The 57671-nt window shown below is 66.1% G+C and carries 51 protein-coding genes (1 of these 51 cut by a window edge); 34 read left to right on the forward strand and 17 right to left on the reverse strand.

Annotated elements, in window-relative coordinates; genetic code table 11:
- Positions 1–63 precede the first annotated feature (63 nt).
- Positions 64–702, forward strand: a complete 639-nt coding sequence (locus ACM61V_RS06155; protein WP_171007570.1) for a Crp/Fnr family transcriptional regulator — start codon at positions 64–66, stop codon at positions 700–702.
- 136 nt (positions 703–838) lie between these two features.
- Complete coding sequence (locus tag ACM61V_RS06160; protein ID WP_419713888.1) at positions 839–1360, forward strand: PEPxxWA-CTERM sorting domain-containing protein; 522 nt, start codon at positions 839–841, stop codon at positions 1358–1360.
- Positions 1361–1453: 93 nt separating this feature from the next.
- Here ACM61V_RS06160 and ACM61V_RS06165 read toward each other — a convergent pair whose 3' ends face one another.
- Positions 1454–2812 (reverse strand): helix-turn-helix domain-containing protein, encoded by a 1359-nt coding sequence (locus tag ACM61V_RS06165; protein WP_137786703.1) that lies wholly within the window; start codon positions 2810–2812, stop codon positions 1454–1456.
- Positions 2813–2919: 107 nt separating this feature from the next.
- On the opposite strand from ACM61V_RS06165, the gene ACM61V_RS06170 reads away from it, so the two are divergent.
- The 7 genes from ACM61V_RS06170 to ACM61V_RS06200 all read left to right on the forward strand — a co-directional run bounded on the left by ACM61V_RS06170 (position 2920) and on the right by ACM61V_RS06200 (position 11277).
- Positions 2920–4446: an acyl-CoA carboxylase subunit beta gene (locus ACM61V_RS06170; protein ID WP_137786702.1), complete on the forward strand. Its 1527-nt coding sequence runs from the start codon at positions 2920–2922 to the stop codon at positions 4444–4446.
- A 232-nt stretch (positions 4447–4678) separates the two neighbouring features.
- Positions 4679–5098 carry a methylmalonyl-CoA epimerase gene (gene mce, locus ACM61V_RS06175; protein WP_137786701.1) on the forward strand — a complete coding sequence of 140 codons (420 nt, stop codon included), beginning with the start codon at positions 4679–4681 and terminating at the stop codon, positions 5096–5098.
- 22 nt (positions 5099–5120) lie between these two features.
- Positions 5121–5909 carry an enoyl-CoA hydratase-related protein gene (locus ACM61V_RS06180; RefSeq protein ID WP_419713889.1) on the forward strand — a complete coding sequence of 263 codons (789 nt, stop codon included), beginning with the start codon at positions 5121–5123 and terminating at the stop codon, positions 5907–5909.
- Positions 5910–5928: 19 nt separating this feature from the next.
- Positions 5929–8070 carry a methylmalonyl-CoA mutase gene (gene scpA, locus ACM61V_RS06185; RefSeq protein WP_137786699.1) on the forward strand — a complete coding sequence of 714 codons (2142 nt, stop codon included), beginning with the start codon at positions 5929–5931 and terminating at the stop codon, positions 8068–8070.
- Complete coding sequence (gene bioB, locus ACM61V_RS06190) at positions 8067–9080, forward strand: biotin synthase BioB (RefSeq protein WP_137786698.1); 1014 nt, start codon at positions 8067–8069, stop codon at positions 9078–9080. The genes scpA and bioB overlap by 4 nt, the downstream gene beginning before the upstream one ends.
- Complete coding sequence (locus ACM61V_RS06195; protein WP_137786697.1) at positions 9077–9298, forward strand: hypothetical protein; 222 nt, start codon at positions 9077–9079, stop codon at positions 9296–9298. The genes bioB and ACM61V_RS06195 overlap by 4 nt, the downstream gene beginning before the upstream one ends.
- Entirely contained in the window at positions 9298–11277 is a 1980-nt protein-coding gene (locus tag ACM61V_RS06200) for an acetyl-CoA carboxylase biotin carboxylase subunit (RefSeq protein ID WP_137786696.1), read from the forward strand. Before ACM61V_RS06195 ends, ACM61V_RS06200 begins: the two co-directional genes overlap by 1 nt.
- A 36-nt stretch (positions 11278–11313) precedes the next feature.
- On the opposite strand, the gene ACM61V_RS06205 is transcribed toward ACM61V_RS06200, so the two are convergent.
- From ACM61V_RS06205 to ACM61V_RS06225, 5 genes are read right to left on the reverse strand one after another with little or no spacing between them, the layout of a single operon-like run.
- A complete protein-coding gene (locus ACM61V_RS06205) occupies positions 11314–11916 on the reverse strand; it encodes a nucleotidyltransferase family protein (protein ID WP_137786695.1) in 603 nt (200 codons plus the stop codon).
- On the reverse strand, positions 11903–12826 hold the full coding sequence (locus ACM61V_RS06210) for an XdhC family protein (RefSeq protein ID WP_137786694.1): 924 nt from the start codon (positions 12824–12826) through the stop codon (positions 11903–11905). Before ACM61V_RS06210 ends, ACM61V_RS06205 begins: the two co-directional genes overlap by 14 nt.
- The gene (locus tag ACM61V_RS06215) at positions 12826–15024 is read right to left on the reverse strand and encodes a xanthine dehydrogenase family protein molybdopterin-binding subunit (RefSeq protein WP_137786693.1); all 2199 of its coding nucleotides are present in this window, start codon (positions 15022–15024) and stop codon (positions 12826–12828) included. Before ACM61V_RS06215 ends, ACM61V_RS06210 begins: the two co-directional genes overlap by 1 nt.
- Complete coding sequence (locus tag ACM61V_RS06220) at positions 15021–15989, reverse strand: FAD binding domain-containing protein (protein WP_419713890.1); 969 nt, start codon at positions 15987–15989, stop codon at positions 15021–15023. Before ACM61V_RS06220 ends, ACM61V_RS06215 begins: the two co-directional genes overlap by 4 nt.
- Positions 15986–16501 (reverse strand): 2Fe-2S iron-sulfur cluster-binding protein, encoded by a 516-nt coding sequence (locus ACM61V_RS06225; protein WP_137786691.1) that lies wholly within the window; start codon positions 16499–16501, stop codon positions 15986–15988. Before ACM61V_RS06225 ends, ACM61V_RS06220 begins: the two co-directional genes overlap by 4 nt.
- Before the next feature lie 118 nt (positions 16502–16619).
- Between ACM61V_RS06225 and ACM61V_RS06230 the strand changes: the two genes are divergently transcribed.
- Both ACM61V_RS06230 and ACM61V_RS06235 read left to right on the forward strand, forming a co-directional pair.
- Positions 16620–17612: a glycerophosphodiester phosphodiesterase gene (locus ACM61V_RS06230; protein WP_249341549.1), complete on the forward strand. Its 993-nt coding sequence runs from the start codon at positions 16620–16622 to the stop codon at positions 17610–17612.
- A complete protein-coding gene (locus ACM61V_RS06235; protein WP_249341538.1) occupies positions 17609–17866 on the forward strand; it encodes a hypothetical protein in 258 nt (85 codons plus the stop codon). The genes ACM61V_RS06230 and ACM61V_RS06235 overlap by 4 nt, the downstream gene beginning before the upstream one ends.
- Positions 17867–17968: 102 nt before the next feature.
- On the opposite strand, the gene lpdA is transcribed toward ACM61V_RS06235, so the two are convergent.
- The 3 genes from lpdA to pgi all read right to left on the reverse strand — a co-directional run bounded on the left by lpdA (position 17969) and on the right by pgi (position 22375).
- The gene (gene lpdA, locus ACM61V_RS06240; RefSeq protein ID WP_137786690.1) at positions 17969–19363 is read right to left on the reverse strand and encodes a dihydrolipoyl dehydrogenase; all 1395 of its coding nucleotides are present in this window, start codon (positions 19361–19363) and stop codon (positions 17969–17971) included.
- A 73-nt stretch (positions 19364–19436) separates the two neighbouring features.
- Positions 19437–20786: a glutathione-disulfide reductase gene (gene gorA / locus ACM61V_RS06245; protein ID WP_137786689.1), complete on the reverse strand. Its 1350-nt coding sequence runs from the start codon at positions 20784–20786 to the stop codon at positions 19437–19439.
- A 95-nt stretch (positions 20787–20881) separates the two neighbouring features.
- Positions 20882–22375, reverse strand: a complete 1494-nt coding sequence (gene pgi / locus ACM61V_RS06250) for a glucose-6-phosphate isomerase (protein WP_137786688.1) — start codon at positions 22373–22375, stop codon at positions 20882–20884.
- Between the two features lie 110 nt (positions 22376–22485).
- Here pgi and lepB point away from each other — a divergent pair, with 110 nt between their 5' ends.
- Genes lepB through era form a run of 3 tightly spaced genes read left to right on the forward strand, consistent with a single transcriptional unit; the run spans position 22486 to position 24916 of the window.
- Positions 22486–23343, forward strand: a complete 858-nt coding sequence (gene lepB, locus ACM61V_RS06255) for a signal peptidase I (RefSeq protein WP_137786687.1) — start codon at positions 22486–22488, stop codon at positions 23341–23343.
- Between the two features lie 5 nt (positions 23344–23348).
- On the forward strand, positions 23349–24026 hold the full coding sequence (gene rnc, locus ACM61V_RS06260) for a ribonuclease III (RefSeq protein WP_249341537.1): 678 nt from the start codon (positions 23349–23351) through the stop codon (positions 24024–24026).
- Entirely contained in the window at positions 24023–24916 is an 894-nt protein-coding gene (gene era / locus ACM61V_RS06265) for a GTPase Era (RefSeq protein WP_137786686.1), read from the forward strand. The genes rnc and era overlap by 4 nt, the downstream gene beginning before the upstream one ends.
- Here the strand turns inward: era and ACM61V_RS06270 are convergent.
- Positions 24883–25605: an NAD-dependent deacylase gene (locus tag ACM61V_RS06270; protein ID WP_137786685.1), complete on the reverse strand. Its 723-nt coding sequence runs from the start codon at positions 25603–25605 to the stop codon at positions 24883–24885. The genes era and ACM61V_RS06270 overlap by 34 nt on opposite strands.
- 93 nt (positions 25606–25698) lie before the next feature.
- Here ACM61V_RS06270 and ACM61V_RS06275 point away from each other — a divergent pair, with 93 nt between their 5' ends.
- Complete coding sequence (locus ACM61V_RS06275) at positions 25699–27666, forward strand: alpha/beta hydrolase family protein (RefSeq protein WP_137786684.1); 1968 nt, start codon at positions 25699–25701, stop codon at positions 27664–27666.
- Positions 27667–27726: 60 nt separating this feature from the next.
- On the opposite strand, the gene rpsD is transcribed toward ACM61V_RS06275, so the two are convergent.
- Positions 27727–28341 carry a 30S ribosomal protein S4 gene (gene rpsD / locus ACM61V_RS06280; RefSeq protein WP_137786683.1) on the reverse strand — a complete coding sequence of 205 codons (615 nt, stop codon included), beginning with the start codon at positions 28339–28341 and terminating at the stop codon, positions 27727–27729.
- 253 nt (positions 28342–28594) lie between these two features.
- Here rpsD and ACM61V_RS06285 point away from each other — a divergent pair, with 253 nt between their 5' ends.
- From ACM61V_RS06285 to ACM61V_RS06295, 3 genes are read left to right on the forward strand one after another with little or no spacing between them, the layout of a single operon-like run.
- On the forward strand, positions 28595–28894 hold the full coding sequence (locus ACM61V_RS06285) for a chorismate mutase (RefSeq protein ID WP_137786682.1): 300 nt from the start codon (positions 28595–28597) through the stop codon (positions 28892–28894).
- A 55-nt stretch (positions 28895–28949) separates the two neighbouring features.
- Complete coding sequence (locus tag ACM61V_RS06290; RefSeq protein ID WP_137786681.1) at positions 28950–31412, forward strand: DegT/DnrJ/EryC1/StrS family aminotransferase; 2463 nt, start codon at positions 28950–28952, stop codon at positions 31410–31412.
- On the forward strand, positions 31409–32464 hold the full coding sequence (locus ACM61V_RS06295; RefSeq protein ID WP_137786680.1) for a glycosyltransferase family 2 protein: 1056 nt from the start codon (positions 31409–31411) through the stop codon (positions 32462–32464). Before ACM61V_RS06290 ends, ACM61V_RS06295 begins: the two co-directional genes overlap by 4 nt.
- Here the strand turns inward: ACM61V_RS06295 and ACM61V_RS06300 are convergent.
- Positions 32446–33078: a murein L,D-transpeptidase catalytic domain family protein gene (locus tag ACM61V_RS06300; protein ID WP_137786679.1), complete on the reverse strand. Its 633-nt coding sequence runs from the start codon at positions 33076–33078 to the stop codon at positions 32446–32448. The two genes, ACM61V_RS06295 and ACM61V_RS06300, sit on opposite strands and share 19 nt — an antisense overlap.
- Before the next feature lie 182 nt (positions 33079–33260).
- Here ACM61V_RS06300 and ACM61V_RS06305 point away from each other — a divergent pair, with 182 nt between their 5' ends.
- Positions 33261–34397, forward strand: a complete 1137-nt coding sequence (locus ACM61V_RS06305) for a nitronate monooxygenase (protein WP_419713891.1) — start codon at positions 33261–33263, stop codon at positions 34395–34397.
- Between the two features lie 141 nt (positions 34398–34538).
- Entirely contained in the window at positions 34539–35504 is a 966-nt protein-coding gene (locus tag ACM61V_RS06310) for a L,D-transpeptidase family protein (RefSeq protein WP_137786677.1), read from the forward strand.
- 13 nt (positions 35505–35517) lie between these two features.
- On the opposite strand, the gene ACM61V_RS06315 is transcribed toward ACM61V_RS06310, so the two are convergent.
- Together ACM61V_RS06315 and ACM61V_RS06320 are read right to left on the reverse strand one after the other, a co-directional pair.
- Positions 35518–36090, reverse strand: coding sequence for a NifU family protein (locus tag ACM61V_RS06315; RefSeq protein WP_137786863.1), 573 nt, complete (start codon positions 36088–36090; stop codon positions 35518–35520).
- Between the two features lie 59 nt (positions 36091–36149).
- The gene (locus tag ACM61V_RS06320) at positions 36150–36977 is read right to left on the reverse strand and encodes an aspartyl/asparaginyl beta-hydroxylase domain-containing protein (protein WP_419713892.1); all 828 of its coding nucleotides are present in this window, start codon (positions 36975–36977) and stop codon (positions 36150–36152) included.
- A 225-nt stretch (positions 36978–37202) separates the two neighbouring features.
- On the opposite strand from ACM61V_RS06320, the gene ACM61V_RS06325 reads away from it, so the two are divergent.
- Positions 37203–40115 (forward strand): M16 family metallopeptidase, encoded by a 2913-nt coding sequence (locus ACM61V_RS06325; protein ID WP_137786676.1) that lies wholly within the window; start codon positions 37203–37205, stop codon positions 40113–40115.
- 45 nt (positions 40116–40160) lie between these two features.
- Here ACM61V_RS06325 and ACM61V_RS06330 read toward each other — a convergent pair whose 3' ends face one another.
- Complete coding sequence (locus ACM61V_RS06330) at positions 40161–41945, reverse strand: AMP-dependent synthetase/ligase (RefSeq protein ID WP_137786675.1); 1785 nt, start codon at positions 41943–41945, stop codon at positions 40161–40163.
- A 146-nt stretch (positions 41946–42091) separates the two neighbouring features.
- Here ACM61V_RS06330 and ggt point away from each other — a divergent pair, with 146 nt between their 5' ends.
- The 11 genes from ggt to ACM61V_RS06385 all read left to right on the forward strand — a co-directional run bounded on the left by ggt (position 42092) and on the right by ACM61V_RS06385 (position 52877).
- Positions 42092–43840 (forward strand): gamma-glutamyltransferase, encoded by a 1749-nt coding sequence (gene ggt / locus ACM61V_RS06335; RefSeq protein ID WP_137786674.1) that lies wholly within the window; start codon positions 42092–42094, stop codon positions 43838–43840.
- Between the two features lie 243 nt (positions 43841–44083).
- On the forward strand, positions 44084–44938 hold the full coding sequence (locus tag ACM61V_RS06340; protein WP_419713893.1) for a helix-turn-helix domain-containing protein: 855 nt from the start codon (positions 44084–44086) through the stop codon (positions 44936–44938).
- A 91-nt stretch (positions 44939–45029) separates the two neighbouring features.
- Positions 45030–45470, forward strand: coding sequence for an SUF system Fe-S cluster assembly regulator (locus ACM61V_RS06345; protein WP_137786672.1), 441 nt, complete (start codon positions 45030–45032; stop codon positions 45468–45470).
- On the forward strand, positions 45470–46933 hold the full coding sequence (sufB, locus tag ACM61V_RS06350; protein WP_137786671.1) for a Fe-S cluster assembly protein SufB: 1464 nt from the start codon (positions 45470–45472) through the stop codon (positions 46931–46933). Before ACM61V_RS06345 ends, sufB begins: the two co-directional genes overlap by 1 nt.
- Entirely contained in the window at positions 46930–47220 is a 291-nt protein-coding gene (locus ACM61V_RS06355) for a hypothetical protein (RefSeq protein ID WP_419713894.1), read from the forward strand. The genes sufB and ACM61V_RS06355 overlap by 4 nt, the downstream gene beginning before the upstream one ends.
- A gap of 36 nt (positions 47221–47256) precedes the next feature.
- On the forward strand, positions 47257–48009 hold the full coding sequence (gene sufC, locus ACM61V_RS06360; RefSeq protein ID WP_137786669.1) for a Fe-S cluster assembly ATPase SufC: 753 nt from the start codon (positions 47257–47259) through the stop codon (positions 48007–48009).
- 112 nt (positions 48010–48121) lie between these two features.
- Positions 48122–49192: a SufD family Fe-S cluster assembly protein gene (locus ACM61V_RS06365; RefSeq protein ID WP_419713895.1), complete on the forward strand. Its 1071-nt coding sequence runs from the start codon at positions 48122–48124 to the stop codon at positions 49190–49192.
- Positions 49189–50400 carry a cysteine desulfurase gene (locus ACM61V_RS06370; protein ID WP_419713896.1) on the forward strand — a complete coding sequence of 404 codons (1212 nt, stop codon included), beginning with the start codon at positions 49189–49191 and terminating at the stop codon, positions 50398–50400. Before ACM61V_RS06365 ends, ACM61V_RS06370 begins: the two co-directional genes overlap by 4 nt.
- The gene (locus ACM61V_RS06375) at positions 50397–50855 is read left to right on the forward strand and encodes an SUF system Fe-S cluster assembly protein (RefSeq protein ID WP_137787244.1); all 459 of its coding nucleotides are present in this window, start codon (positions 50397–50399) and stop codon (positions 50853–50855) included. The genes ACM61V_RS06370 and ACM61V_RS06375 overlap by 4 nt, the downstream gene beginning before the upstream one ends.
- Complete coding sequence (locus tag ACM61V_RS06380) at positions 50855–51211, forward strand: HesB/IscA family protein (RefSeq protein WP_137787243.1); 357 nt, start codon at positions 50855–50857, stop codon at positions 51209–51211. The genes ACM61V_RS06375 and ACM61V_RS06380 overlap by 1 nt, the downstream gene beginning before the upstream one ends.
- A 46-nt stretch (positions 51212–51257) precedes the next feature.
- Positions 51258–52877 (forward strand): alpha-D-glucose phosphate-specific phosphoglucomutase, encoded by a 1620-nt coding sequence (locus ACM61V_RS06385; RefSeq protein WP_137787242.1) that lies wholly within the window; start codon positions 51258–51260, stop codon positions 52875–52877.
- On the opposite strand, the gene glpK is transcribed toward ACM61V_RS06385, so the two are convergent.
- Complete coding sequence (gene glpK, locus ACM61V_RS06390; RefSeq protein WP_137787241.1) at positions 52870–54357, reverse strand: glycerol kinase GlpK; 1488 nt, start codon at positions 54355–54357, stop codon at positions 52870–52872. The two genes, ACM61V_RS06385 and glpK, sit on opposite strands and share 8 nt — an antisense overlap.
- A 76-nt stretch (positions 54358–54433) precedes the next feature.
- Between glpK and ACM61V_RS06395 the strand changes: the two genes are divergently transcribed.
- Positions 54434–55933 (forward strand): glycerol-3-phosphate dehydrogenase, encoded by a 1500-nt coding sequence (locus tag ACM61V_RS06395; RefSeq protein WP_137787240.1) that lies wholly within the window; start codon positions 54434–54436, stop codon positions 55931–55933.
- Positions 55934–55973: 40 nt separating this feature from the next.
- Entirely contained in the window at positions 55974–57116 is a 1143-nt protein-coding gene (locus ACM61V_RS06400; protein WP_137787239.1) for an aminotransferase class I/II-fold pyridoxal phosphate-dependent enzyme, read from the forward strand.
- Positions 57117–57136: 20 nt separating this feature from the next.
- On the opposite strand, the gene ACM61V_RS06405 is transcribed toward ACM61V_RS06400, so the two are convergent.
- Positions 57137–57671 carry the 3' portion of a universal stress protein gene (locus ACM61V_RS06405; RefSeq protein WP_137787238.1) on the reverse strand. Its footprint extends 266 nt past the window's final position, so only the last 535 of its 801 coding nucleotides appear in the window; its start codon lies off the right edge, out of view — the gene reads right to left on this strand; its stop codon occupies positions 57137–57139.

Consider the following 57671-nt stretch of genomic DNA (forward strand, 5'->3'; position numbering starts at 1 on the left):
GATCTATCGCATCGGCTCGCATCCAAGTGTGACGTAAGTTACATTCGCGCGATGGAAATCGCAGTGCTCGCAAAACGTGGCTTATGGTTCGCGCACCTTCCCGCGCCGTTGCAGGCGGCATTGGTGCGCGACGGCCGCGTGGTGCGCCTCGGCACGGGGCAGTGGGTTTACGGTGAGGGTGACGAGGAGACGGGCATCGTGCTGGTGCTTGAAGGCGCACTGCGGATCGAGGCTTCGATCGGCGAGGATCGCGATGTGCTTGTGAACCTTGCGCCGGCCGGAACCGCGTTCGGACAATCACGGCGACGGGGCGGGGGACCGCGAATAGTGACTGCCCGGGCGACAGCGCGCGCGATGGTGTTGCTGGTCGCGGACAGTGCGCTGGAACGGATCGCCGCCGATCACCCGGCGTTGTGGCGCGCGGTGAGCGAGCTTGTCTATGGCCAGCTCGATGCGGTGGTGCGCCTGGCGGCGCAGATGATTGGCCTGGGCCCGCGCGCCCGGATCGCCGCCCGCCTGCTAGCGCTGGGCGGAACTGGAGAGCTTCTGGTGAGCCAAAACGATCTCGCGGAGATGTGCGGCGTCTCCCGCAAGATCGCGAACGTGCATCTTGCGGCGCTGGAGCGTATCGATGCGATCCGGCGGGGTTATGGCCGGATCGTGATTATAAATGCGGAGTTGCTTCGGGAGGTGATCGGGTGAGGGGGCAGCCCCGTGCGCCATCTAAAACGGCGTGACGAGCCGAACCGGAATTTATCATGCATCTTTTGCCGGCGAGGGACGTAACTCTTCGTGCCATCATCCCGTCAAGGTCGGCGTTGAGAGGCAGGGAGAGCGTATGAAGAAGCTAGCGTTTTGTGTGGCTGCCGCGATCGTCGTGATGGCTTCACCAGGATATGCAGCACCGCTGCTGTTCAATTTCTCCGGTCCGTCCGGCACCGCGGTGTTCCAGCTTGATTCAAATCCGACGCCCGATTTTTCTCAGACGTTCATTGGATCGGATCAGTTTTCGTTCAAGGATGTTGCGGGTACATTTGGCGGCGTGGCCGGAACGGCATCCACCATCAGCTTCGGCAACGGCATATTCGCCAGCCTGAGCATCAATGCCGCCAATCTCGGCTTCACACAATTCAACGCGCCGACACTGTTTACCGGGTCACCAGCCAATCCGACTTTCCTTACCGGCTCATTCACCCTCATCAACCCGTTCTTCGGCAACGGCCAGTTGACTATCTCCCCGATAGCGGCCGCTGTCCCGGAGCCCGCCACCTGGGCGATGATGATAATGGGCATGGGAGCGATCGGCTTCGCAATGCGCCGTCGGCAGAAGGTTGTCACAAGCGTGTCTTACGCCTCTTAAACGCGCGACACCGTAAGCGAAGAGCCGCCGGTCGCGAGATCGGTGGCTCTTCGCCGTTAGTCGGCGCCGATGATCACGCGCGGCGGTCCCCGTTCAAACGACCCGGTAGGGCACGACGCGGCGAACCGCTGGGTCCACGGCGATCGCGCGGTCCGTGGGTGGAAAGGCGCGTTGGTCGCAATTATCGCGCGGGCACAGCCGACAGGAGATGCCGATCGATGTCGGCGCGCGGGCGCGGTCCACGGCATCGGCATAGACGAAATCAGCGGCGTGCGTGGCCTCGCACCCGAGCACCACTGCGTAGCGGCGCGGGCTGCGCGCAAAGCTGCCAGAGGGCTTCACCAGCCCCTTGGCCATCGAGATATAACGCACACCATCCGGCGTTTCGGCATGCTGCACCAGGATGCGATCAGGGATCGCGACCGCCTCATGAACATGCCACAGCGGGCAGGCTCCGCCGAAGCGCGCGAATTGCAGTCGGGTGGCGGAGTGGCGCTTGGTGATGTTGCCGGCCATGTCGACGCGGCAGAAATAGAACGGAACCCCCGCCGCGCCCGCGCGCTGGAGGGTTGAGAGCCGGTGGCACGCCTGCTCGAAGCTCACCCCGAAACGGCGGCAGAGGCGGTCGATATCGTGCCGCAGCCGACGCGCCTCGGCGCGAAAGGCGGCGTAGGGCATCACCAGCGCGCCCGCCGCATAGTTCGCCAGCCCAATCGCGAGCAGCCGGGCTGCCTCCGGGCCCGGCACGTCGGCGCCGGCGACGATCATCTCGATTTCGCCCACAAAGGCGGTGGCGGCAAGCCGATGAGCGATAAGGAAGCGCCGACTTTCCGGCGGCAACGCGGCGTTGAGCGTCAACACCGCGCCGTCGAATCGGGCAAGGGGCGCGTCTTCGTCGGCGTCGGTGGCCAGCGTAATGTTGTGGCTGTGCAGGCCTTGCAGCAGATCGCCTGCCATCGTCTCGGCGAGTTGCTCGGCCGCGTGATCCAGGGGATCGACGTAATTGCCCGCTTCGTGAAACCAATCCCGCACAGCTTCCCATGGCAGGCGTGCGCCGGTGCCGGCGGTCATTGATTCCTCGGCGATAGCGAGGCGTTCCTCCGCGGCGCGCTTGGCGGCGTGGAGCGCGATCATGCGATCGGCAAGCGCAGGTCGTTCCTCCGCGAGCCGAGAGGCCTCGTCCGCATCGACCGGTACGAGCGCGGGGTCGGCCAGCGCCTCTCCCAATGCAGCGAGGCGGCGGGCCGGCGCTTCGCCCTCGATCGCTGCGAGCGCCTGCGGGTAATGGCGGGCAAGCGCGGTGCTGACGGCAGCGGTCAGAGGCCGCTCGCCGGTTTCCAGTTGCGACAGATAGCTTACCGACAGCCCGAGCCGCGCAGCCATTGCGCGCTGGTTGAGCCCGGTGGTTAAACGGAGAGCGCGCAGTTGCTGTCCGGCGTATATCCTACCCATTGCATATAGGTCGTAGTTCGCAAGAACGGCTTTCGCAACTTCGCAAGTTCACATTTGCGCTTCGCTGCGCGCGGCGTCAGGAGAGGATGTTGCACCCGGAGAAACGCATGTCGTCGACGATCGAGGAACTGGAACGCAAGCGCGCCGCCGCGCGGCTCGGTGGTGGGCAGAAGCGCATCGATGCGCAGCATGCCAAGGGCAAGCTCACGGCGCGCGAGCGGGTGGACGTGTTGCTCGACGAGGGATCGTTCGAAGAGCTCGACATGTTCGTCGAGCATAACTGCGTCGACTTCGGGATGCAGGATCAGGTCTTCCCGGGTGACGGCGTGGTGACGGGATCGGGCACGATCAACGGGCGGCTCGTGTTCGTGTTCAGCCAGGATTTCACGGTATTCGGTGGATCGCTGTCTGAACGGCACGCGCAGAAGATCTGCAAGGTCATGGACATGGCGATGAAGGTCGGCGCGCCGGTGATCGGGCTGAACGATTCGGGCGGCGCGCGAATCCAGGAAGGCGTCGCCTCGCTTGGCGGATACGCCGAGGTGTTTCAGCGCAACGTGCTCGCGTCGGGGGTGGTGCCTCAGATCAGCGTGATCATGGGGCCGTGCGCGGGTGGAGCGGTCTATTCACCCGCGATGACCGACTTCATCTTCATGGTGAAGGATTCGAGCTACATGTTCGTCACCGGCCCGGATGTGGTGAAGACAGTGACGAACGAGGTGGTGACGCAGGAGGCGCTTGGCGGCGCTGTCACCCACACCACCAAGACGAGCGTGGCCGACAATGCATTCGAAGACGATATCGAGGCGCTGCTCGCGACGCGTGATTTCGTGGATTACCTGCCGGAATCGAACCGCGCGCCTGTGCCGGCGCGGCCCACCGACGATCCGTGGGACAGGCTGGAGCAGAGCCTCGACACGCTGATCCCGCCCAGCGCCAGCCAGCCTTACGATATGCACGAGCTGATCCGTAAGGTGGTGGACGAGGGCGATTTCTTCGAAATCCAGCCGGGCCACGCGGGCAACATCATCTGCGGCTTCGGGCGGATCGAGGGGCGCACGGTAGGGTTCGTCGCCAACCAGCCGATGGTGCTGGCGGGCGTGCTGGACATCAACTCCTCCAAGAAGGCGGCACGCTTCGTGCGCTTCTGCGACGCGTTCGATATCCCGATCGTCACCTTCGTCGACGTGCCGGGCTTCCTGCCGGGGACGGCGCAGGAGCATAACGGCATCATCAAGCACGGCGCGAAACTGCTGTTCGCCTATGCCGAGGCGACCGTGCCGAAGATCACCGTCATCACGCGCAAGGCCTATGGCGGCGCCTATGACGTGATGGCCTCCAAGCATCTGCGCGGCGATCTCAATTATGCCTGGCCGACCGCCGAGATCGCGGTGATGGGCGCGAAGGGCGCGGTGGAGATCATCTTCCGCGGCCTGAACGAGGAAGGGATCGCCGAAAAGACCCGCGAATATGAGGCGCGCTTCGCCAACCCGTTCGTGGCGGCGGCGAAAGGCTTCATCGACGAGGTGATCCAGCCACACTCCACGCGGCGAAGGATCGCGCTGGGGCTGCGTAAGCTCCGGAGCAAGTCGCTGGAGAATCCGTGGAAGAAGCATGACAACATTCCGTTGTGACGGCAGGAATGATCTTCGTCGCAGCTTTGCTTGCCGCGATCGCTGTGAGGATGGTGCTTTGCGGGATGAAAGGTTTGCGCGAAGGGCAGGCACGATTGCCGATGAAATACTCGGATTGGGGACCATTCTCCCGCGCTGCTGAACCAAAGCGATTCTGGTTTGCGATCATTTGGTGTTTTGGCTGGGGTGCAGTCGCGGCTCTGGGAAGCGCGGACTGGTTTGGAGGTGCAGAGTGGAACTAGGTCGTCTCAACCACGTCGGCGTCGCGACGCCGTCGATCGCCAGGTCGATCGAAACCTATCGCACTCTGCTCGGCGCGACGGCGATCGGCGAGCCGTTCGACCTGCCCGCGCAGGGGGTGAAGGTGTGCTTCATCGATGCGCCCAATACGCAGATCGAGCTGATCGAGCCGTATGATGAGGCCTCGCCGATCGCGGGGTTCCTGAAGAAGAACCCGGCGGGCGGGCAGCATCACGTCTGCTTCGAGGTGCCCGACATCCACGAAGCCGTCGCGCATCTGAAGGCGAATGGCGCGACCGTGCTGGGCGAGCCGCGGATCGGCGCGCATGGGACGCCGATCGTCTTCGTCCACCCAAAGGATTTCGGCGGGATGCTCGTCGAACTCATGGAAACGCCTAACGAGGCGCACTGACACACGCTTGGGAGAGAGCAAGATGGCCGATTACGAAACGATCCTGACCGAGAAGAAGGGCGATGTCCTTGTCGTCACGCTCAACCGCCCGGAGCGGCTCAACGCCGCATCGCTGCAGATGGCCGAGGATCTGTCTGTCGCGCTCTATGACCTGCAAGGTTCGCGCGCGGTGCTCATCACCGGCGCGGGGCGCGCGTTCTGCTCCGGCGCCGATCTTCAGGCGCGCGGCAGCGGCAGCGCGGTGAGCGGCGGCGATGCCAGCCACCGAGCGCTCATGAACTATTATAACCCCGCGCTGTCGCAGATCATGCGGCTGCCGGTGCCGGTGGTGACGGCGGTCAACGGCCCGGCGGCGGGCGTTGGTTGCTCGATCGGGCTGGCGGGCGATTTCGTACTCGCGGGCAAAAGCGCCTATTTCCTTCAGGCGTTCGTCAACATCGGCTTGGTGCCGGATGGCGGCTCGACCTGGCTGTTGACCAAGGCGATCGGCAAAGCGCGCGCGACGCAGATGATGATGCTGGGCGAGCGGATCGGCGCGGAGCAGGCGGAAGGCTGGGGGCTGATCTACAAGGCGGTGGACGATGCGGCCCTGCAGGATGAGGCGCTGGCGCTGGCAACGCGGCTCGCCGCCGGGCCGACCGTCGCGCTGACGACGATGCGCCGCAACATCATGACCGCGCTGGACGGCACGTTCGACGAGGTGCTGCGCGCCGAAGCCGAGGGCCAGCGTATCGCCGGCGGCACGGCGGACGCGCGCGAGGGCGGCCTGAGCTTTCTGCAGAAGCGCAAGCCTGAGTTCAAGGGCGCGTAAGGCGCCGGAGTGGAGCGACATGACCGATACCAAACCGACGCTTGATGACTGGTCCGCCGCCGCCGCCAAGGAGGTGAAGGGCAAGGATCTCACATGGCAGACGCCGGAGGGGATTGCGGTCAAGCCGCTCTACACTGCCGAGGATGTGACGGTCGATCCGGGCCTGCCGGGCTTCGCGCCATTCGCGCGCGGTGTGCGCGCGTCGATGTACGCCGGGCGGCCGTGGACGATCCGGCAATACGCCGGTTTCTCCACGGCCGAGGAATCGAACGCTTTCTATCGCCGTAACCTGGCGGCAGGGCAGAAGGGCCTGTCGGTCGCATTCGATCTCGCCACGCATCGCGGCTATGATAGCGATCACCCGCGCGTGACCGGTGACGTCGGCAAGGCCGGCGTGGCGATCGATTCTGTCGAGGACATGAAGATCCTGTTCGACGGCATTCCGCTCGATCAGATGAGCGTGTCTATGACGATGAACGGCGCGGTGATCCCGATCCTCGCTTTTTTCATCGTCGCTGGCGAAGAGCAGGGTGTCGAGCGCAAGCTGCTCGACGGCACCATCCAGAACGACATCCTAAAGGAGTTCATGGTCCGAAACACCTATATCTATCCGCCGGAGCCGAGCATGCGGATCATCTCCGACATTTTCGGCTACACCAGCCGCGAGATGCCTAAGTTCAACAGCATCTCGATCTCCGGCTATCACATGCAGGAGGCCGGCGCGACGCAGCTTCAGGAGCTGGCGTTCACGATCGCGGATGGCGCGGAATATGTGAAATACGGGGTCGCCTCAGGCCTGGATATCGACAAGTTCGCCGGGCGCCTGAGCTTCTTCTTCGCGATCGGCATGAACTTCTTCATGGAGGTGGCGAAGCTGCGCGCGGCGCGCGTGCTGTGGCACCGCGTGATGACGAAGCTCGGCGCCAGGGACGAACGCAGCAAGATGTTGCGCACGCATTGCCAGACGAGCGGCGTCTCGCTGACCGAGCAGGACCCGTACAACAACGTGATCCGCACCACGATTGAGGCGATGGCGGCAATGCTGGGCGGCACCCAGTCGCTGCACACCAATGCGCTCGACGAGGCGATCGCTTTGCCGACCGATTTCTCCGCCCGGATCGCGCGCAACACGCAGATCGTGATTCAGGAAGAGACGGGGATGACCAAGGTCGTCGATCCGCTCGGCGGCTCCTATTATGTTGAAAGCCTGACCCAGCAACTCGTCGATGGAGCTTGGGAGATCATCGAGCGGGTCGAGCGCGAGGGCGGCATGGCCAAGGCGGTAGCCGCGGGCTGGCCCAAGGCGATGATCGAAGAAGCCTCCGCAGGGCGAGCCGCTCGGGTCGATCGTGGCGAAGACGTGATCGTCGGCGTCAACAAATATCGCCTCGCCAACGAGGACGCGATCGATATCCTCGATGTCGATAACCACGCGGTGCGTGAGGCGCAGATCCGCCGCATCAACCAGGTGAAGGCGACGCGCGATCAGGCGGCCTGCCAAGCGGCGCTCGATGCGCTGCGCGACGGCGCCAAGGGCGATGGCAATCTGCTCGAGCTGGCCGTCACGGCGGCGCGCGCACGCGCGACGCTGGGCGAGATATCTTCGGCGATGGAGGATGTGTTCGGCCGTTTCGGCACCGTCCCGACGCCGGTTAAGGGTATCTACGGCGGCGCCTATACGGATGATGAGCGTTGGGCGCGTTTGTTGCGCGGAGTCGAGGCGACCGAACGCCGGCTGAGCCGCAAGCCTCGCATCTTCGTCGCGAAGATGGGGCAGGACGGGCACGATCGCGGCGCGAACCTCGTATCCTCGATGTTCGGTGATCTCGGCTTCGAGGTGGTGGCCGGCCCGCTATTCCAGACACCGCAGGAGGCCGCCGCACTGGCGCTCGACAAGGACGTTGACGTGGTCGGCGCCTCAAGCCTCGCGGCGGGGCACAAGACGCTGATCCCGGAACTGATCGGTCACCTGAAGGATGCTGGCCGCCCCGATATAAAGGTGGTGGCGGGTGGGGTTATCCCGGCGCAGGATTATCAGGCGCTTTACGATGCCGGGGTGCAGGCGATCTTCGGTCCCGGCACCAATCTTACCAAGGCGGCGGAGGACGTGCTGCGCCTGCTTGGCCACAATATGCCCCCCGAAGCCGAGGCGGCGGAATGAGCGAGATAATGACCCGTAACGACTGGACGCGCGAGGAGATCGCGGCGCTTTTCGACCTGCCGTTCGACGAGCTGATGTATCAGGCGCAAACCGTCCACCGCGCGCATCACGCGGGCGGCGAGGTGCAGCTCTGCACGTTGCTCTCGATCAAGACTGGTGGCTGCCCGGAGGATTGCGGCTATTGCTCCCAATCCGCGAGCGCGGAGAGCGGCGTTAAGGCGACCAAGCTGATGGACCCGCGCGCCGTGCTCCAGATGGCGGCGCAGGCGAAGGACAGCGGCTCGCAGCGCTTCTGCATGGGCGCCGCGTGGCGCAACCCCAAGGACAAGGACATGCCCGCCATCGTCGAGATGGTGAAGGGCGTGCGCCAGATGGGCATGGAAACCTGCATGACGCTGGGTATGCTCACGCCGTCGCAGGCGGCGATGCTGGCCGATGCGGGGCTCGATTACTACAACCACAATATCGATACCTCGCCGGAGCGTTATGGCGACGTCATCACCACGCGCACCTTCGGCGAGCGGCTGGAAACGCTGGAGAACGTCCGTCAGGCGGGCATCAACGTGTGCTGCGGCGGGATCGTCGGCATGGGCGAGACCCGCGCCGATCGCGTCGGCTTCGTCCACGCGCTCGCCACGCTGCCGCGCCACCCGGAAAGCGTGCCGGTAAACGCGCTGGTGCCGGTGAAGGGCACGGTGCTGGGCGACATGCTCGCCGATACCCCGCTCGCGAAGATCGACGACATCGAATTCGTCCGCACCGTCGCGGTCGCGCGCATCAGCATGCCGATGAGCATGGTGCGGCTGTCGGCGGGGCGCGAGAGCATGGCGGAAGCGACGCAGGCGTTGTGCTTCATGGCCGGCGCGAACTCGATCTTCACCGGCGACAAATTGCTCACCACCGGCAACCGCGGCGACAGCGCCGACGCCGCGCTGTTCGCGAAGCTGGGGGTGCGGCCGATGAAGGCAGAAGAGCCGATGCGGCAGCGAGTGTGCGAGGCGGCTGAGTGAAGCCGAAGGGCTGCCTGCTCAGCGGAACGCTCTGGGTAGCTCTTTTCGGCTTCTGGTTTCTAGGCATGATTACGCGCGACTGCCCTGACACGATGGATGTCTGTTCGGCGCGTGACAATCTGCGCTGGGCAATCTGGTGGTTATCAGCCGTCTTGTCTTTGGGCGCCATGGTTTTGGTTTTTCTATATCGACCTGCAAAGGGAAGCGACGACCTCTGATGTTCAAGAAAATCCTTGTCGCCAATCGTGGCGAGATCGCGTGCCGCGTATTCCGCACGGCGAAGAAGATGGGGATCGCCACCGTTGCGGTCTATTCGGATGCGGACGCGCGCGCGCCGCATGTGCTGATGGCGGACGAGGCGGTGCGGCTCGGGCCGGCGCCGGCGGCGGAGAGCTATCTCAAGGCGGACCTGATCCTGAAAGCGGCGAAGGACACCGGCGCGGATTGCATTCATCCCGGCTATGGCTTCCTTTCAGAGCGCGAGAGCTTCGCGAAGGCGTGCGCGGACGCAGGCATCGCTTTCGTCGGCCCGCCGCCGAACGCCATCGCTGCGATGGGCGACAAGATCGAATCGAAGAAGCTCGCCAAGGCGGCCGGCGTCAACGTCGTCCCCGGCTATCTCGGGGAGATCGCGGACACCGAAGAGGCGGTTAAGATCGCCACGGACATCGGCTTTCCGGTGATGATGAAGGCGTCGGCCGGCGGCGGCGGCAAGGGCATGCGACTCGCGTGGAGCGAGCAGGACGTGCGCGAGGGCTTCGAGGCGACCAAGCGCGAGGGGCTCGCCAGCTTCGGCGACGATCGCGTCTTTATCGAGAAGTTCATCGAAAGCCCGCGCCATATCGAGATCCAGGTGCTCGGCGATCAGCACGGCAATATCGTCTATCTTAACGAGCGTGAATGTTCGGTGCAGCGTCGCCACCAGAAGGTGGTCGAGGAAGCACCGTCGCCGTTCGTCACGCCCAAGATGCGCAAGGCGATGGGCGAGCAGGCGGTCGCGCTGTCACGCGCGGTGGGCTATTACAGTGCGGGCACGGTCGAACTGATCGTCTCTGGCGCGGACAAGACGGGTGAGAGTTTCTACTTCCTCGAAATGAACACCCGCCTTCAGGTGGAACATCCGGTGACGGAGGAGATCACCGGCCTCGATCTGGTCGAGCAGATGATCCGCGTGGCGGCAGGCGAGAAACTTGGTTTCGGCCAGAAGGACGTGAAGATCAACGGCTGGTCGGTCGAGAACCGCGTCTACGCCGAGGATCCGTATCGCGGCTTCCTCCCGTCGATCGGGCGGCTCGTGCGATACAATCCGCCAGCGTTTTCAGACGTTGTACGCGTCGATGACGGTGTGCGCGAGGGCGGTGAGGTCAGCATGTTTTATGATCCGATGATTGCCAAACTCATCACCCACGGCAAAACGCGGGAGGAGGCGATCGACAAACAGGTCGCCGCGCTCGACGCGTTCGAGATCGAGGGGCCCGGGACAAACCTCGATTTCGTCTCCGCGCTGATGCAGCATCCGCGCTTCCGTTCTGGCAATATCACCACTGGATTCATCGCGGAGGAATATCCCGATGGTTTCCACGGTGCTCCGGCGTCGGATGGCCTCGTGCGGACGCTTGCGGGCGTTGCCGCGCATGCTGCGATGGCTTGGGCGGAGCGCGCGCGGTGCGTGGACGGGCAACTCGGTGCGCCACTCGATCCGCCGGCCGACTGGGTGGTACGGATCGACAAGCTAGATCACGTTGTGACGATCGATGATGATGTCGTGACCGTCGATGGCCAGCCGCTGGACGGTGAGATCCACTATGCGCCGGGTGAACGCATCGCCACCGTGGAGGGCACGGCGCCGCTGACGGTGAAGATCGCTCGCACCCGCACCGGGTTCACGCTCAATGCGCGCGGGGCGACGCACAAGGTTCGCGTGTTGCCGGCACGCGTTGCGCCCTACGCGAGGCACCTTATCGAGAAAGTGCCGCCCGATTTGTCAAAGTTCCTGATCGCGCCGATGCCGGGGCTGCTCGTCCGCCTTGACGTGAAGGAGGGCGATAAGGTCGAAGCGGGCCAGCCGCTCGCGGTGGTCGAGGCGATGAAGATGGAAAATATCCTGCGCGCCGAAAAGTCGGCTGTGGTGAAAGCGGTCAACGCCGCGGCCGGCGAAAGCCTGCAGGTCGATCAGGTGATCCTGGAGCTGGAATAGGGACTGCCGGCCTTCCCGGCGGGGAGGCGCACGCTCCTACGGTCGCCGGGCGTCGGGAGAACTAACCAGCGCGCGGAGGTTCTCGAGCTCTTCCGGTGTATCCACGTCGATAAGTTCATGTTCGTTGGTGACGACATGGACACCGGCGCGGATCATGTCGCGCGCGCCCTGGTCGCCGGTGATGCGCAGCACTTCGTCGAAACGATCGCAGCCGAACAGGACCGGGGGCAAGGGATATCGCCCGTTGCTTGAGGCGACGACCGCGTCCGTCCCGCCCGCCGCGTCGAACAGGCGATAAATATGCGTCGCAGTGACGCGCGGCATATCCGCAAGCGCTATTACTACTGCCTCCGCCCCATGCTCCTTAGCCATCTCCACGCCAAGACGGACCGACGACGCCATGTCCCGATCGGGATCTTCGTTGTGGATTACGGTGAAGTTGTGTTCGGAAAAATCGATCTTGCAGCCATCGACGATCGCGATACGCTCCATGAACGGCATGTCTTCCAGTGTCACCGCGACATGCAGGCCAAGCGGGCGCGAAAGAAAAAGCTCGTCCAGCTTGCTACCGACATCGCCGAACCGTTCTGACTTCCCGGCTGCAAGCAGCACAAGCACGGATTTCTCAACCTCGATCATTGAAACGTCCTATTATCGCAGCGGCAATGGAAAGCGCGATTTCCGATGGGCCGATCGCGCCGATATCCAGCCCGACCGGCGCGTCGATGCGATCGAGTGCCTCTTCGCTTGCACCCGCTGCGGCGAGCCGATCGCGCCGGGCGGCATGGCTGCGCCGGCTGCCGAGCGCGCCGACATAGCCGGCTCCTGCTTCAAGCGCGGCGATCAGCGCTGGATCGTCAATCTTGGGATCGTGGCTGAGTGTCACCACGGCGGTTGCCGGGCCTGGGCGATAGGCCGCGATCGCTTCGTCAGGCCACCGATCATCCAATGTCGTGCCGGGGAAGCGTTCATCGGTAAGAAAGCGGCCGCGCGGGTCTATCACGACCGTTTCGATGCCGAGTGTTCGCGACAGCCCGACGAGAGACTGCGCGATCTGCACCGCACCGACGATCAGCAGGCGACGTGGCGGATCATAGCGGTTGAGGAAAACGTCGCCGCCGGTCATCGTCCCCGGGCAGCTGCGTCCGTTGGCAAGGTTCGTCGTGACGTCGAGCGGCTGCCCCGCAACGCGCGCGTTGCGGATGCTCTCGAACAGTTCAGGCGGAAAGCCCGCTTCGGACACTGGCTGCACCATCACCGCGATCTCGCCACCACATGGTAAACCGACCTCCCACGCCGTCGCATCCGCGACGCCATAGCGCCTCAGTTCGAACGGCGCGCCGGCGATCACCCTTGCGGCGGCATCAAGAATATCACCCTCGACGCAGCCGCCGGATACCGATCCCTCGAACCGGCCGTCAGCATGGACGAGCATGTGGCTCCCGCGCGGGCGCGGTGCGGAGCCCCAGGTGGATACCACTGTAGCGATTGCCATCGGCGCGCCTTTCCACGCTTCGGCGGCGGCAATTACGGAATCATTATCGGCCATCAGATTGGCGGAAGCCCCAGCAGGAGTTTGTCAGGTGTGATCGGAAAATCACGAACGCGAACGCCGCATGCGTCGAAAACCGCATTGGCTACCGCCGCGCCCGCGCCCGAGATGCCAAGCTCGCCGATCCCCTTCGCCCCGAGCGGATTAGCGTGCCGATCGATCTCCTCGACGAAATAGCATTCGATCTGCGGCACATCGGCGTTGGCGGGGATGTGGTATTCACCGAAATCGCGATTGACGATTGCGCCGGTGCGTGGATCGATATGCACCTCCTCGTGCAGAGCATAGCCGAGGCCCCAGATCATGCCGCCAATTCCCTGGCTGCGCGCGGTCTTGTGATTGAGGATGCGGCCACAGTCAAAGACGCCGAGCATTCGCTTGACGCGCACTTCGCCGGTCACCGCATTTACCCACGCCTCGCAGAATTGCGCGCCGTGAGTGGCCTGCGAGAAGCGGCGGTTATTGGCGCCGGGGTGGATCGTCCCGATCGCGGCGATCGGCGTGTCGCCGACCAACTCGGCATGCGGGACGCGGCGGTTCCCGGCGATGGCATGGCCGTCCTTCAGCGTCACGTCCTCGCTCTTGGCGCCCATTGCCTTGGCGAGCTTTTCCGCAATTTCCTCACACGCCAGCGCGACGGATGAGGACGCGGAAGCAGCGCCGAACGACCCGCCCGAGCCTGCCGCAACGGGAAATTCACTGTCGCCCAGCCGAACGTCGATGTGGTCCATCGGCAAGCCAAGAGCCTCGCCCGCGACCTGAGCGAGGATCGTGTACGTTCCGGTGCCGAGATCCGTCATGTCCGTTTCGATCACCGCGCGCCCTTCCGGCGTGAGCGTCACCCTCGCGCTGGAATCGGCAAGGAAATTGACCCGGGCGGCCGTGGCGACGCCGTGGCCGACGAGCCATTCGCCTTCGCTCCGCCGCTCGCGCTTGCCCCAGCCAAAGCGGCGCGCGCCTTCATCGAAGCAGTCGATCAGCCGACGCGAGGAGAATGGCTTGCCCGAAGTAGGATCGTTCTCCGGCTCGTTGCGGCGGCGCAACTCGATCGGATCAAGGCCAAGTTCGCGTGCCAGTTCATCCATCGCGCATTCCAGCGCGATCATCCCGACCGCTTCGCCAGGCGCGCGGACTGGGCCGTGCGCTACAAGGTTCACCGGCGCGATGCGTGTCGTAAAGCTGCGATGCTCACCATCATAAAGCGCCACCGCGCCGAGCGGCACCGGCTCGAACGATGTCGCGCCCACCTTCTGGCTGACCAGGCTGTCCTGCCCATAGCCGAGCAGACGGCCGTCTGCATCGGCGGCGAGGCGGATGCGCTGATAGGTATCCGAGCGCCCGTAGCAGGCATGGAAGATCTGTTGTCGTGCCAGCGCGACTTTGACCGGGCGGCCGAGCCGCTTGGCCGCGACTGCGGCGAGTATTGCATCGGCGCTAACGTTTTTTCCGCCAAAGCCGCCACCGATGAATGGTGAGATCAGGCGAATATCGTCGGGCGAGATGCCAAGCGATTTGGCCAACACGGGACGCGCTTGACGAAATATCTGCATCGAACACCGCATCGTCAGCTTGTCATCGTGCCATTCGGCGATCGCGCCGTGCGGTTCCATTGCGGCATGAACCTGACGCGGGGTGGAATAATCCACGTCGATAGCCACGGCGGCGTCACGCATCGCCTGGTCGAGATCCCCCTTCACAATGTTAGGCAGAAGTGCGCCGGACGGCGGATCGAACGCGTCTGGCTCGCCATCCTTCGTCAGAAAAACTCCCTGCTCTGGCGAACTCGACACCACAACCGCGCGGGCGGCGGCGCGCGCCTGTTCCAGGCTTTCGGCAACGGCGAGGCCGATCACCTCGCCCCAGCTGTCGATCGTACCGTCGTAGCGCTGCGCCTGATCCTGTCCGAATACCGGCGTCTGACGAGGGAGCGCGTCGTCGCCGGCGTAGATCGCGATTACGCCGGGCAGCCCCTCTGCTGCCTTCGTGTCGATCGCTGTGATCCTGCCCCGGCCAATCGGCGCGGTGATCGCGACGCCCCATGCCATGCGATCGACCTGATGCTCAAGCGCATAGGTGGCGCCGCCTGTTACCTTCACCGGCCCGTCAATTCGGTCTAGCGGCTTGCCCAATATGTTCTGCACCCCGCGATCGAGCGCGAGGCCGGGGTGGGCTTCATCCATCCTGTAGTCGGTCATGCTGTCAAATCCCTGAAGGCGGCGATCAGCACGCGCCGGGCCAGGGGGATCTTGAAATCATTGTGGCCAAATCCACGCGCATCTTTCAGCAAGACATCGGCTGCGTTGACGAAATTCTCGGCAGTCGGCGGCTTGCCGATCAACGCGGATTCGACCGCCGCGTCACGCCACGGGCACGGGGCGACACCGCCGAAAGCGAGCGCGGCATGCGCGATCCGGCCATCGCTCACCTTCACGACCGCCGCCAGCGAGACGAGTGCGAAGGCATAAGAGGCGCGATCGCGCACCTTGCGATACAACTGCTTCGCGTCCTCCACCGGTGGCGGCAAGTCGACATGGGTGATCAGTTCGCCAGGTTGCAGCAAAGTTTCTACCTCCGGCGTATTGCCGGGAAGGCGATAGAAATCGGCGATAGGCAGCCGGCGGCGCTCGCCGCCCGGTGTCCGCGTTACGATCACGGCGTTCAGCGCGCGCATGGCCACCGGCATATCGCCGGGGTGGGTGGCGATGCATGCCGCGCTCGTGCCCAGAACGGCATGGATCCGGTTGAAGCCCTCGCGCCCGTCACAGCCAGATCCAGGTGCGCGTTTGTTGCAGGGGGTGGTGGTGTCGTAGAAGTAATAGCAGCGGGTGCGCTGGAGGAGGTTGCCGCCGGTCGTCGCCTTGTTGCGAAGCTGGGCGGAGGCGCCGGCCAGCAACGCGCGGCTCAACACCTCGTACCGCGCGATCACGCGCGGATCGGCGGCGAGATCGCTGTTCGTGACCAAGGCCCCGATCGTGAGGCCCCCATCATCGCGATCCTCGATCCTGGCGAGATCGAGGCGGCTGATATCGATCAGGCGCTCCGGCGTTTCCACCTCCAGCCGCATCAGATCGATGAGGTTCGTGCCGCCGGCGATGAAGCGGCCGCCGGCCGCCACCGCCTGCTCCGGGCTTTCCGCGCGAGCATAGTCGAACGTCCTCACGCCGCATGCTCCCTTTCGATCGAAGCCGCGTGCACCTCACGGATCGCATCGACGATATTGGGATAGGCCGAACAGCGGCACAGATTGCCGCTCATCCGCTCCGATATCTCGTCATCGTCGAGCACCGGGCCGGAGAGATCGCCGGAGACGTGGCTTGGCCAGCCGCGCGCCACCTCGTCGAGCATCCCCACCGCCGAGCAGATCTGCCCCGGAGTGCAATATCCGCACTGATAGCCATCATGCCGGATGAAGGCGGCCTGCAACGGATGAAGATTGTCGATCGTGCCAATGCCCTCGATCGTCGTAATGTCATCATCCTGATGCATGACGGCGAGCGTGAGACACGCATTGATCCGCCGCCCGTCGACCAGCACCGTGCACGCCCCGCACTGGCCATGGTCACATCCCTTCTTGCTGCCCGTAAGCCCGAGATGCTCGCGCAGCAGATCGAGCAGCGAGGTGCGGATATCGACGTCCGCCTCGTATCTCGCTCCGTTGATCGTAAAGTGCATGGCTCGCTCTCCATTGGCAGACAGGATAACGCGGGTGACTGGGTTGGTGTCCGTGCGAATGACTTTCATCCCGCTGGCGTTGCTGGCGTCCGCGTGCGGAACCGGGCAGGATCGCCCGATGCCCGAGTCGGCCGCGCCGCTATCCGATCCTATCGTCATCGCGCATCGCGGCGCCAGTGGCGAGCGTCCCGAACATACGATCGGCTCCTATGAGCGCGCGATCGAGGAGGGGGCGGATTTCATCGAGCCCGATCTGGTGCCGACGAAGGACGACGTGCTCGTCGCCCGCCACGAGAACGAGATATCCGAAACCACCGACGTGGCGGATCACCCGGAGTTCGCGGCGCGCAAGACGACCAAGACGATCGACGGGCAGAAGCTGACCGGCTGGTTCGTCGAGGATTTCACGCTCGCCGAGCTGAAGACGCTGCGCGCTAAGGAGCGCCTGCCGCTGCTGCGCCCCGACAACCGGCAATATGACGGGAAATACGATATCCCGACGCTCGCCGAGATCATCGCGCTGGCGAAAAAGCATCACGTGGGCATCTATCCCGAGACGAAGCACCCGACCTATTTCGCCGCGATCGGCCACCCGACCGATGAGCGGCTGGTGCGCCAGTTGCAGGCGGCAGGATGGAATGACGCCGCCGCGCCGGTGTTCATCCAGTCGTTCGAGATCGAGAACCTGAAGCGCATCCACAAGCTGACCGGCATCCGGCTGATCCAGCTTGTCGACAAGGAAGGCGGCCCCGCCGATAGCGCCGCGCCGAGCTATGCGGCGATGCTGACGCCGGAGGGGATGCGGGACATCGCCAGCTATGCGTTCGGGATCGGGCCGAACAAGGCGATGGTATGGGACGGGCAGGTGCCAACCGGGCTGGTGCGCGCGGCGCATGCGGCGGGGCTGCGCGTTCATCCGTGGACGTATCGCGCCGAGAATTATTTCCTGCCGTCGGCGTATCGCGACGGGCTGAACCCGCGCGGGCATGGCGATCTCGACGGGGAGATCGCCGCCGCGCTGCATCGCGGACTGGACGGCTTCTTCACCGATTTCCCGGCGATCGGCGTGGCCGCGCGCAACCGCGTGCGGGAGGAGAAGCGCCTACGATGAGGCGCACCGGCGCGGCGATGATGGCGGCATTCGCACTGATCGGCGCGGGCGGCTGTGTCCGCACCGTCACCACCGTCGCCACCGCGCCGGTGAAGGCAGTCGGCAAGGTGGTGGACTGGAGCACGACCAGCCCGTCCGAGCGCGATCGCAACTATGTGCGCGCGATGCGCAAGCGCGACGCGCGTTGCCGCAAGCATCCCGAGCGGGCGGAGTGTGCGCAGCAAAGCGGCTACCCGCCGTCGCAGCCGCAATAGCGGGATGACGACGCGTCGTGCGCCGTAACGCGGGCTGACATTAACGCCGGCGGCACGACAAGCATGTGCCGCCGGGTGATCCCCACAACCCTCCGCTGGCGATCAGATGTGAATCGGCTTTCCGCGTACCGCCATCGCCGCTTCCTTGATCGCCTCGCTATGCGTCGGATGCGCGTGGCAGGTGTAGGCGATATCCTCGCTGGTCGCGCCGAATTCCATCGCCTGCGCGGCCTGCGCGATCATCGTGCCCGCGACGCTGGCGATGCACCACACCCCGAGCACCCGATCGGTCCTGGCGTCCGCCACGATCTTCACGAAGCCGTCCGGCTCGTGATTGGTCTTGGCGCGGCTGTTCGCCATCATCGGGAACTTGCCGACCTTCACCTCGCCGCGCTCCTTCGCCGCTTCCTCGGTCAGGCCAACACCCGCGATCTCGGGCCAGGTATAGACGACCGAGGGGATCACATCGTGGTTCACGATACCGTGCTGGCCGGCGATATTCTCGGCCACGGCGATGCCCTCATCCTCGGCCTTGTGGGCGAGCATCGGGCCGGGGATGACATCGCCGATCGCCCACACGCCCGCCACCTTGGTGCGGAAATCGTGATCGGTCTCGATCTGGCCGCGCTGGTTGGGGGCGAGGCCGATCGCATCGAGGCCGAGGCCGTCGGTGTTCGGCTTGCGCCCGATCGACACGAGCACGCAATCCGCCGCGATCGTGGTCGCCTCGCCACCGGCGGCGGGCTCCAGCGTCAGCGTGGCCGTGTCGCCGGAGACGGTCACGCCGGTCACCTTGGTGCCGAGCTTGAACTCGATGCCCTGCTTCCTGAAGATCTTGTTGGCTTCCTTGCGCACCTCGCCGTCGAAGCCGGGCAGGATCTGGTCGAGGAACTCGACGCACGTCACCTTCGCGCCCAGCCGCCGCCAGACCGAGCCAAGCTCCAGCCCGATCACGCCGCCGCCGATCACCACCATATGCTCGGGCACCCTGGGCAGCTCGAGCGCCCCGGTCGAATCGACCACGACCTTCTGGTCGATCGTCACGCCCGGCAGCGGGGTGACCGACGAGCCGGTGGCGATGACGATGTTCTTCGCGGTGACGGTCTGATCGCCGACCTTCACCTTGTGCGCATCCTCGAACGCGGCGCGGCCCTTGAGCCAGGTGACCTTGTTCTTCTTGAACAGGAATTCGATGCCGCCGGTAAGCTGCTTCACGGCATCCCGGCGCTGCGCATGCATCGTATCGAGATCAAGCTCCGGCGTCACCTTGATGCCGAGCTTGGCCATCGCGCCATTGGCGGCCGCATCGAAATACTCGCTGGCGTGCAGCATCGCCTTGGACGGGATGCAGCCCACGTTGAGGCAGGTGCCGCCCAGCGTCTCGCGCGATTCCGCGCATGCCGTTTTCAGCCCGAGCTGCGCCGCGCGGATCGCCGCGACATAGCCGCCGGGGCCAGCGCCGATCACCAGCACGTCATAATCGAATTCGTCAGCCATCGCTCGCTCGCTTCTCGCTACGGGTTTTGCGATGCGACATAGCCCCTGGAGGGGATGAGACAACCCCGCGGCGTCATTTCAGCAGCACCAGCTCCTCCGCCATCGTGGGATGGAGCGCGACCGTCGCGTCGAACTGCGCCTTCGTCAGCCCGGCCTTCACCGCGACCGCCGCCGCCTGGATGATCTCCGCCACGTCCGGCCCGATCATGTGGATGCCGACGACGCGCCCGGTGTCGCCATCGCAGATCATCTTGTAGAGCGCGCGCTCGTCCCGCCCGGCGAGCACATTCTTCATCGGCCGGAAATCGGACGAATAGACTTTCACGGACCCAAGCTTCGTCCGCGCGTCCGCCTCGGTCATCCCGACCCCGGCGATCGGCGGGTGGCTGAAGCAGGCGTTGGGCACATTGTCATATTCCACCGCCGCGCCCCCGCCGCCGAACATGTTGTCGGCGAACGCCTGCCCCTCGCGGATCGCGACGGGCGTGAGCTGGATGCGGTTGGTGACATCGCCGACCGCGTAGATCGACGGACAGGTGGTGCGGCTGTGGTCGTCCACCTTCACCGCGTTCTTCTCGTCCAGCGCGACGCCGACGTTCTCCAGCCCCAGCCCCTCGACGTTCGGCACGCGCCCGGTGGCGAACATCACGCAATCCACGGTCACCGGCTCATGGCCGCCCATATGGACGGTGAGGCAGCCGTCCTCGCCCTTGACGATCTTCTCGAACTTCGCATCGAAGCGGAATTCCATGCCCTTCATCATGCTGATCTGGAGCAGCCGGTCGCGAATCTGCTGATCGTAGCCGCGCAGGATTTCCTTGGTGCGGTTCATGACGATCACGTGCGCGCCGAGCTGGTGGAAGATCCCGGCGAACTCGTTCGCGATATAGCCCGCGCCCGCGATCAGCACGCGCTTCGGGATCGCCTCGAGGTGGAACGCCTCGTTCGAGGTGATGCCGTGCTCGTGGCCGGGACAGTCGGGCACATGCGGCCGCGCGCCGGTGGCGATCAGGATCGTCCTGGCGGTTTTCTTCGTGCCGTCGGCGAGCGTCACCTCGTTCGGGCCGGTGATGGTGGCGCGCTGGTGAATGATCTCCGCGCCGTTCGATTCGAGCGTACTGGTGTAGGCGCCGTTGATCCGATCCACCTCCTCCAGCACATTCGCCTGCAGCGTCTTCCAGTCGAACGCGCATTCGGACGGCACCTGCCAGCCAAAGCGGCGCGCGTCCTTCAGATCCTCGGCGAAATGCGCGCCATAGACGAGCAGCTTCTTGGGGACGCAGCCGCGGATGACGCAGGTGCCGCCGACGCGATATTCCTCCGCCACCGCAACCTTCGCGCCATGCGCCGCCGCCACCCGGCTCGCGCGGGTTCCGCCGGAGCCGGCGCCGATCGTGAACAGGTCATAGTCGTAATCGGCCATCAATCTCACTCCGCGCGATGCTTGCCGCCGCAATATGGGGAGGAAGCGCCGCGCGGAAGGGCGGAAATGCCGATCACTGTGACGCGCGGGGCCGTTCAGCCCAGCCCGGCACGCTTGATGAGGTCGTCGGTCGAAGGATCGAAATCCCCGCCGCCCTTCGCGGCCGCCTTCGCCATCTCCTTGCCCAGTTCCACCCCGAACTGATCGAAGGAGTTGATGCCGAGCAGGACGCCGTTCACGAACACGCGATGCTCGTAGAATGCGATCAGCGCGCCCAATGTGCGCGCGTCGAGCTGATCGAGCAACACGGTGGAGGAGGGCCGGTCGCCGGGATAGGCACGGGCCGGATCGTCAGGATTCTCCTTGCCCTTCATCAGCGCCGCGCCCTGCGCGAAGGCGTTGAGCAGCAACTGACGGTGATGTTCCTCGGGCAAGGTATCGCCCGGTTCGATGACGCAGAGAAATTCGACCGGCACGAGATGCGTGCCCTGATGCAGCAGCTGGAACACCGCATGCTGCGCGTCCGTGCCGACCCCGCCCCAGGTGATCGCGGCGGTGGGGCCGGCGACGGGCTTTCCGTCCATCGTCACGCCCTTGCCGTTCGATTCCATCTCGAGCTGCTGGAGATAGCTCGGAAGCAGCCGCAGCCGCTCGTCATAGGCGAAGGGCGCGCGCGTCTCGGCACGGCGGACCTGCGTGTAATAGAGATCCGCGAAGGCGGCGAGGGCGGGGGCGTTTTCGTGCAGCGCGGCGAGCCGGAAATGGCGATCCATTTCGGCCGCCCCCTCCAGCAGTTCCTCGAACTGATCCCAGCCCAGCTTCACCGCCGCCGGGAAGCCGATCGAGGACCACAGCGAATATCGCCCGCCGACGCCTTCGCCGAACGGCAGCACGCGGGTTTCGTCCACGCCCCATTCGATCGCCTTGTCGGGGCTGGCCGTCAGCGCGATGACGCGGCCATAGGGATCCTCGACATTATGCTCGGTCATCCAGCCGATCACGCTTTCGGCGTTCATCAGCGTCTCGGTGGTGGTGAACGTCTTGGAAGCGACCACCAGCAGCGTCGCCGCCGGATCGAAACGGTCGAACACATCCTCCAGCGCCATCCCGTCCACGTTCGAGACGATCGCCACGTCATAGCGATCCGAATCGCGCCCCAGCGAATCGACCAAGAGGTGCGGCCCCAGCGCCGATCCGCCGATGCCGACGTGAAGGATATGGCGAACCGGGCCGAATGCCTCCGCCTCGATCGCGTCGATCAGCGCCCGCATCCGCGCGTGATAGCCCCGCGCACGATTGACGCTCTCCGGGTTACCCTCGCCGCGCTCGGCGGTGTGCTCGACCGGGCGATCCTCCGTGACGTTGACATGCGCGCCGCCGAACATCGCCTCTCGCCTGCCGGCCAGATCGCTCGATTTCGCCAGTGCTTCGAAGGCGGCGACCATTTCCGCCGTCAGATGCGTCTTGGCGAAATCGAAGTGCATGCCCGCAACGTCGAGCGAAAAGCGTTTCAGTCGATCGGCGTCATCGGCGAACAATTGCGTCAGCCGTGCCTTCGGCAATGCCTCGATCGTGGACCAGTCCGCCATGTTTCACGTCTTTCTGTCTGTGCCGGGAAACGACCGAACAGCCGTTACCCCCGCATCGTTCCACACGCCAGCGGCTTGACGTCGGCGCGGGGTTGAGCGACGCCGCGCCTATGGCCGACCAGGACACCCCGCCCGACGATATCCCGCAGCCGATCGGCAAGGCGCCCGCCGCCGGATCGGTGGGGAAGAAATCCGAATCCGGCGATACGCTGCGCTTCCTCGTGAAGCTCGCGATCATCGTGTGGCTGTTCCGCAGCCTGCTGTTCGCGCCGTTCTCGATCCCGTCTGAATCCATGCTGCCGCGGCTGCTGATCGGCGACTATCTGTTCGTGTCGAAGTGGAATTACGGCTATTCGCGTTGGTCGCTGCCGTTCGGCTTCCCGCCGATCCCGGGGCGGCTGTTCGGCGGCACGCCGACGCGCGGCGATACCGTGGTGTTTCGCGGTCCGCCCGCGAACGACCACGACGTCATCAAGCGGGTGATCGGCCTGCCGGGCGATACGGTGCAGATGCGCGCGGGCCAGCTGATCCTGAACGGCCAGCCGGTGCCCAAGCAGCCGATCGCCGATTTCATCGTGCCGCTCACGCCCAATTACGGCGCCGACAAATGCCAGTCGCAATATCAGGACGTGGCGAACGGCCAGCCGGTATGCCGGTACAAGCGCTTCCGCGAAACGCTGCCGGGTGGCCGCTCCTATGAAGTGCTGGATATGGGGCAGACGATCGCCGACGACACCGAATTGTTCACGGTGCCCGCCGGACACGTCTTCCTGATGGGCGACAATCGCGACAATTCCGAAGACAGCCGGTTCAGCCAGGCATCGGGCGGCTTCGGCTACGTGCCGATGGAGAATATCGAGGGCAAGGCGCTGGTGATCTTCTGGTCCACCGACGGTTCGGCCAACTGGTTCCTGCCGTGGACGTGGTTCACCGCCGCGCGGCTCAACCGGATCGGGGGCGGTTTCTGACCGGCGTGACCCAGGATGCGGACCTTGCCGGGTGGATCGACGGCATTTTCGGGCACCGGCCGGCCGATCTCGCCGATTACGAACGTGCGCTGACGCACGGCAGCCGCTCCGGGGCGACATACGAACGGCTCGAGTTTCTCGGCGATCGCGTGCTCGGGCTGGTGATGGCGGAATGGCTGTATGAGCTGTTCCCCGCGGAGCCGGAGGGCGCGTTGTCCAAGCGCTACAACGCGCTGGTTACCGGCGCGGTCTGTGCCGAAGTGGCGCGCGGGCTGGCCGTGCCGGCGCGCTTGCGGCTGGGCAAGCAGGCGCGCGACGACGGCGCGAGCGACAGCGACAATGTGCTCGGCGATGTGATGGAGGCGTTGCTCGGCGCGCTCTATCGCGACGCCGGGCTGGACGTGGCGCGCGCCGCGATCCGCCGGCTGTGGGGGGACCGCATCAGCGCCGACGCCGCCGCGCCGCAGCACCCCAAATCCGCGTTGCAGGAATGGGCCGCCGCGCATCAGCGCAAGCCGCCGCTCTATGAGGTGGTCGAGCGTTCCGGCCCTGGCCATGCGCCGCGCTTCCTCGTGAAGGCGGCGATCCCCAAACTGGCCGAGGCGCTGGCCGACGGCGGCAGCAAGCAGGAGGCGGAAACCGCCGCCGCCCGCGCATTGCTCGAAATGGTGAGATCACGATGACCCAAAGCTGTGGCCTTGTCGCCGTCGTCGGCGCGCCCAACGCCGGCAAATCCACGCTCGTCAATGCGCTGGTAGGCCAGAAGGTCGCGATCGTCAGCCCCAAGGCGCAGACGACGCGCACCCGGCTGATGGGCGTCGCGATCGAGGGCGATACGCAATTGCTGCTGGTGGACACGCCGGGCATCTTCGATCCCAAGCGCCGGCTCGATCGCGCGATGGTCGCGGCGGCATGGGGCGGAACGGAGGGGGCCGACCTGCTCGCTTTCGTGGTCGATGCGAAGGGCGGCCTCGCCCCCAAGGTGGTGGAGATCGCCGAGCGGATCGCGGATCGCCCGGAGCCGCGTTTCCTGATCCTCAACAAGGTCGATCTGGCCGATAAACCGCGTCTCCTCCTCCACGCCGAGAAGCTCAACGCGATCGCGCCGTTCGCGGAAACCTTCTTCATCAGCGCCTCCACCGGCGATGGCGTGGCGGAGCTGAAGCGGGCGCTGGCGCGCGCGATGCCGGCGGGGCCGTGGCACTACCCCGAGGATCAGGTCTCGGACGCGACCGAGCGCGCGATGGCCGCCGAGGTGACGCGCGAGCAGCTTTACCTCCAGCTCCACGCCGAGCTTCCCTATGCCAGCACGATCGAGACGGAGAAGTTCCTCGATCGCGAGGACGGCTCGGCGGAGATCCACCAGCAGATTCTGGTCGAGCGCCCGACGCAGCGCGCGATCGTGCTTGGGAAGGGCGGCACGCGCATCCGCGAGATCGGTGCGAAGGCGCGTGCCGAACTGGCGGTGCTGCTCGATCGGCCGGTGCACCTTTACCTGCATGTGAAGGTGAAGCCCGGCTGGGATGAGGATCGCGGCGTCTATCGCGATATCGGGCTCGACTGGGTGGAGTGATCGCCAAGCAGCTCGTCCACCCATGCCGGCACCAGCTCGGATGCCGGGCCGAGCCGCGTCTCTGCGAACCAGGCGCTGCCCGCCGATGGTTCCAGGTTGAGCTCCAGCGTCTCGGCGCCGTGATAGCGCGCGGTCTGCACGAACCTCGCGGCCGGATAGACCGCACCCGATGTTCCGATCGAGACGAACAGGTCGCAATCCGACAGCGCCCGCTCGATCGCGTCCATATGATACGGCATCTCGCCGAAGAACACGATGTCGGGGCGAAGCATCGGCGCGGAGCATTCCTCGCACCGGCTGCCGGGCGGCAGATCGTCGCGCCAGCCGGTGCGCGCCCCACATGCCGCGCACAGCGCCGAGTTCAGTTCTCCGTGCATGTGAAGCATCCGGCGCGCGCCCGCGCGCTCGTGCAGGTCGTCGACATTCTGCGTGACGATCAGCAATTCGCCGCGCCATGCGCGATCGAGCCGGGCGAGTGCCCGATGCGCGGGATTGGGCGACACATGCGCCAACGCGGCCCGCCGCTCGTCATAGAAGCGATGCACCAGCGCGGCGTCTCCCGCCAGCGCCTCGGGCGTGCAGACATCCTCGACGCGGTGCCCCTCCCATAAGCCGCCGGGTCCGCGGAACGTGGCAAGGCCGGATTCCGCCGAAATGCCGGCGCCCGTGAGGATGACGAGTTTGAGCATGGCCTGTGTGTCCATCTGCGACTTGCGGCGAAATGTGCCACTTGCATCCGCCTTTCAAGGAGATAGCATGGCCTGGGGAAAAAGGGGGTATCGATGAACAGATTGGCTTTTGTCGCCATGTTGCTGGCAACCACGCCGGCGCTGGCGGAACCGACGCGCGAAGCCAAGGCCTTTGGCGCGCGGGAATATGTGGCCGACATCAGCCTTTCTCCCGATGGCAAGAAGATCGCGATCGTTCGGCCGCTCGGGAACCGCATGTCGATTGCAACGGTCGCGCAATTCGACGGGAAGCAGCCGCAACCGGTGTTGAAGAGCAGTGGCGAGCCCGAGCGGCTTCGCTGGTGCCAGTGGGCGAGCACGGAACGGCTCGTATGCAGTGTTTACGGTCTCGCGGGCGATTCCGGCTTTTTGCTCGGCTTTACCCGGCTGGCGAGCGTCAAGGATGACGGCACAGGTTATAAGATGATCACCGACCAGGGCGGCGTCAGGACACTTGGCCCCGTTCAGTTCGGCGGCGATTTGATCGATCTCACCGCAGACGGGAAACCGGGCTCGGTGCTGATGGCGCTCGGGTTCGTGCCCGAAGAGACGGTCGGCACGCGGCTCGCGAACCAGAAGGAGGGGCTTGGGGTCGTCGCGGTCGATATCAGCTCGCTTTCCCGGCGTATCGTCGAGCAGCCCAAGCCGCGTGTTGTTTCCTATATCAGCGATGGCGTTGGCAAAGTGCGCGTCATGGGCTCTCGGCCGGAGGCGGTGGACCGATATTCGGGCGATACGGTCAATTACTTCTACCGCCGCGCCGATCAGAAAACCTGGGAGCGGCTGAGCTCTTTCAAGGTCGATGGTTCGAGCGGCGCCGGTTTTCAGCCGATCGCCGTCGATCCGGCGACCAACGTCGTCTACGGGTTTGATAACGCGAGCGGGCGCCGCGCGCTCTACCGGGTTTCGCTTGATGGCAACATGACGCGGGAAATGCTCGTGGCGCGCCCGGATGTGGATGTCGATGAACTGATCCGGATAGGCCGGCAGCAAAGGGTGGTCGGCGCATCATGGGTCGTCGAGCATCGCGAGGCGGAATATTTCGATCCGGAATTGAAGAAACTGCGGGTCTCGCTTTCACGCGCCATTCCAAAGCTGCCGATGATCCGCTTTGTCGATGCCAGCTCGGACGAGAAGCTGCTCCTGTTGCACGCGAGCAGCGATAACGATCCCGGACGCTATTTCCTGTACGACAAAACCAACCGTCATCTCGAAGAGGTCGCCGCGTCGCGACCCGAACTGTCGGGGTTTACGCTCGCGACGGTGAAGCCCGTGAGCTACCGCGCTGCGGACGGCACGGTCATACCGGCCTATCTGACGTTGCCGCCGGGCAGTGACGGAAAGAACCTGCCGGCGATCGTCCTTCCGCATGGCGGTCCGGCGGCGCGAGACGAATGGGGCTTTGACTGGCTGGCGCAGTTTTTCGCCGCGCGCGGCTATGCGGTGCTGCAACCAAATTTCCGTGGATCGGCAGGCTATGGGCAAGCCTGGTTCGAGAAGAACGGCTTCCAATCCTGGCGCACCGCGATCGGCGACGTGAACGATGGCGGGCGCTGGTTGCAGCAGCAGGGCATTGCGGCACCTGGCAAGCTGGCAATCGTCGGCTGGTCGTACGGTGGCTATGCGGCGTTGCAGTCCGCGGTGCTGGACGGCGATCTTTTCAAGGCGATCGTCGCGATTGCCCCGGTCACCGATCTCGACAGCTTGCGTGAGGAATCACGGCGCTTCGTGAATTTCGTCCTGGTGGATCGGTTCATCGGCAACGGGCCCCACATTCGCGAGGGATCGCCAGCGCGCAATGCGGCGGCGATCAAAGCGCCGGTTCTGATGTTTCACGGGGATCGTGACGCTAATGTGGGCATCGCTGAATCGCGACTGATGGCAACCCGGCTGCGCGATGCGGGCAAGAAGGTCGAGCTGGTGGAGTTCAAGGGGCTGGATCACCAGCTCGACGATTCGAGCGCGCGGGCGGAGATGCTCGACAAGGCCGACAAATTCCTGCGCGCCTCGCTGGGCCTGTAGATACGAAAAGGGCGGCCCCGTCGCCGGAGCCGCCCTTTCGCTGGCCCAGGGGCCGATCGATCAGCGCGAGTAGAACTCGACGACCAGGTTCGGCTCCATCTTCACCGGATACGGCACTTCGTCCAGCGTCGGCACGCGGATGAAGGTGATCTTGGCGGCGCCGTCCTGCGCGACATAGTCCGGCACTTCGCGTTCGGCGAGGCCCTGCGCTTCGAGCACCAGCGCCATTTCCTGCGCCTTCTTGCCCAGCGTGATCTCGTCGTTGAGCGAGATGCGGCGCGACGCGATGTTGCACTTCACGCCGTTCACATAGACGTGACCGTGGCTGACGAGCTGGCGCGCGGCGAAGATCGTCGGCGCGAATTTCGCGCGATAGACGATCATGTCGAGACGGCGCTCGAGCAGGCCGATCAGGTTCTGCGAGGTATCGCCCTTCATCCGGGCGGCTTCGTCATAGCACTGGCGGAACTGCTTTTCCGTGACATCGCCATAATAGCCCTTCAGCTTCTGCTTGGCGCGGAGCTGCAGGCCGTAATCGGACATCTTGCCCTTGCGGCGCTGACCGTGCTGGCCGGGGCCGTATTCACGCTTGTTGACCGGGCTCTTCGGGCGACCCCAGATGTTTTCGCCCATCCGGCGGTCGAGTTTGTACTTGGCGCTGCTGCGCTTTGACATGATCTATCCTTCAATCTGCGAACGACGTTCATCCCGGTATCGCTCTACGCTTCACGAATGGAAACGCAGGGCCACCGCTTCACCGGGGATACGGGGCCGATTGCGAAGGCGCGCGCCTAGCGGGGGGCGGGGGCGAAGTCAAGGAGAGGCGCGTTCCGGCAGGTCGCAGCGACAGCGCGCACGGCGGGCGCGGCGCCGGTTCATCGCCACCGGCGGCTGGACAGCCCCGCGTTCCCCCGCCACAGCGGCCGTCATGACCATTCTTCCGGGACAGCAATGCGCAACCATGGCGGAGGTGCGCGCGGGTGTCGATCAGGTTGATCGCGAACTTGTCGCGCTGTTGCGCCGGCGCTTCGACTATATGGACGCCGCCGCGCGCATCAAACCGGAGCGCGGCGCGGTGCGCGACGAGGCACGCAAGGCGCAGGTGATCGCGAACGCCCGCGACGCCGCGATCTCCGCCGGCTTGCCGGGGGATACGATCGCGGCGCTGTGGGACGCGCTGGTCGAGGCATCGATCGCCTATGAGCTGGAAGCGTTCGACCGGCGCTAACCGCTCCTTAGGACGCGCTGATGCATGAGCGAGGCCGAAAGGATTCGCCCGTCTCATGCAGCGCCTGCCCCTGATCGTCCCCAATCCGCCGCGCCTCGGCGACTATAAGGATGCGCTCGAGCGGATCGAGGCATCCGGTATCTACAGCAATTTCGGCCCCGAGGCACGGCGCTTCGAGGGGCGCGCGGCGGAGCGGCTGTTCGGCGGCGAGGGCGCATGTCTTACCGTCGCGAATGCGACGCTGGGCCTGATGCTGGCGCTGAAGGATGCGGTGGGGGACGCGAATGGCCGCTATGCGGTGATGCCCGCGTTTACCTTTGCCGCGACCGCGCAGGCGGCGTGGTGGGCCGGGCTGACGCCCCTGGTGTGCGATATCGATCCCGATGACTGGACTGCCTGCGCGGCGGCGGAGGAGCGGCTGCTCCATCAGCATGGCGCGCGTATCGCGGCGCTGATGCCCTATGCGGCCTTCGGACGCGCGATCGATCTGGAGCGATACGCGTGGCTGGCCAAGCGCCACGACGTGAAGGTGGTGATCGATGCCGCCGCCTCGCTGGGCACCACCGACGCCGACGGGCGCGGGTTTGGCGCCGGCGCCCCGTTTCCGGTGGTGTTCTCGATGCACGCGACCAAGCCGTTCGCGGTCGCGGAAGGGGGGCTGATCCACTGCGGCGACCGCGACACGATCGAGCGGTTGCGGGTGATGGCCAATTTCGGTTTCGCGGGCGCACGGAGCGCCAGCGTGCCGGGGCTGAACGCGAAGCTGCCGGAAGTGCTTGCCGCGATCGCCAATGCGAAGCTCGATACGTTCGATGGCACTTGCGCGGCGCGCGATAAGATCGCGGCGGCCTATCGCAAGGCGATCGACGGGCGTTATGCGACGCAACCGGCGCCACGCGGCACGCAGGCGCTGGGCTTCTTCCAGTTGCTCCTGCCGCCCGGCGCGGATCGCGTTCGGGTCGCGAGGGCGCTGGATGCCGACGGGATCGGCGCCGGCCAGTATTTCAGCCCGCACATCGGGCAGCAGCCGTGGGTGCGGGAGGTGGCGATGATCGAGCCCACCCCGATCGCCGACGATGTCGCCGCGCGCATCCTGTCGTTGCCGCTCCACGATGCGATGACGATCGCGGATGTCGAGCGCGTGGTCGCGTCGCTGGATCGTGCCTGCGCGAGCCCGCGTATCGTCTCCTCCGGCGCGCCGGTTCTGATAGCCGAGACGCTGATCGTCGGGGGTGGCCCGGCGGGCACCGCGCTGCTCACCGCCGCCAGCAAGCGCGGCCTGCTCGCCACGCTCGCACCGGGCATGGTGCTGGTGGAGCGCGACATGGCGATCGGCGGGGGGCAGCTCGGGCGCTATGCGATTACTTCGGATTCAACCGCGCAGACCTTCCTCAGCGCGGTTGCCGACAATCCCTATCCGGCGATCGCTGCACTTGCCGAGCATCCGGCGGCGCGCGCGGTGGAGGCGTATCGCGACGCGCTGGGCGTGCCGCTCGCGGAAGTCGGCCCGCTGCTGCGTGTGACGGGGGATCGCCTCCACGATCTCGTCGGCAGACATGGCGGCACAGTATTGACCGGGCACGAGGTGATCGCGATCCGTCGCGATGACGATGGCCTGTGGCGCGCGCGCGTCCGCGATGTGGCGAGCGGCGCGGAGCATGAGCGGATCGCGCGCAACGTGGTGATCGCGACGGGCGGGCACCAGCCGCTCGACCGGCTGGTCGCGCAGAGCGTCGCGGGAGCACCGTTGCCAGCCCTGGCGCATCACCGCCTCGTGCAATCCGACGACGTGCTCTCCACCGGCGGGTTCGAGAAGATCGCCGACCTGCTCGGCGACAAGCGCGCACCGCGCATCGCGGTGATCGGCGGCTCGACCAGCGCGCTCACCACGGTTGCGCTGCTGCTGAAGCGACAGCCGGCGCTGCCGCTTGGCGCAGGTGCGATCACGCTGCTGCACCGCCGCCCGCTGCGCCCGTTCTTCCACTCGGTCGAGGCGGCGGAGGCGGAGGGGTTCACCGATTTCGGGCCGGACGATATCTGCCCCGTCTCGGGCTTCGTCTATCGCCTCGCCGGTTTCCGCCTGGAGGCGCGCGAGCTGGTGTTGCGGATGCTGCGCGTCGACGGGCGCGAACCCGACCCGCGCGTCACGGTGATGCGGATCGGCGATGACGAGGCACGCGCGCGCGAGGTGATCGCGAGCGCCGATCTCGCCATCGCGGCGCTCGGCTATCGCCCGCGCGCGCTGGCGGTGGAGCGGCGGGATGGAACGCCGCTGCGGCTGGCTGCGGAGGAAGGGCGGCCGATGGTCGATCGCCATTGCCGCGTGGTGGATGCCGGCGGCACGGCGATTCCCGGCCTTTTCGGCATCGGGCTGGCGGCGGGCTTCGTGCCGTGGGGGAAGCTGGGCGGGGAATCCAGCTTCGTCGGGCAGGCCAACGGCCTGTGGCTGTGGCAGAACGACGTGGGCATGATGATCGTGGATCAGTTGCTGGCGGGCAGGGACCGCCGCGCCGCGTGAACGCGCCCACCGTCAGCGTCATCATGGCGGCGTATAACGGCGCCGCGCTGATCGGGGAGACGCTGGAGAGCCTCGCCGCCCAGACGCTGGGCGATTTCGAGGCGATCGTCGTCGATGACTGTTCTACCGACGACACGCTCGCAATGCTGCGCGCATGGCCGGATGCGCGCGTCCGCGTGATCGCGCTGGCGGAAAATGGTGGCCCGGTCCGCGCCCGCAACCGCGCCTTCGCCGAGGCACGCGGACGCTATGTCGCGGCGCTGGATCAGGACGATCTGTGCCGCCCGGAACGCTTCGCACGGCAGGTCGCCTATCTGGACGCGCATCCCGAGGTGGCGCTCGTCGGCAGCGATACGGCGGTGCTGAGAGACGGCGCGATCCGCGCGCCGCGTCACCCGGCCAATACCACGGCGCGGCTGACGGAATGGTTGCTGCGGATCGAGAATCCGCTTGTCTGGTCATCGGTGATGATCCGCGCCCAGATCGCGCGCGGGCTGGAGCCGTTCACCCGGCCCGAACTGCTCTATGCCGAGGACTTCGACCTCTATCACCGGATCGCGCGGCTGGGCCGGGTGGCGCGGATCGATGCCGATCTGCTGATCTATCGCCAGCATGGCGGCGGCGCCTCGCAGCGCTTCGTCGATACGATGAGCGCCAGTGCGACACGCGTGCTGGCGGATTCCTATGCCGAGCTGTTCGGTGATGGCGCGCACGACGCCGCCGCGCTGGTCGTGTCCAATCTGATGGGCCGCGCGCCCCCGCCGGATCGAGCAACGCTTCGCCGGCTGGGTGAAGTGATGGTCGCGCTGCAACAGGATTTCCTGGCGCGCCATGCGTGCGACGCGCAGGATATCCGCCTGATCCGCTGGGAAACGGCGCGGCGGTGGGCGGCGGTGGCGCGCGCGGGCCTGCGCGCGGGATCGTTGACTTTGGGCGACGCGCTGAGCGTGCGGCCGCCGCATCTTGGGCTTGGCTATGCCGGGTTCGAGGAGCTGGTCGTCTCCCGCTTCGTCGGCGGCGTGCGGCGGCTGCGTCAGACCTTCGCGGCGTAGATCATCCGGCCGGGGCCGAGCCGCTCGAACACCTCGGCAAGCTCATTCTCGCCCACGGCGAAGCATCCCTGGCTGCGCCCGAGCATCCCGCGCGCCCGGATCATCTCCGCATTGGCATACCATGCCCCATGCACGACGATCGCGCGGACGAGCGCATTGTCGTTGGTGGGGTCAAGCCCGATCAGCCGCTGTGACCGGCCGTGCTTCCCGTTATAATAATCGGTGGCGAGAAAAGCGCCCTCTGAGGATGCGTTCGAGCCGCCCTCATTCGAAAAGCGGTGCACGAAGCCGGTATGCGCCGGATCTGACCCGCTGCCATGCGCCACAAGCTTCGAAATGGTGGCGCCGCTGGCGATATCGACAAAATGGAAGCGTGGCTGGGCGGAAGGGGCGTTGAAATCGACGATTGCGATCCTGTCGCGCTGCACCCGGTCGCCGTGGCGCTCTAGCGCGGCCAGCGCGCGGCGCATCAGTTCAGGCCTCACCGCGCGGGGCGCGGCGAACGGCGTCGACGCGGCGAGCGCGCCTTTTGGCAGGACGGCCCCGATTGCCGCAAGGCCACCGGCTTTCAGCAATCCGCGACGTGACTGCATCGCGCGGTCGATAAAGTTCATCGCTCGGTCAAATCCCCATGCCCGCGCCTTTCATCATAGTGAGCGTGGCGGGCGATTTCATTACCCGGCGCCTCGATCTGGCGCGTTCTTTGCTTCGTTTGTCGCGCAACGGCGGCCACCCGGGCCTTTCCTTTTGGCGCCATGACCACGACAATGGCGAAAAATACAGGAGAGGAATCACGATGCGTTCACCGATCTGCGCGATGCTGGGCATCGATTTTCCGCTGCTTGCTTTCAGCCATTGCCGCGATGTCGTGGCAGCAGTCAGCCGCGCGGGCGGCTTTGGCGTGCTCGGCGCGACGGCGCATACACTGGAAAGCCTTGAGGCCGAACTTGCGTGGATCGACGCGCATGTCGACGGAAAACCCTATGGGCTGGACGTGCTGATACCGGAAAATCTCGTCACCGGCGGCGCGAAGGGGCTGACCCGCGCGTCGATCGCGGCGCAGGTGCCGGAGGCGCATCGCGCGTTCGTCCGCGATCTCGCGGGACGGCATCACCTCACGCTCCCGGAAGAGCGCGCGGACAGCACCGCGCCCGCGCCGTTCGATCCCAATGTCGCGCTGGAAATGCTGGAGATCGCCTTTCGTCATCCGATCAGGCTGATCGCCAACGCGCTCGGCGTGCCGCCCAGGGCGATGATCGAAATGGGGCGCGCCCATAACGTGCCGGTGGCGGCGCTGGTGGGGGCGAAGGAACATGCGCTGCGCCAGGTTGCGGCCGGCGTCGATATCATCGTGGCGCAGGGGGGCGAGGCGGGCGGCCATTGCGGCGAGGTTTCCACGATGGTGCTGATCCCGGAAGTGGTGCGCGCGCTCGATCGGGCGGGGCATGGCGACGTGCCCGTCCTTGCGGCGGGCGGGATCATGACCGGCGGGCAGATGGCGGCGGCGATGGCGATGGGGGCGGCGGGCGCATGGACGGGATCGGTGTGGCTCGCCACGCCGGAAAGCGAGTGTTCCGACGTGTTTCGTGACAAGATGGTGGCCGCCAGTTCGCGCGATACCGTGCGCTCCAAGGGGCGCACCGGAAAGCCCTCGCGCCAGCTTCGCTCGGCATGGACCGATGCGTGGGAAGCGCCGGATTCGCCCGGTGCGCCGCCGATGCCGTTCCAGTCGATCATCAGCGAACCCGCGATCCGCGCGGCCGATCTTGCGGCGGAAAAGGGCGATGCTGCCGCGCGGGAACTCGTCACCTATTTCGTCGGACAGGGCGTCGGCCTTGTCGAGCAGGTGCGCGGCGCGGGCCAGGTCGTGCAGGACTTCAAGCTGGATTTCGCCGAGGCGCTGGAGCGCATGGAAGCGCTGGTCGCGGACTGAGGGAGACTGATCGAAGAGGCGCGCGCATGGGGGGATGGTGGCGTCCCCACCTTTTGTTCATGGACGGGTGGCGATCGGCGGCAAACGCAGGCCGTTCATTCCGCGATTCAATCGACGCGGCAATCGCGCTAAGGGGGGCGCATGTCGTTGCTTACCCTCTTCGCCGCCGTGGCCATTGCGCCCCAGCCCGCCCCCGCCGAACCCAGGACGATAACCGTCACCGGCCGTGCCACGCTAGACAATGCCTCCGTCCTGCGCGCCGCCAGGGCGTTGAAGGCGGGCGACTATATGTGGGCGCCGCAAACCGCGCCCGCCGGGCCGATCCTGATGGTCGTCAATCTGGAGACGCAGCGCGCGGTGGTCTATCGCAACGGGCTGCCGATCGCGATCACCACCGTCTCCTCCGGCAAGGCGGGGCATGAAACGCCGACCGGCATCTTCACCGTGCTGCAGAAGGAGAAGGTGCACCATTCCAATCTCTACAACAGCGCGCCCATGCCGTTCATGCAGCGGCTGACGTGGGACGGCGTCGCCCTTCATGCCGGCGCATTGCCGGGCCACGCGGCGTCGCATGGATGCATCCGGCTGCCGCCCAAATTCGCCGAGATGCTCTATGGCGCTACCCCGCTGGGGATGACCGTGGTGGTGACCAAACGCGAATCGCTCCCCGCCGTCGTCCCGGCCGCCGATGTGATCGCCGCCGCCGCCAATGGCGGGCAGGCGATACCCGGCGCGCGCGACTTCTGGGAGCCGGCGCGCGCTCCCACCGGCCCCGTCTCGATCGTCGTCAGCACCACGGATCGCGCCCTGTTCGTCATCCGCGGCGGACGGATCATCGGGCGCGCGTCGGTGGGTGTGAACCGCCAGATCGATCATCCCTATCTCTATTCGCTCCAGACCACGGAGGCTTCCGGCGCGCGCAAATGGACGCGGATCGCGCTGCCCGGTCAGACGCCTGACGAGGAACTGCAACTGGGCGACATCGACATGGCCCCCGCGATCCGGGCCGCGATCGAGAGCGTGCTCGTGCCGGGCGCGACGGTGGTCGTCACGCCGGACGCGCTGACCGACGTGAGCAGCCTGAAGGATTTCGTGATCGGGAAGTGATCGCGCGCTTTTGTTAGACCGCGCGCACCTCGGTCACTTCAGGCACGTAATATTTCAGCAGTTGCTCGATGCCGTTCTTCAGCGTCGCGGTGGACGAGGGGCAACCGGAGCACGCGCCCTGCATCTTGAGATAGACCTTGCCCTGATCGAACCCGCGATAGACGATATCGCCGCCATCGTTGGCCACGGCCGGGCGGACGCGCGTGTCTATCAGATCGCGAATCTGCGCCACGATGTCGGCGTCGGCAGGGTTATCGACGATCTCCTCCTCGGCCGCCGGGACCGAGAAATCGGCGGACGGGCCGCGGAACAGCGGCATCTGTGCGGTGAAGTGGTCGAGCAGGATCGCCAGCACATCGGGCTTTAGCCCGTGCCATTCGACGCCCGGCGCAGCCGTTACCGAAACGAAATCGCGCCCGAAGAACACGCCCGTAACGTCGCCCAGATCGAACAGCGCAGTCGCGAGCGGAGAGGCTTCCGCCTCTTCCGGCGTCGCGAAGTCGCGCGTGCCGTTGTCCATCACGGCGCGGCCGGGAATGAACTTGAGTGTCGCGGGGTTTGGCGTGGCTTCGGTTTCGATCAGCATGCCGCCCATGTGGCGGTCCGCGAGGCGGGGATCAAGGTGCGTCGCATTCGACGCCCGCTTCACACGTCCAGCTGCTTGACCGCCGCGTTCCACGTCTGGATGTTGTCGCGCGCCTCCTGGACGAAGGGAGAGCGGCGGACGATGCGCAGGAACGTGTCGGCGATCCACTTGCCCGGGTTGCGCAGCGGGCGCTCGAACTGGATCAGCAGAACCACCCGGGTGCCTTCGGTGTCGTTCCACACCTCATGCTGATAGGTATCGTCGAACACCAGCGTCTGCCCCTCGGACCAGCGCACGATCCGGTCGTGGACGCGCATCCGCACGTCGCCGTCGCGGGGCACGACCAGCCCGAGATGGCAGGTGATCAGCCCCTTCGTGACGCCGCGATGATCGGGAATGTGCGTACCCGGCGCGAGGATCGAGAAAAAGGCGGAGTTCAGCCCCGGGATCTGCTCCACCAGAGCGGCCGTCCGGGGGCAGCGATCCGCATTCTCATCGATGCGATAGCCGTAACCCCAGATGAAGAAGGAGCGCCATTTGTCGACTTCGGCGATCGCCCGGTGATCGGGCGAGATGGTCGACAGGCTCGGGGCGGCATTGCCGCGCAGCGCGACCGTCATCGCCTCGTCGCGGATCGCCTGCCAGTTCTCGCGCAGCATCTGCGTCCAGGCGAAATCGCGCACGTCGAGCACCGGCGCGTTCGAAACCAGCGAGGATGTGGCGATCAGCCGGTCGAACAACCCGCGAAAATGTTTGCCGAGCGAGATGATGAGCGGCCGCCCGCGCTCCGCGCGCATCGCGCTGCCGGGGGAGGGGGCGCCGGAAATAACGTTGAGATCGGGCACCATTATCGCGCCGGCGGCCAGCCTGCCCGAATTATGCCCCATTGCAGTGTTCGCGTGCCTTACGTCGAGATCCACGTCGTACCAGTCCAGTCCTTGCGTTTTCCGGGCCCCTGCCGGCAGGGAAACGCCGCGCCGCTGCAAACGGGTCCGCAGCCTCTTTGCCGGTTGCTACCCGCGGTTCGGGTCCAAAACATGGCGTGAAAGGGGAAATACGAAGTTATCGCCGGCGGCGTTGCCGTTCGGCCTGCGCCTTCGTACAAGCGGCATATGTCGTTCATTCTGCGTGCGGTGGCGACGCCGCTGGTCGCCCTCGCCCTTGTCGCCAACGCCGCTGCCCCGGCGCCGGCCGCCCCCCGCAAGAAGCAGGCGGCTGCCGCGCCCGCCGCCACGCCCGCGCCGGTCACGGTGGATACCAGGCCGTGGCTGTTCGAGCGATCGGATATCCCACCCGATCCGCAATGGCATTTCGGCAAGCTCTCCACCGGGCTGCGCTATGCCGTGCGCAAGAACGGCGTGCCGCCGGGGCAGGTGGCGGTGCGCGTGCGGATCGACGCGGGCTCGCTCAACGAGCGCGATTCGGAACAGGGCTTCGCCCATCTGATCGAGCATCTTTCATTCCGCGGCTCGAAATATGTGCCCGACGGCGAGACGAAGCGCGTGTGGCAGCGGCTGGGCGCAACGTTTGGCTCGGATTCGAACGCCCAGACCACGCCGACGCAGACGGTCTACAAGCTCGATCTGCCGGCGGCGACGCCCGACACGCTGGACGAAAGCCTCAAGATATTCGCGGGCATGATGGCAGAGCCCGCGATCAACGATAAGGGGCTCGCCGCCGAGCGGCCCGCCGTGCTGGCCGAGCAGCGCGAGGCGCCGGGGCCGCAGGTGCGCTGGTCCGACGCGATGCGCGGCCTGTTCTTCGCGCACCAGCCGCTGGCGGATCGCTCGCCGATCGGCTCGATCAAGACGCTTGAGGCTGCCACACCCGCGACGATCCAGGCATTCCATGATCGCTGGTATCGCCCCGCGCGCGTGGTGGTCATCATTTCCGGCGATATCGATCCGGCGGTGGCGGCGAAGCTGATCGTCAAGAATTTCGGGGACTGGCGCGGCAAGGGGCCTGATCCCGCCGACACGAATTTCGGCACGCCCGATCCGCGAGCGCCCGAAACCGCGACGATCGCGGAGCCGGCGCTGCCGCCGGTCGTCGCGATGGCGGTGGTGCGGCCGTGGATCGCGCGCGACGATACGATCATCTTCAACCAGAAGCGCTTCATCGATTTCCTCGCGGTGCGCGTCATCAATCGCCGGCTCGAAACGCGCGCGCGGGCGGGCGGAAGCTTTCTGCAGGCCTCGGTCAGCCTCGATGACGTTTCGCGATCAGCCAACGTGACCTTCACCAACATCCTGCCGCTCGGTGATGACTGGCACGCCGCGCTGAAGGACGTGCGCGCGGTAATCGCGGATGCGATGGCAACCGCGCCGACCCAGGCCGAGATCGAGCGCGAATATGCCGAGTTCGACGCGGCGCTGCGCAACGATGTCGGCACCGCGCGTGTGGAGGCGGGCGCCAAGCAGGCCGATGACATGGTAGGCGCGCTCGACATCCGGGAGACGGTGGCAGGGCCGCAAGCGTCGTATGACATTCTCAAGCAGGCGCATGACAAGGGCATGTTCACGCCCGACGCCCTGCTCGATGCGACCCGCCGGATCTTCGCGGGAGTGGCCACGCGCGCGATCGTCAACACGCGCACCGCCGATGGCGCGACGCCCGCCGCGCTGGCCGCCGCGCTGAAGGAGGATGTGTCCGGGCTGGTCGGCAGCCGCAAGGATCAGGCGAACATCGATTTCTCGCGGCTGCCGAAGCTCGGCAAGCCGGGCAAGGTGAAATCGCGCGCGCCCGCCGGCAGTCCCGGGCTGGAGAAGATCGTCTTCAGCAACGGCGTGCGCCTGCTGCTCTATGCCAACTCGTCGGAGACGGGGCGCGTGTACCTGCGTGTCCGGTTCGAGCGCGGCTATTCGACCTTGCCCGCCAGAACGCCCACCCCTGCGTGGGCGGGGGACATGGCGCTCGCACCTGCGGGAATCGGTGATCTCGATCAGGGTGATCTTGATGCGCTGACCAACGGACGACGCATCGGCATGGATCTCGACATCGCCGAGGATGCTTTCATGTTCAACGCGATGTCCACGCCGGGGGATTATGCCGACAATCTGCTGCTGCTGGCCGACAAGCTCGCCTTCCCCCGCTGGGACGCCGCGCCGGTCACACGCGCCAAGGCGGCGATGCTGGCCGGCTATCCCGGGCTGGATTCCTCGCCCGACGGCGTGCTCAGCCGCGATCTGGAGCGGCTGATCCGCGATGGCGACGTGCGCTGGGGCACGCCCGCGCAGACGGAGGTGCAGGCGCTGACGCCCGAAAACTTCCGTGCCTTCTGGGAGCCGATGATGGCGCGCGGGCCGATCGAGGTCGACGTCTTCGGCGACGTGAAGGCGGATGAGGCGATCGCCGCCGTGGCGCGGACGTTCGGCGCGCTCAAGAAGCGCAAGCCCGATGCCACACCCGTCGTGCCGGTGGCCTTCCCCGCGCACAACGACAAGCCCGTGGTGCTCACCCACGGCGGGCCCGATACGCAAGCGGCGGCAGTCATCGCCTGGCCGACCGGCGGCGGCGCAGCCGACCATGCCGAAATGCGACGGCTCGACATCCTGTCGTCGGTGTTCGCGGACCGGCTGTTCGATCGGCTGCGCTCGGTGGCGGGCGCAAGCTACAGCCCGTCGGCGTCGAGCCAGTGGCCGCTCGGCATGGCCACGGGCGGGCGGATCATCGCCGTCGGGCAGGTGCAGCCCGACAAGGTCGATCTGTTCTTCAAGCTGAGCCGCGAGATCGCCGCGGAGCTGGCCGCCAAGCCGATCGATGCGGATGAACTGCGGCGCACCGTGGTGCCGACACTTCAGTATCTCGCGCGCGCTTCGTCCGGGAACCAGTTCTGGCTGATCCAGGCGAGCGGCGGCACCTACGATCCCGCGCGGCTGGAGGCGCTGGGGACGATGGTCAACGATCTCGCCGCGATCACGCCCGAGACATTGCAGGCGACGGCGGCAAAATATCTCCGCCCCGAGAAGGACTGGACGCTCACGGTGCTGCCGCGCGGCAAGGGCGCCGCCCCCGCCGGGCGATAGCGAAAGACGGCAGGCGGCCGGCGCGCGCCGGCCGCCTCCAGCTTCCTAGCGGTAGAGCGCTTCCAGCCGATCGCCATAGACCTGTTTCAGCACGTGGCGGCGGATCTTCAGGCTCGGCGTCAACTGCTCGTTCTCGATGGCGAACGGCTCGTCGGCGACGATGAAGCGGCGGATGCGCTCGATCACCGACAATTCCGTGTTGGTGCGATCCACCGCATCGCTCAGCGCGGCGCGATACGCGGTGTTTTCCGCCAGTGCGGACGGGCTGTCAGCCACGCCGTTCGCCGCGCACCATTCCTGCGTCCATTCAGGATCGGGCACGATCACCGCGACCATATGCGGCTTGCGATCCCCGGCGATCATCGCCTGCATGATCTCCGGCTGCAGCGTGAGCAGCCCTTCGACCTTTTGCGGCGCGACATTGTCGCCCTTGTCGTTGATGATCAGATCCTTCTTGCGATCGGTGATCCTGATCCGCCCGCGCTCGTCGATCTCGCCGATGTCGCCGGTGTGGAGCCAGCCGTCGCGCAGCACGCGCGCGGTTTCCGCCTCGTTGCGCCAATAGCCGTGCATCACCAGCTCGCCGCGCACCAGTATCTCGCCATCCTCGGCGATCACCACTTCGGTATTGGGCATCGGCGGGCCGACGGTATCCATCTTGAGACCGGCGGCGGGGCGATTGCACGAGATCACCGGCGCGGCCTCCGTCTGGCCGTAGCCTTGCAGGAAGGTGACGCCGAGCGACTGGAAGAACACCCCCACTTCGGGCGTCAGCGGTGCGCCCCCCGACACCATCGCCTTCATCCGGCCACCGAATTTCTTGCCGATCCGCGGCTTGAACAACGCATCCACCAGCAGCGCCTTCGGCCGATCGGCCAGCTTCATCCGGTGCTCATAGCGCTTGGCGCCGACATCCAGCGCCATGCCGAGCAGCTTCTGGCTCATCCCGCCCTGTTTCTCCACCGCCTTTGATATGCGCGTGCGCAACACCTCGAACAGCCGCGGCACGACCACCATGATCGTCGGGCGCACCTCCTCCATGTTCGAGGCGAGCTTCTCCAGCCCCTCGGCATAATAGATCTGCCCACCCACACCGATCGGGAAATGCTGTCCGCCGGTGTGTTCATAGGCATGGGAGAGCGGAAGGAAGGACAGGAACACCTCGTCGCCCCAGCCGAAATCCTCGGCGATGATCTGCGTGCACCCGGCGACATTGTGCAGGATCGCGCCGTGATGCTGCATCACGCCGCGGGGCGCGCCGCCGGTGCCGGACGTGTAGATGATGCAGGCCAGATCCTCGCGCTGGAATGTCGCCTCGGCGGCGGCCTTCGCAGGGTCTGCTGGATGGCTGGCGATCAACTCATGCCAATCCAGGCATTCGATGCCGGACTGGCGAATGCGCGGCTTGTCGATCCCGATGACGATCTCGGCGTGGGTGGTGCGCACCACGGCGCGCATCACCACATCGGCCAGCTTCTGGCTGGAGACGATCACCGCGCGCGCGCCGGAATTTTCGATGATATGGGCGTGATCGCGCTCGGTATTGGTGGTGTAGGTGGGCACCGTGATGCAGCCGGCGGCCATGATCGCGAGATCGGATAGGCACCATTCCGGGCGGTTCTCGCTGACGAGCATCACGCGGTCGCCGGGCCGCAGGCCCGATGCCTTCAATGCGGCGGCGAGGCTTGCGACCTGCCGCGCGGCCTCCGCCCAGCTTGTCGACTGCCACGCGCCGTCGCGTTTCGCCCACAGGAACGGCGCATCGCCCTTCTCGGCGGCGCGGGTGAAGAACATGGTGACGAGATTGGGGAAATGTTCGAGCGTTCGCATATCCTCTCCCGGATGCCCGATTACAGGCTCCTTGTCTTGTTCCACGAGCTTAGAAGCGATCGCCACGTGAGGCCACCCGTCGTGGACGGCCGCGGCATCGCCCGTTAACGAATGCGGGAAATGAACGGGTCGCAGGGAGCCTTGGAATGAAGCTGACAAGAACGCTGCTCGCCACGATCGCCGCCGCCGCGCTCGGATCGTGCGCGGCCGTGCCCGCCGCGCGGCCGCGTGATGTCGCGCGGCCGGCGACGACCGCGCAGGTCTTCGTCGCGGCGGCCAATCCGCTGGCGGCGGAGACGGGAATGGCGGTGTTGCGGCGCGGGGGCAGCGCGGTGGACGCGGCGATCGCGGTGCAGGCGATGCTGTCGCTGGTCGAGCCGCAGAGTTCGGGCGTCGGCGGCGGTGGCTTCATGACCTATTACGATGGCGGAACGCGTCGCGTGACGATCTACGACGGTCGCGAGACGGCGCCCGCCGGGGCGACACCGGATATGTTCCTTGACGACAATGGCAGGCCGCTGCCGTTCGCCACTGCGGTGTTGAGCGGTCGCGCCACCGGGGTTCCCGGCGCGATGAAGATGCTGGCGCTCGCTCACGAGCGGCATGGCGCGCTGCCGTGGCGCGATCTGTTCGGCGATGCGGAGCGGACGGCGCGTGACGGATTCATCGTGTCGCCGCGGCTCGGGCGGTTCCTCGCCAGCGCGATGTTCCCGCAGTCTTCGGCGCCCGACGTGCTGGCCTATTTCGCGCGGCCCGGCGGCGGCCTGCTCCATGCCGGAGACCGTCTGCATAATCCGGCCTATGCCGATTTCCTGCGCCGGCTCGCAGCGGAGGGACCGGCGGCGCTCTATGCCGGGCGGACAGCGCGGGCGATCGTCGATCGCGTTCACGCGGGCGAGCATCCGGGCGCCATGACGCTAGCTGATCTAGCCGGTTATCGTCCGCTCGTGCGCGAAGCGCTGTGCGGCCCGTATCGCGTCTATCTCGTATGCGTGCCGCCGCCCCCGTCTAGCGGGGTGGGGTTGCTGCAGCTGCTTACGCTGCTGAGCAATACCGATATCGCCAGGCGCGGCCCGTCCGATCCAAAGGCATGGTTCCAGTTCGCGGAGGCGAGCCGGCTGATGTACGCCGATCGCGACCGGTATGTCGGGGATCCGGCGTTCGTGGCCGTACCGGTCACAGGGATGCTCGACCGCGCCTATGTCGCGGGCCGGGCAAAGCTGATCGGCGAGCGTGCCGGGCCGGCACCGGCGGCGGGCAATCCGCCCGGTGCAAATGCGGACGCCGGCGCGGACCGGACGCTGGAGCCGACCGGCACGTCACATTTCGTGATCGGGGATGCGCGGGGCAACGTGGTGTCCATGACGACGACCGTCGAATCGATCTTCGGGTCGGGGCGGATGGTCGACGGCTTTTTCCTCAACAACCAGATGACCGATTTTTCGTTCAGCCCGCGCGATGCGACCGGTCGCCCGGCTGCCAACGCCGTCGCCGCGGGGAAGCGCCCGCGTTCCTCGATGACGCCGCTCGTCCTGCTTGACGAGAAGCGCGACTTCGCCGGTGCGCTGGGCTCGGCCGGCGGCAACGCGATCCTCGCCTATGTCGGCAAGGCGATGGTCGCGTCGATCGACTGGGGAATGCCGATGCAGGAGGCGCTTGCGCTGCCGAACCTCGTCGCGCGAGGCGAGGTGTTCAATGGCGAGGTCGATAAATTCCCGCCGGCGGTGCTGGCGGGCCTTGCGGCACGCGGCATCGTGGTGAGGCCGGGCCAGGGCGAGGACTCGGGCCTGCAGGGTGTCATCGTGCGCGGGGGAAAAATAGACGGCGGCTATGATCCGCGCCGGGAGGGTCGCGTCCTCGTTGCCTCGATGCCGACGAAGCGGCTGAATCAATGAAGGAATTGTAAGAAATACTGGGAGGAAGGCTGCGGTGTCGCCGCTAATTGTATGAAAGTGCATCAAGATATGTCGAATCCATCCAATACTTTTTGGGGGCAAAAGTATCTAAAGATGGCGCGACCCGAAGAGCTTCTGGCAACAGGGGTTCTCAACTGAATGGCCCGGCTGCTCACGCGGCCGGGCCACTTTTATTCTTTGCGATCACGCGTTAATATCATGCGATAAACGGGGCGCGTAAACGTGGCTGATATTACGCTGGACTATGTGGTGCCAGCCGAGGATCTTCGGCCGTATGTCACGCTGTTCTATCGTTTTCGCGCCGATATCCCGCTTTTCGAGGATGTGGAACGCGCCGATCATGCACAGCTAAGGTTTCGATTGTCGGGGCGCGAGGCATCCTACGTGTTTCCCGATGGCAGCATACAGGCGGTTGGCGAAGTCCATATCGTCGGCCCCACCAGCGGCGCGATGCGGACCCGGGCCGATGGGCCGCTGGATGTGATCGGAATGGGCATCCAGCCTGCCGGCTGGGCGGCGCTGCTGGGGATCGATGCCTCGACCATGCTGAATCGCGCGCTCGATGGGGAGGCGTTCTTCGGTTCGGCGGTGCGGCGCGTAAGCGATCGCATGCGGGCGGCGCACTCTACCGAAGACAAGGTGGCCGTAGCCGCAGCGTTCGTGCGCGCGTCGATCGATCGCTCGGATACCGGCGCGTTGACCTTTGCACGGCAGATCGACGCGTGGCTCGCGGGCAGCCCGTCACCGAATGTCTGCGAGCTGCTTGAGGCGACCGGCCTCTCGCGCCGGCAGGTGGAGCGGCGCTGCAACGCGCTGTATGGCGGCCCGCCGAAACTGCTGGCGCGCAAATATCGCGCGCTTCGCGCGGCGGTGGCGCTGGCGAACGGCACGTCAACCCTCGACGAACTGATCTCGGAAGGCTTCTACGATCAGTCGCACCTTATCCGGGAAATCAAGCAATTCGCCGGGCTGACGCCCGGCCAGCTTCGCACCGAGCCCAACCATCTGGCGCAACTCACCATGTCGCAGCGGCTCGCGCTTGGTGGCCAGGTGCATTCAATCATCTCGGATACGTGATCGTCCCGGCGACCGTGCGCGACGGTGCTTGATTTCGCGCCGAAACGCGACCATCTGCCAATCGGAATGAATCGATCCGATTGACCTGAACATGCGCCTTTCGAGCCTAGCCGATTATGCGGTCGTGATGATGTCCGCCGCCGCGCGCCATTGCGGCGGGGCCGGGCGGCTGAATGCCACGGTTCTGGCCGAGGAAACGGGTGTGCCGCTGCCCACCGCGCAGAAGCTCGTCAGCCGCCTGTCCGCCGCCGGCCTGATCGAAAGCGCGCGTGGGACCGGCGGCGGCTTTCGCCTCGCCCGTCCGCCGGCGACGATCAGCCTGATGGATATCATCGAGGCGGTTGAGGGCCCGATCGCGCTCACCGCCTGTGTCGACGTCGGCGATCATGATTGCGCCATCGAAGGGAATTGTCGCGTGAAGCCGCATTGGAATGTCGTGAACAACGCGGTGCGCGGCGCGCTCGCCGGGGTGACGCTGGCGAGCCTCGCCGGCGCGCCGGCGCCGGTCTCGCGCCAGGAGGTGATGGCATAATGGCTACGAAGAACGCCGAGGCGCTCGCGGCCGTCTCCAAGAAGTACGAATGGGGCTTCGCGACCGAGATCGAACAGGATTTCGCGCCGAAGGGCCTGTCCGAGGATATCGTGCGCTATATCTCCGCCAAGAAGGGCGAGCCGCAGTGGATGCTCGACTGGCGGCTGAAGGCTTATGCCAAGTGGCTGGAGATGGATGCGCCGGACTGGGCCAAGCTCAATATCCCGCCGATCGATTATCAGGACGCTTATTACTACGCAGAGCCGAAGCAGAAGAAGACGATCAGCTCGCTCGACGAACTCGATCCCGAAATCCGTCGCACCTATGAAAAGCTCGGCATTCCGATCGAGGAGCAGAAAGTGCTCGCCGGGGTCGAGGGGGCGCGCAAAATCGCGGTGGACGCTGTGTTCGACAGTGTTTCCGTCGCCACGACCTTCCGCGAGGAACTGAAGGCGGCGGGCGTGATCTTCCTGTCGATCAGCGAGGCGGTGCGCGAATATCCCGACCTCGTGAAGAAATGGCTGGGCAAGGTGGTGCCGCAGCATGACAATTATTTCGCGACGCTCAACAGCGCGGTCTTTTCCGACGGCACCTTCGTCTACATCCCGGAGGGCGTGCGGTGCCCGATGGAGCTATCCACCTATTTCCGGATCAATGCGGAGAATACCGGCCAGTTCGAGCGGACGCTGATCGTCGCGGACAAGGGGGCGTATGTCTCCTATCTCGAGGGCTGTACCGCGCCGATGCGCGACGAGAACCAGCTTCATGCCGCGGTGGTCGAGCTGGTCGCGCTCGACGATGCCGAGATCAAATATTCCACCGTGCAGAACTGGTATCCCGGCGACGAGAACGGCGTCGGCGGCATCTATAATTTCGTCACCAAGCGCGCGCTCTGCCAGGGACGGAACAGCAAGGTTAGCTGGACGCAGGTTGAGACCGGCTCCGCGATCACCTGGAAATATCCAAGCTGCGTGCTGGCGGGCGAGAACAGCGTGGGCGAATTCTATTCGGTTGCGGTGACGAACAACCGCCAGCAGGCGGATACCGGCACCAAGATGATCCACCTCGGCAAGGGATCGCGTTCCACGATCGTGTCGAAGGGGATCAGTGCGGGGCACAGCGACAATACCTATCGCGGGCTCGTGCGCGTGGCGGCGACGGCGGAGGGGGTCCGCAACTTCACGCAATGCGACAGCCTGTTGCTCGGCGATCAGTGCGGGGCGCATACCGTGCCCTATATCGAGGTGAAAAACCCGAGCGCGCAGATCGAGCATGAGGCGACCACAAGCAAGATCAGCGACGACCAGCTTTTTTACGCGATGTCGCGCGGGCTGGATCAGGAAGCGGCGGTCGCATTGATCGTCAACGGCTTCGCGCGCGAGGTGCTGCAACAACTCCCCATGGAATTCGCGGTCGAGGCGCAGAAACTGCTGGGGATTTCGCTCGAGGGGAGCGTCGGGTGATTCTCCTCGCCACGATGGTTCTCGCGGCAGTTCCCGATGCCGCGGCGACTGCGCAGCGCGATGTGGTCGTGGCCGCGCTGCACAAGCTGCGGATCGCGATGCAGGTGGATGGCGGCAAGGTGAAGGCGTGTCAGGCGCGTGTTTCGAGCGGCGATGCCGAGATCGATCATGCTGCGTGCGAGGCGACCGCCGCCTGTTTCGATCGCGGCGTGACCCAGCCCGAGCCGCTTGCAGATTGTGTTGAAGTGAAAGTCGCCGCGATCGTGCGTGGTCGGGCGGCGCAGTGATCCGGTGGAATACAGGAATTGAAAGAATCCCGAGCCATGCTGAAGATTGAAAACCTCCACGCCGAAATCGACGGCAAGCCGATCCTGAAGGGCCTGTCGCTCGCGGTGAACGCGGGAGAGGTGCATGCGATCATGGGACCTAACGGCGCGGGAAAATCGACGCTCGGCTATGTGCTCGGCGGGCGGCCCGGTTATGAGGTTACCGAAGGTTCCGTGACGTTCGACGGACAGGATTTGCTCGCTCTCGCGCCGCATGAGCGGGCGGCCGCCGGGCTTTTCCTGGGATTTCAGTATCCGGTCGAGATACCCGGCGTGTCGAACGTCCAGTTCCTGCGCGAGAGCCTCAATGCGCAGCGCACCGCGCGCGGCGACAAGCCCTTGTCGGGCGGCGAGTTTCTGAAAGTGGCGCGCGGCGAGGCGGATGCGCTCGGCCTCAATCAGGAGATGCTGAAACGCCCGGTCAACGTCGGTTTTTCCGGTGGCGAGAAGAAGCGCAACGAGATGGTGCAGATGGGGATCATCGATCCCCGCTTCGCGATCCTCGACGAGACGGACAGCGGCCTCGACATCGACGCGCTCCGCGTGGTGGGTGACGGCATCAACCGCATTATGCGCAAGGCCGACAAGGCGGTGCTGCTCATCACGCATTACCAGCGGCTGCTCGATTACGTTCGCCCGGATTTCGTGCATGTGCTTGCCGATGGGCGGATCACCCGTTCGGGCGGCCCGGAGCTGGCACTCGAACTGGAGCGGGAAGGCTATCTCGGCGCGGGCGCGGAGGCGGCGTGATGCTGGCGCTGAAAGCGGTCGCTGCGCGTCAGGCGGTCACGCCGGCAGGCGTCAACCAGCGTAAGCCGGAATTGTTCAAAGGGTTGCAGGCTGCACTGCGGAAGGCGCGGTCATGAGCGTGCTCGATCTTCCCTCCACCCGGGAGGAGGCATGGCGATGGGCCGATCTGGGCGGGCTTGCAGCGGCGAGCGCGCTCGCGCCGATCGCCGCGCCGGACGCTGATTTCCTGGATTTGCCGGGCGCGCGGCTCGTGTTCGTCGATGGCGTGCTCGATGAGGCGCGCAGTGTCCTCGATCGCGTCGCGCTTGTTGACATCGCGCCGTCCGGTCATCCGCTCGGTCGCCGCGCGGCCGGACGTGGCTGGTCGCTGCGCCTTGACGCCGCGGCCGCCGCCGATCCGGTGCAGATCCTGCACATCGCCACCGCCGGCGCGAGCCATCTGCCAGCCGAGGTTTTACTGGCGGACGATGCGGTGGCGGAGGTGGTGGAAACCTTCGTCGGCGCGGGCTGGGCGAATCGCTTCACGCGCACGCGACTGGGCCGGGGGGCGCGGCTGATGCGCGCGGTCAGGTTGCTTCAGCCGGCCGGATTCATTTCGCTGCGCGAGGAAGCGGAGATCGCAGCGGCGGCAAGCCTGGTGACGATTTTTCTCGGGGCGGGCGGGCAGGGGAGCCGCATCGACGCCGAGTTGCGGCTCGCTGGTGAGGGCGCGCATGTCGATTATGGCGGCGCACTGCTGACGCGGAACGAGCAGAAGCAGGAATGCGCCGTCGCGGTGCATCATGCCGCCCCGGACGGCACCAGCAATCAGACATGGCGCGCAGTAGCCGCCGATCGCTCGCAGGCCAGCCTTGCCGCCCGCGTCGAAGTGGCGCGTCACGCGCAGAAGACCGACGGGGAGCAGAGCCTGCGCGGCCTTTTGCTCGATCGCACCGCCACGGTGAACCTCAAGCCGGAGCTGGAGATTTTCGCTGACGACGTGAAATGCGCGCATGGCGCGACGGTGGGTGAGCTGGATCGTCGCGCGCTGTTCTACCTCGAAAGCCGGGGCATTCCGCCGGCGCGGGCGGAAGCGCTGATGACGCGCGCCTTCGTCGCCGATGCGATCGCCCGGATCGGTCATGAGGGGATTCGCGAGGCGTTCGAGGCGGATGCCGATGCGTGGCTGGAGGCGGCGCTGTGAGCATCGCCACCGCCGAACGTGCGCTCGATGTGCTTGCGGATTTCCCCGCGATCCCGGCCGGGTGGGCATATCTGGATACGGCCGCCACCGCGCAGAAGCCGCGCCCGGTGATCGATGCGATCGCGCGTGCCTATGACGAAACCTATGCCACGGTGCATCGCGGTGTCTATCAGCGCTCTGCCGACATGACGCTTGCATATGAGGCGGCGCGGCGGCGCGTGGCGCAGTTCATCGGCGGCAAGCCCGACGAATGCGTGTTCGTGCGCGGCGCGACGGAGGGGATCAATCTTGTCGCGCAATGCTGGGCCGGAACGCAGCTCAAGGCCGGTGACCGCATCCTGCTGAGCCAGCTTGAGCATCATTCGAACATCGTGCCGTGGCAGATGGTAGCCGAGCGCGTCGGCGCGGCGATCGACGTGATCCCGCTTACCGCCGATCATTGCATCGATCTGGACGCGATGGCGGCGATGCTGCGGCCGGAGCACAAGCTGGTCGCGCTGGCGCATGTTTCGAACGTGCTGGGCTCGGTGCTCGACGTGCGGCGCGCGGCTGACCTGGCGCACGGCGTCGGCGCGAAGCTGCTTGTCGACGGATGCCAGGCTGTGCCGCGCATGGCAGTGGATGTCTCCGCGCTCGGGTGCGACTTCTACGTGTTTTCCGGTCACAAGCTTTATGGCCCCACCGGGATCGGCGTGCTGTGGGCGCGCGCGGAGCTGCTGGATACGATGCCGCCCTACCAGGGCGGCGGATCGATGATCGATCGCGTGACGTTCGCGCGCACCACCTATGCCCCGCCGCCGACCCGGTTCGAGGCCGGGACGCCCCATATCGTCGGCGTGATCGGGCTTCACGCGGCGATCGACTACGCAGCGGGAATCGGCCTCGATCGCATCCACGCGCACGAAACCGCGCTGGTGGCGAATGCACGCGAACGGCTTTCCACGCTCAATTCGGTGCGGCTGTTCGGGCCGGATGATTCGGCCGGGATTGTCTCTTTCGAGGTCGTCGGGGTGCACCCGCACGATGTCGGCACCATATTGGACGAGGCGGGCGTGGCGATCCGCGCCGGCCACCATTGCGCGCAACCGCTGATGGATGTGCTTGGCGTCGAGGCGACCGCGCGCGCCAGCTTCGGCGTGTATAACAATTCGGCTGATATCGACGCGCTGGTGAACGGTATCGAGCGAGTGACGAGGATTTTCGGATGAGCGACCCGATCCGCATCGAAGAAGTAGAGGCTGTGCCTGCCCCGCCCAAGGCGCGGGTGGAGGATGCGCGCGACACGTTCGAGCGCAAGCGCGACTATCTCTCCGGTTTTCTAGCGCAGCAGCCGCAAACGGATGCCGCCGGCGCGCCGGGCGGGGCGCTGTACGAAGCGGTGATCGACGCGCTGAAGGAAATCTACGATCCCGAGATCCCGGTGAATATCTACGATCTCGGGCTGATCTATGGCGTCGAGGTTGGCGATGATGGCCACGCCGTCGTGACGATGACGCTGACCACGCCGCATTGCCCGGTCGCCGAATCGATGCCCGGAGAGGTTGAGATGCGGGTTTCGGCGGTGCCCGGCGTTGCGTTCACCGACGTGAATCTCGTCTGGGATCCGCCGTGGGATCCGGCCAAGATGTCCGACGAGGCGCGGCTCGAACTGGGGATGTTGTGATGACGGACGTAAAGGCCCGTGCCCGTCCAGCCGCGCTGATACTGACCGCCGGCGCGGAGGCGCGCATCGCCGATCTGATGGCGAAGGCGCCGGATGGGGCGATCGGCGTCAAGCTCTCCACCCCGCGCCGTGGCTGCTCGGGCCTTGCCTATTCGGTCGATTACGTCACCGAGGCGAAGCCGTTCGACGAGAAGATCGAGACGACGGGCGGAACGCTCTATGTCGATGGCGGGTCGATCCTCTATCTGATCGGCTCGACGATGGACTGGGTAGAGGATGATTTCACCGCCGGCTTCGTCTTCAATAACCCCAATGCCAAGGGCGCGTGCGGCTGCGGAGAGAGCTTTACCGTCTGACATCTGAGGCGCTTGCCCGGTGCAAGGGCGCGTGCTTGATGGCGCGATGATCGAGACCATCGCCACCACACCCTATCCGGATCAAAAGCCGGGCACCTCAGGCCTGCGCAAGAAAGTGCGCATTTTTCGGCAGCCGCATTATGCCGAGAATTTCATTCAGTCGGTCTTCGACGTTGTTCAGGACAAGCAGGGCGCCACGCTGGTGATCGGCGGGGACGGGCGGTTCCTCAATCGCGAGGTTATCGGCACAGCCATCCGCATGGCGGCGGCCAACGGCTTCGATCGCGTCGTGGTTGGGCAGGGCGGCATTCTCTCCACCCCGGCCGCGTCGCATCTGATCCGCAAGCGCGGGGCGATCGGCGGGCTGATCCTGTCGGCCAGCCACAATCCCGGCGGCCCGGACGCGGATTTCGGCATAAAGTACAATGTCGCCAATGGTGGCCCGGCGCCCGAGAAAATCACCGATGCGATCTTCGCGCGCACGAAGGCGATCGATGCGTTTCGTATCGTTCGCACTACCGCTGTCGACATTGATGCGCCGGGTGTCTCGAGCGTTGCGGGGATGGCGCTCGAGGTCGTCGATCCCGTCGCCGATTACGCCGATCTGATGGAGACATTGTTCGATTTCCCCGCGATTCGTGCCGCCGCGCTGACGATGAAGTTCGATGCGATGAGCGCGGTCACCGGGCCATATGCGATCGAGTTGCTCGAAAGGCGGCTAGGCTTCGCGCCGGGCACCGTGATGAACGGCACGCCGCTGGAGGATTTCGGCGGGCATCATCCGGATCCCAACCTCGTACACGCCCGCGCGCTTTACGACGCGATGATGGCTCCGGGTGCGGCTGATTTCGGCGCGGCCTCCGACGGTGACGGTGATCGCAACCTCATCATCGGCCGCGGCATGTTCATTACCCCGTCGGACAGCCTGGCGATGCTTGCGGCGAACGCGCATCTCGCGCCTGGCTATCGGGCTGGGCTCAGGGGCGTGGCGCGCTCTATGCCGACGAGCGCAGCGGCGGATCGCGTTGCCGAGACTTTGGGCATTCCCGCGTTCGAAACGCCGACCGGCTGGAAATTCTTCGGGAATTTGCTCGATGCCGGGATGGCGACGATCTGCGGGGAGGAAAGCGCGGGCACCGGGTCCGACCACGTCCGCGAGAAGGATGGGTTGTGGGCGGTTTTGTTGTGGCTCAATATAATAGCAGCCACTGGCAAATCGGTGGCGGAGATCGCGCGCGAGCACTGGGCGCGTTTCGGGCGCAATTATTACGCGCGGCACGATTATGAGGGCATCGAAACCGCGCAGGCCGACGCGCTGATGACAGCGCTGCGCAGTGCGCTCGGCGACCTGCCGGGCCGGGCGATCGGCGCCCTTCGCGTCGCGGCCGCGGACGATTTCGCCTACCACGATCCGGTAGATGGCTCGACGAGCGCGCAACAGGGCGTGCGGGTGTTGTTCGACGGCGGCAGCCGCGTGGTTTTTCGGCTGTCGGGCACTGGCACCAGCGGCGCCACCTTGCGCGTCTATCTGGAACGCTATGAGCCGGCGGATGGAACGCTCGACGCCGCGACGCAGGACATGCTCGCCGAACTCGTCGCGGCGGCGGAGGAGATCGCCGGCATCGCCCGCCATACGGGGCGGACCGCGCCGGATGTGATCACCTGAGCAGCGTCCGCCGCAGCGCATCATGCCAGCCGGCGATCAGCGGCGCCCGGGCCGCCGCCGTCATCAACGGCGCGAAGCTAGCCTCGCGCGACCAGAGCGCGGCGATCTCCTCCAGCCCCGACCATAGCCCCACGGCAAGCCCGGCGTGGAAAGCGGCGCCGCGCGCGGTTGTTTCCAGATCGTCGGGGCGCTCGACCGGCACTTCGAGCAGATCGGCGAGGAACTGGCACAGCCAGTCGTTCGCGGCCATCCCGCCATCGACGCGCAGCATCGCCGGCCGCGCGCTGCCGTCCTCCACCATCGTCGTCACCAGATCGAGCGTCTGATAGGCGACCGCCTCCAGCGCGGCACGCGCCAGATGCGCCTGCGTGGAGCCGAGCGTCAGCCCATGGATCGCGCCGCGCGCCGCCGGATCCCAATGCGGCGCGCCCAGCCCCACGAACGCGGGGACCATATAGACCCCGCCATTGTCCGCCAGCCGGGTCGCCATGTCATCGGTGTCGCTGGCGTGGGTGATGACGCCGATCCCGTCGCGCAGCCATTTGATCGCCGCACCCGCGACGAAGATCGATCCCTCCAGCGCATATGTGGTGCGGCCGTCGATGCGATAGGCGGGTGTGGTGAGCAGCCGATGCTCGGAGAGAATCGCTTCCTCCCCGGTATTGAGCAGCATGAAGCAGCCGGTGCCGTAGGTCGCCTTGGCGCTGCCGCGCGTGAAGCAGGTCTGGCCGAAGAGCGCGGCCTGCTGATCCCCCGCGATGCCGGCTACCGGAATTTCCGCGTCGAACAGGCCGGGCGCGGTTGTGCCATAGATATGGGCATTGTCGTGCACCTCGGGCAGCAGCGCGCGCGGCACATCGAACAGGCGGCACATCTCCTCGTCCCAGCGCCCTTCATGGATGTTCCACAGCGAGGTGCGCGATGCGTTGGTGACGTCCGTCGCGTGCACCTTCCCGCCGGTCAGCCGCCACAACAGGAAGCAGTCGATCGTGCCGAAGGCCAGCTCGCCGCGCTCGGCGCGGTCGCGCGCGCCCGCGACGTTATCGAGTATCCAGCCGATCTTGGTGGCGGAGAAATAGGGATCCACCAGCAGACCCGTGCGCGCACGCACGCCGCGCTCGGCGCCGTCGGCCTTCAACTGCTGGCAACGCTCCACCGTGCGGCGATCCTGCCACACGATCGCGTGGTGGATCGGCGTGCCGGTGGCGCGTTCCCACACCAGCGTGGTCTCGCGCTGATTGGTGATGCCGATCGCGGCGATGCCCGCCGCGCCGACGCCGCTTTTCGCCATCGCCTCCCGCGCGGTGGCGAGCGTGTCGCGCCAGATGTCCTCCGGATCATGCTCGACCCAGCCGGCCACGGGATAATGCTGCGCGAACTCGACCTGCGCGGTAGCTATTCGATGGGCGTTGCGATCGAAAACGACGCTGCGAGTGGAGGTGGTGCCCTGGTCGATCGCAAGGATATGCGTTTTCCCCACCCACTCTCTCCGCTTTGCCTGTTCGTGGACGCTCGAGCATTTCCCGATTCAGGTCAACGCATGCTAGCCTTTGCCGATGCGTGAGGATTTCGATCTGCTGATCGTGGGGGGCGGCGTGAATGGCGCGGGGATCGCGCGCGATGCCGCCGGGCGCGGACTTTCCGTGCTGCTGGTGGAGCAGGACGATCTGGCGAGCCACACCTCGTCCGCCTCGACCAAGCTGATCCACGGCGGCCTGCGATATCTGGAATATGGCGAGTTCCGGCTGGTGCGCGAGGCGCTGATCGAGCGCGAGCGGCTGTGGGGGATGGCGCCGCATATCATCTGGCCCGCGCGCTTCGTATTGCCGCAGACGCATTCGCCGCGCCCGGCATGGATGGTCCGGCTGGGGCTGTTCATCTACGATCACCTCGGCGGGCGGAAGAAGCTGGCGGGCACCGAAACTATCCGGCTGGATCGCAGCCCATATGGCGCGGGGCTCGCCGACCCGCGCGGGACGGCATTCGTCTATTCCGATTGCCGCGTCGATGACAGCCGGCTGGTGGTGCTCAACGTGCGCGATGCGGCGGATCGCGGGGCGGATATCCGCACCCGCACGCGGCTGATCGCCGCGCGGCGCGAGGGTGAATGCTGGCGCGCGACGATCGCCGACGCGCATGGCGAGACGAGCGTGCGCGCGCGGATCCTGGTCAACGCCGCCGGCCCGTGGGTGGCGGACGTGCTGGGGCGCGTGCCCGATGCGCGGGTCGATCGCGGCGTGCGGCTCATCAAGGGGAGCCACATCGTCGTCCCGCGGCTGTACGAGGGCGATCACGCCTTCATGCTTCAGAACGCCGATCGCCGGATCGTCTTCACCTTGCCCTATGAAGGTACGTTCACGCTGATCGGCACCACGGACGAGCCGTGGCAAGGCGCGCCCGGCCATGCCGAGATCAGCGCGGACGAAACGCGCTATCTGCTCGACACCGCCAACGCCTATTTCCCGCATCGGCTGACCGACCGCGATATCGTGTGGAGCTATGCCGGCATCCGCCCGCTCTATGACGACAAGGCGGGCAACGCCTCCGCCGTGACGCGTGATTATGTCCTCGATCTTGACGCCGGCGAGGGCAGGGCGCCGATGCTCAGCATCTTCGGCGGCAAGATCACCACCTATCGCAAGCTGGCCGAGCATGCGATGACGCAGCTCGCCCCGTACCTGCCACGCGGCGAACGGGCGTGGACAGCCGGAGCGCCGTTGCCGGGAGGCGACATGCCGGATCGCGATTTCGAGGGGTTTCTCGCCGGGGTGGAGCAAGCGCGGCCGGGCCTGCCCGCGGCGCTCCTGCGGCGGCTTGCCCGCGCCTATGGCACGCGGATCGATGCCGTGCTGGGCGATGCGGCGACGGCCCGCGATCTCGGCGAGGATTTCGGCGGCGGCCTCACCGCGCGCGAGGTGGATTATCTCGTGGCGCGGGAATGGGCGCGCACGGCGGATGACGTGCTCTGGCGGCGCAGCAAGATCGGGCTTCACGCGCCGCCCGGCGCCGCGACACGGCTGGACGCCTATCTGGAGCGCGCGCGCCCGTCCGCCTGACCCGTTTGTTTCCCGCGCCAACCCGGGTAAGCGATCCCATATGTCCGCGCATATCGATCCGTTTCACGCCATCGCCATCAGCCGCGCCGCCCATCGCCTGGCGGCCGAGGGGCGTTCGGTGATCCACATGGAGTTCGGCCAGCCATCCACCGGCGCGCCGAGGGCCGCGATCGCGGCGGCCCATCAGGTGCTCGATACCGATGGCATGGGTTACTGGGAGAGTGGCGCGCTGAAGGCGCGGATCGCGCGCCACTATGCCGAAAGCCATGGCGTGGCGATCGATCCCGAACAGGTGATCCTCACCTGTGGCGCATCGCCGGCGTTCGTGCTGGCGCTCTCCTGCCTGTTCGCGCCGGGGGACCGGGTGGCGTTCGCGCGCCCGGGCTATGTCGCGTATCGCAACACGGTGAAGGCGCTGCATCTCGATCCGGTCGAAATCGCGTGCGGCGAAGCGGAGCGGTTTCAGATCACCGCTGCCGCGATCGAGCGGCTCGATCCCGCGCCGCACGGGCTGATCCTCGCCAGCCCCGCCAACCCGACCGGCACGATCATCGCGCCCGGCGAGATGGCGGCGATCGTCGCGACCTGCCGCGCACGCGGCATCCGTATCGTGTCGGACGAAATCTACCACGGCCTGAGCTATGTCGGCCCCGCGCGATCGGTATTGCAGGACGAGCCCGACGCGCTGATCGTCAACAGCTTCTCAAAGTATTTCAGCATGGCCGGCTGGCGGCTCGGCTGGCTGGTGGTGCCGCCCGCGCTGATCGACGCGGCGCGGGCGCGGATGGGCAATCTGTTCCTGACCCCGCCGTCGCTGGCGCAGCACGCCGGGCTCGTCGCGTTCGACGAGCGCGAGGAGCTGGAGCGCCACGTCAGCGCCTATGCCCGCAACCGCGGCCTGCTGCTCGAAGCGCTGCCGGCGCTCGGGCTGCGCAGCATCGCGCCGCCGGATGGCGCTTTCTACATCTACGCCGATATCGGCCACCTGACCGACGACAGCATGGATTTCTGCATGCGCCTGTTGCTCGACACGGGCGTCGCCACCGCGCCGGGCGTCGATTTCGATCCGGTCGACGGCCACCGCTTCATGCGCATCAGCTTCGCGGTGTCGACCGATCGGGTGGAGGAGGCGCTGCGCCGCCTCGCGCCGTGGTTCGCCGCGCAGGGCGCGGTCGCCGCATAGCCGGCACCGGCGCCCGGCGCCTAGTGCCCCAGCACCATCGGCAGGCTGCACGCGGACAGCATCGCGCGGGTCACACCGCCGAACAGCGCCTCGCGGAGCGGATGATGGCTATAGGCGCCCATCACCAGATAGCGCGCGCCGAACTTTTCCGCCGCCAGCCGGATCGTCACCGCGATGCTGCCCTCGTCCGCCACCGTGGCCACGCCGGCGTGGATGCCATGCCGCGACAGATAGGTGGCAACGTCCTCCAGCGGGATCGCCTCCTCGCTGATCTGGCCGACCTGGATGATCCGAACCTCCCCGGCGAGCGCCAGCAGCGGCACCGCGCGCTGCACCGTCGCCATCGCGCGGGCCGAACCGTCCCATGCGATCAGCGCAGTTCCGGCCGCGTCGAAGCCGTCGGCACTGTCGCTCACCGCGACGACCAGCGCGCGGGTATGCGAGAGCACGTTGCTGGCGAAATAGCGCATGTCTGTGGGATCTGGCCGGTCCAGCCGCCGGTTGAGCACGATCACGTCCGCCGTTCGCGCCGCATCGATCAGGCAGGTCGGCAGA

This window comes from Sphingomonas sp. TX0543 (assembly GCF_048565505.1).
Classification (GTDB): domain Bacteria; phylum Pseudomonadota; class Alphaproteobacteria; order Sphingomonadales; family Sphingomonadaceae; genus Sphingomonas.

Excerpts from the sequence above, each read along its gene's own strand:
- ACM61V_RS06160 (WP_419713888.1), top strand. The coding sequence starts at position 839 with ATGAAGAAGCTAGCGTTTTGTGTGGCTGCCGCGATCGTCGTGATGGCT.
- ACM61V_RS06165 (WP_137786703.1), bottom strand. The coding sequence starts at position 2,812 with ATGGGTAGGATATACGCCGGACAGCAACTGCGCGCTCTCCGTTTAACC.
- ACM61V_RS06170 (WP_137786702.1), top strand. The coding sequence starts at position 2,920 with ATGTCGTCGACGATCGAGGAACTGGAACGCAAGCGCGCCGCCGCGCGG.
- ACM61V_RS06180 (WP_419713889.1), top strand. The coding sequence starts at position 5,121 with ATGGCCGATTACGAAACGATCCTGACCGAGAAGAAGGGCGATGTCCTT.
- scpA (WP_137786699.1), top strand. The coding sequence starts at position 5,929 with ATGACCGATACCAAACCGACGCTTGATGACTGGTCCGCCGCCGCCGCC.
- bioB (WP_137786698.1), top strand. The coding sequence starts at position 8,067 with ATGAGCGAGATAATGACCCGTAACGACTGGACGCGCGAGGAGATCGCG.
- ACM61V_RS06200 (WP_137786696.1), top strand. The coding sequence starts at position 9,298 with ATGTTCAAGAAAATCCTTGTCGCCAATCGTGGCGAGATCGCGTGCCGC.
- ACM61V_RS06205 (WP_137786695.1), bottom strand. The coding sequence starts at position 11,916 with ATGATCGAGGTTGAGAAATCCGTGCTTGTGCTGCTTGCAGCCGGGAAG.
- ACM61V_RS06210 (WP_137786694.1), bottom strand. The coding sequence starts at position 12,826 with ATGGCCGATAATGATTCCGTAATTGCCGCCGCCGAAGCGTGGAAAGGC.
- ACM61V_RS06215 (WP_137786693.1), bottom strand. The coding sequence starts at position 15,024 with ATGACCGACTACAGGATGGATGAAGCCCACCCCGGCCTCGCGCTCGAT.
- ACM61V_RS06225 (WP_137786691.1), bottom strand. The coding sequence starts at position 16,501 with ATGCACTTTACGATCAACGGAGCGAGATACGAGGCGGACGTCGATATC.
- ACM61V_RS06230 (WP_249341549.1), top strand. The coding sequence starts at position 16,620 with ATGCCCGAGTCGGCCGCGCCGCTATCCGATCCTATCGTCATCGCGCAT.
- ACM61V_RS06235 (WP_249341538.1), top strand. The coding sequence starts at position 17,609 with ATGAGGCGCACCGGCGCGGCGATGATGGCGGCATTCGCACTGATCGGC.
- lpdA (WP_137786690.1), bottom strand. The coding sequence starts at position 19,363 with ATGGCTGACGAATTCGATTATGACGTGCTGGTGATCGGCGCTGGCCCC.
- gorA (WP_137786689.1), bottom strand. The coding sequence starts at position 20,786 with ATGGCCGATTACGACTATGACCTGTTCACGATCGGCGCCGGCTCCGGC.
- pgi (WP_137786688.1), bottom strand. The coding sequence starts at position 22,375 with ATGGCGGACTGGTCCACGATCGAGGCATTGCCGAAGGCACGGCTGACG.
- lepB (WP_137786687.1), top strand. The coding sequence starts at position 22,486 with ATGGCCGACCAGGACACCCCGCCCGACGATATCCCGCAGCCGATCGGC.
- era (WP_137786686.1), top strand. The coding sequence starts at position 24,023 with ATGACCCAAAGCTGTGGCCTTGTCGCCGTCGTCGGCGCGCCCAACGCC.
- ACM61V_RS06270 (WP_137786685.1), bottom strand. The coding sequence starts at position 25,605 with ATGCTCAAACTCGTCATCCTCACGGGCGCCGGCATTTCGGCGGAATCC.
- ACM61V_RS06275 (WP_137786684.1), top strand. The coding sequence starts at position 25,699 with ATGAACAGATTGGCTTTTGTCGCCATGTTGCTGGCAACCACGCCGGCG.
- rpsD (WP_137786683.1), bottom strand. The coding sequence starts at position 28,341 with ATGTCAAAGCGCAGCAGCGCCAAGTACAAACTCGACCGCCGGATGGGC.
- ACM61V_RS06285 (WP_137786682.1), top strand. The coding sequence starts at position 28,595 with ATGACCATTCTTCCGGGACAGCAATGCGCAACCATGGCGGAGGTGCGC.
- ACM61V_RS06290 (WP_137786681.1), top strand. The coding sequence starts at position 28,950 with ATGCAGCGCCTGCCCCTGATCGTCCCCAATCCGCCGCGCCTCGGCGAC.
- ACM61V_RS06300 (WP_137786679.1), bottom strand. The coding sequence starts at position 33,078 with ATGAACTTTATCGACCGCGCGATGCAGTCACGTCGCGGATTGCTGAAA.
- ACM61V_RS06305 (WP_419713891.1), top strand. The coding sequence starts at position 33,261 with ATGCGTTCACCGATCTGCGCGATGCTGGGCATCGATTTTCCGCTGCTT.
- ACM61V_RS06310 (WP_137786677.1), top strand. The coding sequence starts at position 34,539 with ATGTCGTTGCTTACCCTCTTCGCCGCCGTGGCCATTGCGCCCCAGCCC.
- ACM61V_RS06315 (WP_137786863.1), bottom strand. The coding sequence starts at position 36,090 with ATGCTGATCGAAACCGAAGCCACGCCAAACCCCGCGACACTCAAGTTC.
- ACM61V_RS06320 (WP_419713892.1), bottom strand. The coding sequence starts at position 36,977 with ATGGGGCATAATTCGGGCAGGCTGGCCGCCGGCGCGATAATGGTGCCC.
- ACM61V_RS06325 (WP_137786676.1), top strand. The coding sequence starts at position 37,203 with ATGTCGTTCATTCTGCGTGCGGTGGCGACGCCGCTGGTCGCCCTCGCC.
- ACM61V_RS06330 (WP_137786675.1), bottom strand. The coding sequence starts at position 41,945 with ATGCGAACGCTCGAACATTTCCCCAATCTCGTCACCATGTTCTTCACC.
- ggt (WP_137786674.1), top strand. The coding sequence starts at position 42,092 with ATGAAGCTGACAAGAACGCTGCTCGCCACGATCGCCGCCGCCGCGCTC.
- ACM61V_RS06345 (WP_137786672.1), top strand. The coding sequence starts at position 45,030 with ATGCGCCTTTCGAGCCTAGCCGATTATGCGGTCGTGATGATGTCCGCC.
- sufB (WP_137786671.1), top strand. The coding sequence starts at position 45,470 with ATGGCTACGAAGAACGCCGAGGCGCTCGCGGCCGTCTCCAAGAAGTAC.
- sufC (WP_137786669.1), top strand. The coding sequence starts at position 47,257 with ATGCTGAAGATTGAAAACCTCCACGCCGAAATCGACGGCAAGCCGATC.
- ACM61V_RS06365 (WP_419713895.1), top strand. The coding sequence starts at position 48,122 with ATGAGCGTGCTCGATCTTCCCTCCACCCGGGAGGAGGCATGGCGATGG.
- ACM61V_RS06375 (WP_137787244.1), top strand. The coding sequence starts at position 50,397 with ATGAGCGACCCGATCCGCATCGAAGAAGTAGAGGCTGTGCCTGCCCCG.
- ACM61V_RS06380 (WP_137787243.1), top strand. The coding sequence starts at position 50,855 with ATGACGGACGTAAAGGCCCGTGCCCGTCCAGCCGCGCTGATACTGACC.
- ACM61V_RS06385 (WP_137787242.1), top strand. The coding sequence starts at position 51,258 with ATGATCGAGACCATCGCCACCACACCCTATCCGGATCAAAAGCCGGGC.
- ACM61V_RS06395 (WP_137787240.1), top strand. The coding sequence starts at position 54,434 with ATGCGTGAGGATTTCGATCTGCTGATCGTGGGGGGCGGCGTGAATGGC.
- ACM61V_RS06400 (WP_137787239.1), top strand. The coding sequence starts at position 55,974 with ATGTCCGCGCATATCGATCCGTTTCACGCCATCGCCATCAGCCGCGCC.